48 protein-coding genes and 1 tRNA gene (1 of these 49 cut by a window edge) are annotated in these 57,671 nt (G+C 73.9%); 31 read left to right on the forward strand and 18 right to left on the reverse strand.

Annotated features, from left to right (window positions below; translation table 11 throughout):
* Positions 1-26 precede the first annotated feature (26 nt).
* The 9 genes from AMK24_RS19520 to AMK24_RS19560 all read left to right on the forward strand — a co-directional run bounded on the left by AMK24_RS19520 (position 27) and on the right by AMK24_RS19560 (position 9,219).
* The gene (locus AMK24_RS19520) at positions 27-1,229 is read left to right on the forward strand and encodes an inositol-3-phosphate synthase (protein WP_199876458.1); all 1,203 of its coding nucleotides are present in this window, start codon (positions 27-29) and stop codon (positions 1,227-1,229) included.
* Positions 1,226-2,788 (forward strand): SCO3242 family prenyltransferase, encoded by a 1,563-nt coding sequence (locus AMK24_RS19525; protein ID WP_384652630.1) that lies wholly within the window; start codon positions 1,226-1,228, stop codon positions 2,786-2,788. The genes AMK24_RS19520 and AMK24_RS19525 overlap by 4 nt, the downstream gene beginning before the upstream one ends.
* On the forward strand, positions 2,785-3,687 hold the full coding sequence (locus AMK24_RS19530) for a sugar phosphate isomerase/epimerase family protein (RefSeq protein ID WP_073770080.1): 903 nt from the start codon (positions 2,785-2,787) through the stop codon (positions 3,685-3,687). Before AMK24_RS19525 ends, AMK24_RS19530 begins: the two co-directional genes overlap by 4 nt.
* Positions 3,681-4,346: an EboA domain-containing protein gene (locus AMK24_RS19535; RefSeq protein ID WP_073770081.1), complete on the forward strand. Its 666-nt coding sequence runs from the start codon at positions 3,681-3,683 to the stop codon at positions 4,344-4,346. Before AMK24_RS19530 ends, AMK24_RS19535 begins: the two co-directional genes overlap by 7 nt.
* Positions 4,346-5,194 carry a TatD family hydrolase gene (locus tag AMK24_RS19540; RefSeq protein WP_073770082.1) on the forward strand — a complete coding sequence of 283 codons (849 nt, stop codon included), beginning with the start codon at positions 4,346-4,348 and terminating at the stop codon, positions 5,192-5,194. The genes AMK24_RS19535 and AMK24_RS19540 overlap by 1 nt, the downstream gene beginning before the upstream one ends.
* A 4-nt stretch (positions 5,195-5,198) precedes the next feature.
* Entirely contained in the window at positions 5,199-6,374 is a 1,176-nt protein-coding gene (eboE, locus tag AMK24_RS19545) for a metabolite traffic protein EboE (protein ID WP_073770083.1), read from the forward strand.
* On the forward strand, positions 6,371-7,789 hold the full coding sequence (locus AMK24_RS19550; protein WP_073770084.1) for a nucleotide pyrophosphatase/phosphodiesterase family protein: 1,419 nt from the start codon (positions 6,371-6,373) through the stop codon (positions 7,787-7,789). The genes eboE and AMK24_RS19550 overlap by 4 nt, the downstream gene beginning before the upstream one ends.
* Before the next feature lie 63 nt (positions 7,790-7,852).
* The gene (locus AMK24_RS19555; protein WP_073770085.1) at positions 7,853-8,923 is read left to right on the forward strand and encodes a sugar phosphate isomerase/epimerase family protein; all 1,071 of its coding nucleotides are present in this window, start codon (positions 7,853-7,855) and stop codon (positions 8,921-8,923) included.
* 208 nt (positions 8,924-9,131) lie between these two features.
* Positions 9,132-9,219 (forward strand) — tRNA-Leu (locus tag AMK24_RS19560).
* 86 nt (positions 9,220-9,305) lie between these two features.
* On the opposite strand, the gene AMK24_RS19565 is transcribed toward AMK24_RS19560, so the two are convergent.
* A complete protein-coding gene (locus tag AMK24_RS19565) occupies positions 9,306-9,662 on the reverse strand; it encodes a hypothetical protein (protein ID WP_073770086.1) in 357 nt (118 codons plus the stop codon).
* 187 nt (positions 9,663-9,849) lie between these two features.
* Between AMK24_RS19565 and AMK24_RS33970 the strand changes: the two genes are divergently transcribed.
* The 6 genes from AMK24_RS33970 to rbsD all read left to right on the forward strand — a co-directional run bounded on the left by AMK24_RS33970 (position 9,850) and on the right by rbsD (position 16,286).
* Positions 9,850-10,023: a hypothetical protein gene (locus tag AMK24_RS33970; protein ID WP_158072162.1), complete on the forward strand. Its 174-nt coding sequence runs from the start codon at positions 9,850-9,852 to the stop codon at positions 10,021-10,023.
* 338 nt (positions 10,024-10,361) lie between these two features.
* Positions 10,362-11,378 carry a LacI family DNA-binding transcriptional regulator gene (locus AMK24_RS19575; RefSeq protein WP_073770088.1) on the forward strand — a complete coding sequence of 339 codons (1,017 nt, stop codon included), beginning with the start codon at positions 10,362-10,364 and terminating at the stop codon, positions 11,376-11,378.
* On the forward strand, positions 11,375-12,961 hold the full coding sequence (locus AMK24_RS19580; protein WP_073770089.1) for a sugar ABC transporter ATP-binding protein: 1,587 nt from the start codon (positions 11,375-11,377) through the stop codon (positions 12,959-12,961). The genes AMK24_RS19575 and AMK24_RS19580 overlap by 4 nt, the downstream gene beginning before the upstream one ends.
* A complete protein-coding gene (locus AMK24_RS19585) occupies positions 12,951-14,906 on the forward strand; it encodes an ABC transporter permease/substrate-binding protein (protein ID WP_073770090.1) in 1,956 nt (651 codons plus the stop codon). The genes AMK24_RS19580 and AMK24_RS19585 overlap by 11 nt, the downstream gene beginning before the upstream one ends.
* Positions 14,907-14,976: 70 nt before the next feature.
* Positions 14,977-15,900, forward strand: coding sequence for a ribokinase (locus AMK24_RS19590; protein ID WP_073770091.1), 924 nt, complete (start codon positions 14,977-14,979; stop codon positions 15,898-15,900).
* Positions 15,897-16,286, forward strand: a complete 390-nt coding sequence (rbsD, locus tag AMK24_RS19595) for a D-ribose pyranase (RefSeq protein ID WP_073770092.1) — start codon at positions 15,897-15,899, stop codon at positions 16,284-16,286. The genes AMK24_RS19590 and rbsD overlap by 4 nt, the downstream gene beginning before the upstream one ends.
* Positions 16,287-16,346: 60 nt before the next feature.
* On the opposite strand, the gene AMK24_RS19600 is transcribed toward rbsD, so the two are convergent.
* From AMK24_RS19600 to AMK24_RS19630, 7 genes are all read right to left on the reverse strand, one after another.
* The gene (locus AMK24_RS19600; RefSeq protein ID WP_073770093.1) at positions 16,347-17,150 is read right to left on the reverse strand and encodes an N-formylglutamate amidohydrolase; all 804 of its coding nucleotides are present in this window, start codon (positions 17,148-17,150) and stop codon (positions 16,347-16,349) included.
* 75 nt (positions 17,151-17,225) lie between these two features.
* Positions 17,226-18,206, reverse strand: a complete 981-nt coding sequence (sph, locus tag AMK24_RS19605; RefSeq protein WP_073770094.1) for a sphingomyelin phosphodiesterase — start codon at positions 18,204-18,206, stop codon at positions 17,226-17,228.
* A 338-nt stretch (positions 18,207-18,544) separates the two neighbouring features.
* A complete protein-coding gene (locus tag AMK24_RS19610; protein WP_073770095.1) occupies positions 18,545-19,051 on the reverse strand; it encodes a DinB family protein in 507 nt (168 codons plus the stop codon).
* Between the two features lie 201 nt (positions 19,052-19,252).
* Positions 19,253-19,936: a class F sortase gene (locus tag AMK24_RS19615; RefSeq protein ID WP_073770096.1), complete on the reverse strand. Its 684-nt coding sequence runs from the start codon at positions 19,934-19,936 to the stop codon at positions 19,253-19,255.
* 113 nt (positions 19,937-20,049) lie between these two features.
* Positions 20,050-20,547, reverse strand: a complete 498-nt coding sequence (locus AMK24_RS19620) for a hypothetical protein (protein WP_073770097.1) — start codon at positions 20,545-20,547, stop codon at positions 20,050-20,052.
* 104 nt (positions 20,548-20,651) lie between these two features.
* On the reverse strand, positions 20,652-22,583 hold the full coding sequence (locus AMK24_RS19625) for a sensor histidine kinase (protein WP_242435207.1): 1,932 nt from the start codon (positions 22,581-22,583) through the stop codon (positions 20,652-20,654).
* A gap of 145 nt (positions 22,584-22,728) precedes the next feature.
* Positions 22,729-23,436 carry a response regulator transcription factor gene (locus AMK24_RS19630; protein WP_073770099.1) on the reverse strand — a complete coding sequence of 236 codons (708 nt, stop codon included), beginning with the start codon at positions 23,434-23,436 and terminating at the stop codon, positions 22,729-22,731.
* A 2,441-nt stretch (positions 23,437-25,877) separates the two neighbouring features.
* On the opposite strand from AMK24_RS19630, the gene AMK24_RS19640 reads away from it, so the two are divergent.
* The 8 genes from AMK24_RS19640 to AMK24_RS19675 all read left to right on the forward strand — a co-directional run bounded on the left by AMK24_RS19640 (position 25,878) and on the right by AMK24_RS19675 (position 38,368).
* Entirely contained in the window at positions 25,878-27,620 is a 1,743-nt protein-coding gene (locus AMK24_RS19640) for a hypothetical protein (protein ID WP_073770100.1), read from the forward strand.
* A gap of 241 nt (positions 27,621-27,861) precedes the next feature.
* Entirely contained in the window at positions 27,862-29,151 is a 1,290-nt protein-coding gene (locus AMK24_RS19645) for a cytochrome P450 (protein WP_073770101.1), read from the forward strand.
* Complete coding sequence (locus AMK24_RS19650) at positions 29,148-30,401, forward strand: cytochrome P450 family protein (RefSeq protein WP_073770102.1); 1,254 nt, start codon at positions 29,148-29,150, stop codon at positions 30,399-30,401. Before AMK24_RS19645 ends, AMK24_RS19650 begins: the two co-directional genes overlap by 4 nt.
* 669 nt (positions 30,402-31,070) lie before the next feature.
* Complete coding sequence (locus tag AMK24_RS19655; RefSeq protein WP_073770103.1) at positions 31,071-32,573, forward strand: aldehyde dehydrogenase family protein; 1,503 nt, start codon at positions 31,071-31,073, stop codon at positions 32,571-32,573.
* Positions 32,574-32,672: 99 nt separating this feature from the next.
* Positions 32,673-34,286: a GMC family oxidoreductase gene (locus AMK24_RS19660; RefSeq protein WP_073770104.1), complete on the forward strand. Its 1,614-nt coding sequence runs from the start codon at positions 32,673-32,675 to the stop codon at positions 34,284-34,286.
* Entirely contained in the window at positions 34,283-35,407 is a 1,125-nt protein-coding gene (locus AMK24_RS19665) for a quaternary amine ABC transporter ATP-binding protein (protein ID WP_073770105.1), read from the forward strand. Before AMK24_RS19660 ends, AMK24_RS19665 begins: the two co-directional genes overlap by 4 nt.
* Positions 35,407-37,392, forward strand: a complete 1,986-nt coding sequence (locus AMK24_RS19670; RefSeq protein ID WP_073770106.1) for an ABC transporter permease — start codon at positions 35,407-35,409, stop codon at positions 37,390-37,392. Before AMK24_RS19665 ends, AMK24_RS19670 begins: the two co-directional genes overlap by 1 nt.
* A 1-nt stretch (position 37,393) precedes the next feature.
* On the forward strand, positions 37,394-38,368 hold the full coding sequence (locus tag AMK24_RS19675) for an ABC transporter substrate-binding protein (protein WP_073770107.1): 975 nt from the start codon (positions 37,394-37,396) through the stop codon (positions 38,366-38,368).
* 48 nt (positions 38,369-38,416) lie between these two features.
* On the opposite strand, the gene AMK24_RS19680 is transcribed toward AMK24_RS19675, so the two are convergent.
* The 5 genes from AMK24_RS19680 to AMK24_RS35205 all read right to left on the reverse strand — a co-directional run bounded on the left by AMK24_RS19680 (position 38,417) and on the right by AMK24_RS35205 (position 42,886).
* Positions 38,417-39,784, reverse strand: coding sequence for a cytochrome P450 (locus AMK24_RS19680; RefSeq protein ID WP_073770108.1), 1,368 nt, complete (start codon positions 39,782-39,784; stop codon positions 38,417-38,419).
* Between the two features lie 124 nt (positions 39,785-39,908).
* The gene (locus AMK24_RS19685; protein ID WP_073770109.1) at positions 39,909-40,355 is read right to left on the reverse strand and encodes a hypothetical protein; all 447 of its coding nucleotides are present in this window, start codon (positions 40,353-40,355) and stop codon (positions 39,909-39,911) included.
* A gap of 111 nt (positions 40,356-40,466) precedes the next feature.
* Positions 40,467-41,318: a hypothetical protein gene (locus AMK24_RS19690; RefSeq protein WP_073770110.1), complete on the reverse strand. Its 852-nt coding sequence runs from the start codon at positions 41,316-41,318 to the stop codon at positions 40,467-40,469.
* A complete protein-coding gene (locus tag AMK24_RS19695; protein WP_073770111.1) occupies positions 41,318-42,598 on the reverse strand; it encodes a VWA domain-containing protein in 1,281 nt (426 codons plus the stop codon). The genes AMK24_RS19690 and AMK24_RS19695 overlap by 1 nt, the downstream gene beginning before the upstream one ends.
* A 162-nt stretch (positions 42,599-42,760) precedes the next feature.
* Positions 42,761-42,886, reverse strand: coding sequence for a hypothetical protein (locus tag AMK24_RS35205; protein WP_274535077.1), 126 nt, complete (start codon positions 42,884-42,886; stop codon positions 42,761-42,763).
* A 357-nt stretch (positions 42,887-43,243) separates the two neighbouring features.
* On the opposite strand from AMK24_RS35205, the gene AMK24_RS33975 reads away from it, so the two are divergent.
* A complete protein-coding gene (locus AMK24_RS33975; RefSeq protein WP_158072163.1) occupies positions 43,244-43,540 on the forward strand; it encodes a hypothetical protein in 297 nt (98 codons plus the stop codon).
* Positions 43,541-43,676: 136 nt separating this feature from the next.
* Here AMK24_RS33975 and AMK24_RS19710 read toward each other — a convergent pair whose 3' ends face one another.
* The gene (locus tag AMK24_RS19710) at positions 43,677-44,525 is read right to left on the reverse strand and encodes a hypothetical protein (RefSeq protein WP_073770113.1); all 849 of its coding nucleotides are present in this window, start codon (positions 44,523-44,525) and stop codon (positions 43,677-43,679) included.
* A 237-nt stretch (positions 44,526-44,762) separates the two neighbouring features.
* On the opposite strand from AMK24_RS19710, the gene AMK24_RS19715 reads away from it, so the two are divergent.
* The 4 genes from AMK24_RS19715 (at position 44,763) to AMK24_RS19730 (ending at position 49,277) form a co-directional block, all read left to right on the forward strand.
* On the forward strand, positions 44,763-45,437 hold the full coding sequence (locus AMK24_RS19715; RefSeq protein WP_073770114.1) for an AIM24 family protein: 675 nt from the start codon (positions 44,763-44,765) through the stop codon (positions 45,435-45,437).
* 431 nt (positions 45,438-45,868) lie between these two features.
* Positions 45,869-46,630 carry an alpha/beta fold hydrolase gene (locus AMK24_RS19720; RefSeq protein ID WP_073770115.1) on the forward strand — a complete coding sequence of 254 codons (762 nt, stop codon included), beginning with the start codon at positions 45,869-45,871 and terminating at the stop codon, positions 46,628-46,630.
* On the forward strand, positions 46,627-47,172 hold the full coding sequence (locus AMK24_RS19725; RefSeq protein WP_242435192.1) for a hypothetical protein: 546 nt from the start codon (positions 46,627-46,629) through the stop codon (positions 47,170-47,172). The genes AMK24_RS19720 and AMK24_RS19725 overlap by 4 nt, the downstream gene beginning before the upstream one ends.
* Positions 47,173-47,801: 629 nt before the next feature.
* Entirely contained in the window at positions 47,802-49,277 is a 1,476-nt protein-coding gene (locus AMK24_RS19730; RefSeq protein WP_073770116.1) for a UDP-N-acetylmuramoyl-L-alanyl-D-glutamate--2,6-diaminopimelate ligase, read from the forward strand.
* A 177-nt stretch (positions 49,278-49,454) separates the two neighbouring features.
* Here the strand turns inward: AMK24_RS19730 and AMK24_RS19735 are convergent, their stop codons facing one another.
* Positions 49,455-50,081, reverse strand: coding sequence for a TetR/AcrR family transcriptional regulator (locus AMK24_RS19735; RefSeq protein ID WP_073770117.1), 627 nt, complete (start codon positions 50,079-50,081; stop codon positions 49,455-49,457).
* Positions 50,082-50,234: 153 nt separating this feature from the next.
* Between AMK24_RS19735 and AMK24_RS19740 the strand changes: the two genes are divergently transcribed.
* Both AMK24_RS19740 and AMK24_RS19745 read left to right on the forward strand, forming a co-directional pair.
* Positions 50,235-51,854 carry an ABC-F family ATP-binding cassette domain-containing protein gene (locus AMK24_RS19740; protein WP_073770118.1) on the forward strand — a complete coding sequence of 540 codons (1,620 nt, stop codon included), beginning with the start codon at positions 50,235-50,237 and terminating at the stop codon, positions 51,852-51,854.
* Between the two features lie 69 nt (positions 51,855-51,923).
* Entirely contained in the window at positions 51,924-53,156 is a 1,233-nt protein-coding gene (locus tag AMK24_RS19745; protein WP_073770119.1) for a macrolide family glycosyltransferase, read from the forward strand.
* On the opposite strand, the gene xylB is transcribed toward AMK24_RS19745, so the two are convergent.
* A complete protein-coding gene (gene xylB / locus AMK24_RS19750) occupies positions 53,107-54,591 on the reverse strand; it encodes a xylulokinase (RefSeq protein ID WP_073770120.1) in 1,485 nt (494 codons plus the stop codon). The two genes, AMK24_RS19745 and xylB, sit on opposite strands and share 50 nt — an antisense overlap.
* A 275-nt stretch (positions 54,592-54,866) precedes the next feature.
* Here xylB and xylA point away from each other — a divergent pair, with 275 nt between their 5' ends.
* The gene (gene xylA / locus AMK24_RS19755) at positions 54,867-56,033 is read left to right on the forward strand and encodes a xylose isomerase (protein WP_073770121.1); all 1,167 of its coding nucleotides are present in this window, start codon (positions 54,867-54,869) and stop codon (positions 56,031-56,033) included.
* Positions 56,034-56,197: 164 nt separating this feature from the next.
* Here the strand turns inward: xylA and AMK24_RS19760 are convergent, their stop codons facing one another.
* Positions 56,198-57,454: an ROK family protein gene (locus AMK24_RS19760; protein WP_073770122.1), complete on the reverse strand. Its 1,257-nt coding sequence runs from the start codon at positions 57,452-57,454 to the stop codon at positions 56,198-56,200.
* Between the two features lie 133 nt (positions 57,455-57,587).
* A protein-coding gene (locus AMK24_RS19765) for a DUF305 domain-containing protein (RefSeq protein WP_242435193.1) crosses the window boundary here: on the reverse strand, positions 57,588-57,671 show its end. The gene runs 573 nt beyond the window's last position; only the last 84 of its 657 coding nucleotides appear in the window; its start codon lies beyond the right edge, outside the window; the stop codon is at positions 57,588-57,590.

Below are 57,671 nucleotides of genomic sequence, written 5' to 3' on the forward strand. Positions count from 1 at the left end.
CCCGCCCCGCCCCAGGGAGGCAGCCCGTGACCGCTCACGCCGACCGCGAAGGCCGAACCGGCACCCCAGGCCGAACCGGCGCCCCGCCCACCCCCGGGGCTCCCGGCCCCGCGGGAGCCCCGGGCCGCACCGGGGTCTGGTTCATCGGAGCACGCGGCTCCGTGGCGACCACCGCCACCGCGGGATGCGCCGCCATCGCCGCGGGCCTGCACCCGCCGACCGGCATGGTCACCGAGACGCCCCCCTTCGCCGACAGCGGCCTGCCCGCCCTGACCGACCTGGTCTTCGGCGGCCACGACACCCTCGACTGCCCGCTGTCCAAGCGGGCCGAGGCCCTCGCCGACGGCGGCGTACTCCCGCACGGCCTCCCCTCCGCCGTACGCGCCGAACTCGACGCCGCCGACGCCGAGATCCGCCCCGGCGGGCCGCTCCCCGGCGACACCCGCACCGACCGGGAACTGATCGCCGCGTTCGCCGCCGACATCACCGACTTCACCCGCCGCCACGGCCTGGCCCGCACCGTCGTCGTCAACGTCGCCTCCACCGAACCCGCACCCGGACCCGACGACCCCCGGCTGCCGGCCAGCTCCCTCTACGCCGCCGCCGCCCTGCGCGCCGGCTGCTCCTACGCCAACTTCACCCCGTCCACCGGACTGCGCACCTCCGCGCTCACCGACACCGTCGCCGACTGCGGCCTTCCCCGCGCCGGACGCGACGGCAAGACCGGCCAGACGCTGCTCCGCTCCGTACTCGCCCCGATGTTCCTCCAGCGCGCCCTCGCCGTACGGGCGTGGTCCGGGACGAACCTGCTGGGCGGCGGCGACGGAGCGGCGCTGGCCGATCCGGCGGCGGCCGCCGCCAAGAACGCCGGCAAGGAACGCGTTCTGGCCGACACCTTCGGCACCGCCCCCGAGGGCGAGGTGCACATCGACGACGTGCCCGCCATGGGGGACTGGAAGACCGCCTGGGACCACATCGCCTTCGACGGCTTCCTCGGCTCCCGTATGATCCTCCAGACCATCTGGCAGGGCTGCGACTCGGCCCTCGCGGCCCCGCTGGTGCTGGACCTGGCGCGGCTGCTCGCCCGCGCCCACGAGGCCGGGATCAGCGGCCCCCTGCCGGAGCTGGGCTTCTACTTCAAGGACCCGGACGGCGGCGCCCCGGCGGCGCTCGCCGAGCAGTACGCCGCGTTGCTCGCCTTCGCCGAGCGGCTGCGGGGCCGGGCGTGAGGCGGCGACCGAGGCTCCTGCCCGCCGCACTCGCCCTGGTCCTGCCGGCCGTCCCGGACGGGCGGCGCAACGGCTACGCGCACGGCGTGGGGAAACCCGCCGTGGCCGAAGACCGCCTGTCCGGTGCGAGTGGGACTGCGCCCGCACCGGACAGGCCCGCACCGGCCCCCGCGGGACGGAACGGAGAACGGGGCGCGGAGGCCGGTACGGTCCGGGGCGGGGGTTCCGATCGGGGCGCGGGCCCCGGCTCGAAAAGACTGGGTGCGGGCGCCGGGGGCGACCCGGCCCCCGACCGGGCCACGACCCGGGAGCGCCTGCGGGCGTGGGCCGAACTGCTGCGCGTCTCCGCCCTGTTCTCCGTACCCGGGGACGCCCTGGCGGGTGCGGCGGCGGCGGGCCGTCGGCCCGGCCGGTCCACCGCACTGGCGATCGGCGCGTCGCTGTGCCTGTACGAGGCCGGGATGGCGCTCAACGACTGGGCCGACCGCGACGAGGACGCCGTGGACCGCCCGCACCGGCCGATCCCCTCGGGCCGCGTCAGCCCGGCGGCGGCCCTGGGCGCGGCCGGAGCGCTGACCGCCGCCGGCCTCGCCCTGGCGGCGCGTGCCGGACGCCCCGCGCTGACTGTCGCCGCGGGCCTGGCCACCACGGTCTGGGCCTACGACCTCCGCCTGAAGCACACGAAGGCGGGTCCAGCGGCGATGGCGGCGGCCCGCTCGCTGGACCTGTTGCTGGGCGCGACGGCGACGGTCGCCGAGGGGGCCGCACCGGCCGGAACGACGCGGGGAGGCAGCCCGCTCGACAACGTTGCCGGACGCGGGCGGGCGACCTCGAAGGCCGCCCCCCTGCGGGACGCGTGGGCGGCGGCCCTCCCCGCCCTGCCCGCCGCGCTGGTGCTCGGGGCGCACACGTACGGCGTCACCGCCGTCTCCCGCCACGAGGCGCGGGGCGGCTCCACCGGCACGCCGCTGGCGGTGCTCGCTACGACGACGGTGCTCGCGGCGGCGGTACTGGGGGAGTGGCGGTGGCGGGACCCGGCGTCCGGCAGCCCCCGCCCGACGGGTCCCGCCACCGGCACGACGCGGGCAACCGCGGGCACGGTGTGCGCCGTTCCCGACGCCGACCCCACGGGGGCGGGTCTTCCTCCCGCAGGGGCACACCCCGCTCACGCCCGTCCCGCCCCGCGTCCGGGCGGCCCCCGGCCGGCCGACCCGGGCACGGGCTCGGCACGTTCCGCCCGCCTCCGCGACCTGCTCGGCCACGCCGCCGGTCCCGACCGCCTCCGCGACCTGCTCGGCCGGGCGGCGGCCCGCCCCGACCGCCTCCTGGCCATCGGGTTCACCGCCGCCTACCTCCGTACCGCCGGGCCGCCCCTCCTGCACGCCGCGCTGAACCCGTCACCGCCGCTGACCCGGCGCGCCGTCGGAGGAGGCATCCGGGCCATGATCCCGCTCCAGGCCGCGCTCGCCGCCCGCGCCGGGTCGCCCTCCACCGGTCTCGCCCTCATGGGGCTCGTCCCCCTCGCCCGCAGCCTCGCCCGGAAGGTGAGCCCCACATGACCCTCCACCTCGGCTACGGAACCAACGGACTCACCGACCTCCGCCTCGACGACGCCCTCGGCCTGCTGGCCGACCTCGGGTACGAAGGCGTCGGCCTGACCCTCGACCACATGCACCTGGACCCCCTGGCCCCGGACCTCGCCGAGCGCACCCGCCAGGTCCGCCGCCGGCTCACCTCCCTGGGCCTGCGGGTCACGGTGGAGACCGGGGCCCGCTACGTCCTCGACCCGCGCCGCAAGCACGGCCCCTCCCTCCTCGACCCGGACCCCGACGCCCGCGCCGCCCGCACCGCCCTGCTGGTCCGCGCCGTTGACGTGGCCGGCGAACTCGGCGCGCACGCCGTCCACTGCTTCAGCGGCATCACCCCGCCCGGCACCCCGACGGACACCGCGTGGAAACGGCTCACCGAGGCGATCACCCCCGTCCTCGAAGCCTCCGACCGCTCCGGCATTCCCCTCGCCGTCGAACCCGAGCCCGGCCACCTCCTCGCCACCCTCGCCGACTTCCACCACCTGCGCGGTCTGCTCGGCGACCCGGGCCCGCTCGGCCTCACCCTCGACATCGGCCACTGCCAGTGCCTGGAGGACGCGTCCCCGGCGGACTGCGTCCGGGACTCCGCCCCCTGGCTCCGGCACGTCCAGATCGAGGACATGCGGCGCGGCGTCCACGAGCACCTCCCGTTCGGCGACGGGGAGATCGATTTCCCGCCCGTGCTCGCTGCCCTCGCCGCCTCGGAGTACCGGGGCCTCACCGTCGTCGAGCTGCCCCGCCACTCCCACACCGGCCCCGAACTGGCCCGCACCTCCATCGACTTCCTCCGCGCCGCGCTGTCCCGGGAGGCCACGACGCGCGCCGCGCCGGACCGTGCCACCACGACGAAGGGGGCCGCCCCGTGCTGACGTCCCGCAAGGAACTCGACGCCGAACTCGGCGGGGCCGCCCGCGCCTGGCTCGACGAAGCCCTCGCGGAGGCCGCCCACGAAGCGGCCCGCACCGACGCCCCCGGCCCGTACGCGTCCCCGCCGTGGGAGCTGCGCTACGCCGCCGCCGGACGGCACTGCGGCCCGGAGCACGCCGACTCCGTGCGCTCCCTCCTGCTCGTCGAGGCCCGTGCCCCGCTCGCCTCCCTCGTCCGGCTCTACGAACAGGGCACCGCCGCCGAACGCCGGGCCGTCCTGCTCACCCTGCACCTCCTCGACCTGGGCGACACCGCCCTCGCCCTCGTCGAGGACGCCCTGCGCACCAACGACACCCGGCTGGTCGCCGCGGCGGTCGGCCCCTACGCCGCCGCTCACCTCGGCCCGCACGCGTGGCGGCACGCCGTACTGAAGTGCCTGTTCACCCAGGTGCCGGTCGCCTCCGTCGCCCGGCTCGACGAGCGGGCCCGGGGCGACGCCGAACTCGCCCGCATGCTGCACGACTTCGCAGCCGAACGCACCGCCGCCGGCCGCCCCGTTCCCGAAGACCTGCGTACGGTCCTCGCCCTCACCGCCCCGCCCGACGCGGACGGCCACCCGGGGCCGCCGACCGCGGCCCCCGCCCCCACGGAGGAGTCCTGATGCGCATCTTCGACCCCCACATCCACATGACCTCCCGCACCACCGACGACTACCGGGCGATGTACGAGGCGGGCGTCCGCGCGCTCGTCGAACCCTCCTTCTGGCTGGGCCAGCCCCGTACCTCGCCCGCCAGCTTCTTCGACTACTTCGACGCACTCCTCGGCTGGGAGCCCTTCCGCGCCTCCCAGTACGGCATCGCCCACCACTGCACGCTCGCCCTCAACCCGAAGGAGGCGAACGACCCCCGCTGCACCCCCGTCCTGGACGCGCTGCCCCGCTACCTCGTGAAGGACTCCGTCGTCGCCGTCGGGGAGATCGGCTACGACTCCATGACCCCCGCCGAGGACCACGCCCTCGCCACTCAGCTCCAACTCGCCGCCGACCACGGGCTGCCCGCCCTCGTGCACACCCCGCACCGCGACAAGCTCGCCGGCCTCCACCGCACCATCGACGTCGTCCGCGAATCGAACCTCGCCCCCGAGGCCGTGCTGCTCGACCACCTCAACGAGACCACCGTGCGGGCCGCCCTCGACAGCGGCTGCTGGGCCGGGTTCTCCATCTACCCGGACACCAAGATGGACGAGGACCGGATGGTCGCCGTCCTCAAGAACCACGGCGCCGAGAAGATCCTCGTCAACTCGGCCGCCGACTGGGGGAAGAGCGACCCCCTCACGACCCGCAAGGTCGCCGACGCCATGCTGAAGGCAGGCTTCACCGAGGACGACGTCGACCAGGTCCTGTGGCGCAACCCGGTCGCCTTCTACGGCCGGAGCGGCCGACTCCACCTGGACGTCCCCGCCCCCGACGCGCTCCACGAGGGCAACTCCATCCTGCGCGGCGGGGAGTGAGGCCATGCGCTTCCGCCATCCCGACGGCTCCACCGTCCACCTCGCCTACTGCACCAACGTCCACCCCGCCGAAACCCTCGAAGGGGTCCGCGCCCAGCTCCGCGACCACTGCGAACCCGTCCGCCGCCGACTCGGCCGGGACCGGCTCGGCATCGGCCTCTGGCTCGCCCGCGACGCCGCCCGCGCCCTGATCAACGACCCCGCCGAACTCCGCGCCCTGCGCGCCGAACTCGACGGTCGCGGCCTCGAAGTGGTCACCCTCAACGGCTTCCCGTACGAAGGATTCGGCGCCGACGAGGTCAAGTACCGGGTCTACCGGCCCGACTGGACCGAACCCGACCGCCTCGCCCACACCACCGACCTCGCCCGCCTCCTGGCCGCCCTGCTCCCCGACGACGCCACCGAGGGCTCCGTCTCCACCCTGCCGCTCGCCTGGCGCACCCCCTACGACGGCGACCCCGAGGCCGCCCGGACCGCGCGCGCCGCCCTCACCACGCTCGCCCGACGCCTCGACGCCCTCGCCGAACTGACCGGCAAATCCATCCGCGTCGGCCTCGAGCCGGAACCCGGCTGCACGGTGGAGACCACCGCGGACGCCATCGCCCCGCTCACCGACGTCGGCCACGACCGCATCGGCATCTGCGTCGACACCTGCCACCTCGCCACCTCCTTCGAGGATCCCGGCGCCGCACTCGACGCCCTGACCGCCGCCGGCATCCGCATCGTCAAGTCCCAGCTCTCCGCCGCCCTCCACGCCGACCACCCCCATCTGCCCGAGGTCCGCGCCGCGCTCGCCGCCTTCGTCGAGCCCCGCTTCCTGCACCAGACCCGCACGAGCACCGCCGCCGGACTGCGCGGCACCGACGACCTGGACGAAGCCGTCGCCGGCGGGGCGCTCCCCGACTCCACCCCCTGGCGCGCCCACTTCCACGTACCGCTGCACGCGCCCCCCGCGCCCCCGCTGTCCTCGACGCTCCCCGTGCTCCGCGACGCGCTCGCCCGGCTCGTCGGCGGGCCCGCGCCCCTGACCCGCCACCTGGAGGTGGAGACGTACACCTGGCAGGCCCTGCCCGCCGAACTGCGGCCCCGCACCCGCGCCCAGCTCGCCGACGGCATCGCCGCCGAACTCACCCTCGTCCGCGACCTCCTGGTCGACCTCGGCCTCAAGGAACTGCCATGAGCGCTCCCGACCCCGGCACGGAAACCGCCCAGGGGACCGGCGGCCCCACCCCCCTCCTCGTCCTCGACGTCGTCGGCCTCACCCCCCGGCTCCTGGCCCACATGCCGAACCTCCGGGCCCTGGGGGAGCAGGGCGCGAAGGCGCCGCTCTCCACCGTGCTGCCCGCCGTCACCTGCGCCGCCCAGTCCACCTTCCTCACCGGCGCCATGCCCGCCGAACACGGCATCGTCGCCAACGGCTGGTACTTCCGCGAACTCGGCGACGTCCTGCTCTGGCGCCAGCACAACGGACTCGTCGAGGGCGACAGACTCTGGGACGCCGCCCGCCGCGCCCACCCCGGCTACACCGTCGCCAACATCTGCTGGTGGTACGCGATGGGCGCCGACACCGACTGGACGGTCACCCCGCGCCCCGTCTACTACGCCGACGGCCGCAAGGAACCCGACTGCTACACCCGGCCCCCCGCCCTGCACGACGAACTGACCGACAAGCTCGGCACCTTCCCCCTCTTCCACTTCTGGGGCCCCGGCGCCGACCTGGTCTCCTCGCAGTGGATCATCGACGCCACCCGGCACGTCATCGCCACCCGTACCCCCGACCTCGCCCTCTGCTACCTGCCGCACCTCGACTACGACCTCCAGCGCTACGGCCCCGACGACCCCCGCTCCCACCGGGCCGCCGCCGACCTCGACCGGGCGATGGCCCCGCTGCTGGCCGACGCCCGCGCCGAGGGGCGCACCGTCGTCGCGCTCTCCGAGTACGGCATCACCCGCGTCGACCGGCCCGTCGACATCAACCGCGCCCTGCGCCGCGCGGGCCTGCTGGAGGTCCACACCCAGGACGGCATGGAGTACCTGGACCCGATGGCCTCCCGCGCCTTCGCCGTCGCCGATCACCAGCTCGCCCACGTCTACGTACACCGCCCCGAGGACCTGGCGGCGACCCGGGCCGCCCTCGCGGATCTGCCCGGCATCGAGCAGCTCCTCGACGACGAGGGCAAGAAGGCGCACCACCTGGACCACCCCCGCTCCGGCGAACTGGTCGCCATCGCCGAGAAGGACGCCTGGTTCACGTACTACTACTGGCTCGACGACGCCCGCGCCCCCGACTTCGCCCAGCTCGTCGAGATCCACCGCAAACCCGGCTACGACCCCGTCGAGCTGTTCATGGACCCCCAGGACCCCTACGTCCGGGTCAAGGCCGTCTCGGCGGTCGCCCGCAAGAAGCTCGGCCTGCGCTACCGCATGGCGGTCGTCCCCCTGGACCCCTCGCCCGTCCGCGGCAGCCACGGCCGCCTCCCCGAGAGCGACGACGACGGTCCGCTCATCCTCTGCTCCACCCCCCACGCGTTCACCGACCGGGTCAGGGCCACCGAAGTGAAGCCCCTGCTCCTCCAGCTTGCCGGACTGCACTGACAACGCCCGGCACCGCACCGCTCACCCCCTGTCACCCACGCCACCCGAGGGAGTCACGCGAACATGAGCCGCACCTCCAAGGACACCGAACTCGCCCGCAGACTGAGCCGCCGCACCGTCCTCGGCGTCGCCGCCGGGGCCGCCGCCGCCACCATCGCCGGCACCGCGAGCGCCCGGGCCGCCGGCCCCGACCACGGCAGAGGACACGGCGCGGGCCACGGCCACGGGCACGGCAAGGGCAAGCCCGTCCTGCCCCCCGGCCGCCTCGGCATCCAGCTCTACAGCCTCCGCGACCAGGTCTCCACCCTCGGTTTCGGCCCCGTCTTCTCCGAACTGGAGAGGTACGGCTACGACGAGATCGAGTTCGCCGGCTACACCCAGGGCTCGGCGGGCCCCATCACCCTGGCCCAGCTCAAGCGGCTGGCCGAGGACCACGGCCTCGACCCGATCGGCAGCCACGTCGGCTACTACAACGACGGCGACCCCGGCGCCTACACCTTCGCCCAGAACCTGGAGAAGGTCCTGGACGACGCCCAGGCCCTCGGCCTCAAGCACATCGGCACGGCCTCCGGCCCGTTCCGCTACGGCACGACGGTCGACGGCTGGAAGCGGGCGGCCGAGGACTTCAACACGTACGGCGCCGCCGCCCGCCGGCGCGGCATGAAGTTCTACCAGCACAACCACGCCGAGGAGTTCTCCTTCGCGACCGACCGGCCGAACGTGCGCCTCTACGACGTGCTGCTGGCCGAGACCGACCCGGACCTCGTCTACCTGGAGATGGACGTCTACTGGGCGTACTGCGCCCAGTTCCGCTTCAGCAAGCGCGTGGACGGCACCCCGGCCCCGCTCGACCCGCTGAAGTACGTCATGAAGCACCCCGACCGCTACCCGCTGTTCCACGTCAAGGACGGCGTACGGGACGACACGACGCGCGACGGCTACCGCATGGCGGACGTCGGCGACGGGGACATCGACTACAGGACGTTCCTGTCCGAGGTCACCGGCCGCACCCACCGGGGCCGCAGTTACCACCACTGGCAGACCGAGCACGACAACCCGGCCGACTCGCTCGCCTTCGCCCGCAAGTCCAGCGAGCACCTCCACTCCCTGCGCTCGGGCCGCTGCGGCGACTGACCCGCCACGCCACCCCCCTCACCGGCCCGGCCCACGGAGCCGGGCCGGTGAGGAGCGCCCGCTGCGCCCGGCCCGCGACCGGGAAGCCGAGAGCCCCACCGGCCCGCCCCACCGCACTGACCACCGGATATGCGGGTGAAGGGCACGCCGAACCCCTGGTATTGTTTTCCATGTCGCCGCGGGGAACACACCGCGAACGACACACCCGGTCCGGGTGGCGGAATGGCAGACGCGCTAGCTTGAGGTGCTAGTGCCCTTTATCGGGCGTGGGGGTTCAAGTCCCCCCTCGGACACCAGCTGAAAACCCCACATCACGTGGGGTTTTTCGCGTTTCGGGGCCAAGGCGCGCCCCGGCGGCCCGCAGGGCGGGTCACATGGCGGGTCACATGGCGGAGAACGCGGCGATCGCGAGGACCAGAGGGACCGGGCAGGCCAGGGCCCCCAGGAGGAGGCTGCGCGTCTCGCCCGGCATGCGCCGCACCGCCGGCGCCCGGCAGACCGCGACGAGCGCGCCCGCACCACCGCACAGGACCGCGGAGCAGCACAGCGGAAAGCCGCCGATCGACGCTCCCTCCGCCGCGGCCCACAGCGTGGTCATCCCGACCAGGAAGGCCAGCCAGGAGGCGGACAGCGAGGTGAGCAGCCACAGTCCGGCGGAGAGGAGTACCACGCCGGTGCGTCGGGGCGGAGGAGCGATTCGGGCCGGTCCGTAGAGGGCGCCGTAGGTGCGGGAGTCCATCCTCCGATCCTCGCCGGTCCCCCGCCGCCGGGCGTGAGGCCGATGACTCAACCCAGTGCGAGCCCGTACTCACCCCACCGGTGGGCTGGCCATGTCGAGGGCAGTCGACGTGCCGAGGGCCGCCGTCGGGGTGCGCCCCCGGTGCGTGACGTGCTGGGTTTTCCGTCCTCGGGCGGTGGCGTATCCGGTGATCACCAGTCCGGCCGGGGTCCAGACGGTCTCCTCGGTCCTGTCCGGCGGCGACGACCTGGACCGGCGGGTAGAGGAGAGGCGGGAGATCCTGCTCCCCGGACTCGTCCCGGCCGACCGCAAGAGGAAGGTGGCCGGCCTGCCGAACCCGGGCGTCCCCGGGACGGGATGACCCGGCGGGGCGGCCGGGCGGGCTGAGGCCGCCGCCTCGGGCCGGGCGGACCGAAGCCCCCGTCCCGCCCACCGTCCTCCCGCGTCGCGCTTCTCGTCCCCCTGGCCCCGCCCTTCTTCCCGCCGTCCCCTTCCGCCCTCCTGCCCCTCCTGCCCCTCCTGCCTCTCCCGCCCCTCCCGTCACGATCTGGTCTCGGCCACGAGAGGGGGTCTTGTTTTTGGCCATGGAATCGATTCCAATCGTCCGTGTAATCGATTCCATGGCGTCGTGCCACCGGTCCGCGACCGGTCGCCCCCGGGTTTCGAGGTGTACGGAAACCACAAGGAGGTGGTCCGGACATGGCGGGCATCAAGGATGTCGCGGCCGAGGCGGGCGTGTCCGTCGCCACGGTGTCGCGCGTGCTGAACGGCCATCCGTCCGTCAGCCAGGAGGCGCGTACCCGTGTCCTCGCCGCCGTCGAAGCCCTCGGCTACCGGCCCAACGCCGTGGCCCGCTCGCTGCGCACCGCCCAGACCCGCACGCTCGGCCTGGTCATCAGCGATGTGCTCAACCCGTACTTCACCGAGCTGGCCCGCTTCGTCGAGGAGGAGGCCCGCGCGCTCGGCTACAGCGTCATCATCGGCAACGCCGACGAGCGGCCCGACCTCCAGGACCACCACATCCGCACGCTCATCGACCGCAGGATCGACGGCCTCCTCGTCTCGCCCGCGGACGGCGGGAGCCCGCTGATGCGGGACGTCGCCCTGAGCGGCACCCCGATGGTCTTCGTCGACCGATGGATTCCCGGCATCGACGTCCCCGTCGTCCGCGCGGACGGCCGGGGAGCGGTCGGGGACCTCGTCGCGCATCTGCACGGCCTCGGCCACCGCCGGCTCGCCATCATCGCCGGGCCCGCCGCCACCACCACCGGCGACGAGCGCGTCGCGGCGTTCCGGGACGCGCTGCGAGAGCTCGGGATCGCCCTGCCCGACTCCTACATCGGCCAGGGCGACTTCCAGGCCGCCAGCGGGCGCCGGGCCACCGATCGCTTCCTGGACCTGGCCGAACCGCCCCAGGTCGTCTTCGCCGCCGACAACCTGATGGCCCTCGGCGCGCTGGACGCGATCCGGGCGCGCGGGCTGCGGGTGCCGGACGACATCGGGCTCGCCGCCTTCGACGACATCCCGTGGTTCGTCCACACCGACCCGCCGATCACCGCGATCGCGCAGCCCACCGCCGACCTGGCGCGGGCCGCCGTGCGCGCCCTCGCCGACCGGATCGAAGGACGGGCCCCGCAGTCCGTCACCCTGCCCGCCCGCCTCGTCGTACGCCGCTCGTGCGGCGAGGCCGCACCGAACGAGAGGAGCGACCGTTGACCGCCCCGCAGAAGCAACGGGAGACAGCCCCCGACGAGTTGCTGCGCATCGAGGGTCTGCGCAAGACCTTTCCCGGCGTCGTGGCGCTCGACAACGTCGACTTCGAGCTCCGCAGAGGCGAAGTGCACGTCCTGCTCGGCGAGAACGGCGCGGGCAAGAGCACGCTCATCAAGATGCTCTCCGGCGCCTACCGCCCCGACCGCGGCCGCATCCTGGCCGAGGGACGCGAGGTGCGCATCGAGAGCGCGCAGGACGCCGAACGGCTCAAAATCGCCACCATCTACCAGGAGTTCAACCTCGTACCCGACCTCACCGTCGCCGAGAACATCTTCCTGGGCCGCCAGCCGCGCCGTTTCGGTCTCGTCGACCACCGCCGGATGCGCCAGGACGCGACGGAGCTGCTGCGCCGCGTCGGCCTCGACGTGCGCCCCGAGACCAAGGTCCGTGAACTGGGCATCGCGCGGCTCCAGATGGTGGAGATCGCCAAAGCGCTCAGCCTGGACGCCCGGGTCCTGATCATGGACGAGCCGACCGCCGTGCTCACCTCCGAGGAGGTCGACAAGCTCTTCGCGATCGTCCGCCAACTCCGCGAGGACGGCGTCGGGATCGTCTTCATCACCCACCACCTGGAGGAGATCGCCGCCCTCGGCGACCGCGTCACCGTCCTGCGCGACGGCCGCAGCATCGACCAGGTCCCCGCCTCGACGCCCGAGGACGAACTCGTCCGGCTCATGGTCGGCCGCAGCATCGAGCAGCAGTACCCGCGCGAACGCCCCGACAGAGGCGAGGCGTTGCTGTCGGTGCGCGGGCTCACCCGTGACGGCGTCTTCCACGACGTCAGCTTCGACGTCCACGCCGGGGAGGTCGTCGGCCTCGCCGGACTCGTCGGCGCCGGGCGTACGGAGGTGGCCCGCGCGGTGTTCGGCGCCGACCCGTACGACGCGGGCACCGTCGACGTACGCGGCGAGCGCCTGGCCCGGCACGACGTCCCCGCGGCGATGGGCGCCGGGCTCGGGCTCGTACCGGAGGACCGCAAGGGCCAGGGCCTGGTGCTCGACGCCTCCGTGCAGGAGAACCTGGGCCTGGTCACGCTGCGCTCGGCCTCCCGGTCCGGGTTCGTCGACCTCACGGCACAGCGCACCGCCGCCGCCCGCATCGCCGAGCAGCTCGGGGTCCGCATGTCCGGCCTCGACCAGCACGTGCGGACCCTGTCCGGCGGCAACCAGCAGAAGGTCGTCATCGGCAAGTGGCTGCTGGCCGACACCCGGGTCCTCATCCTCGACGAGCCCACCCGGGGCATCGACGTCGGCGCCAAGGTCGAGATCTACCAGCTCATCAACGAACTGACCGCCTCCGGGCACGCCGTCCTGATGATCTCCAGCGATCTGCCCGAAGTGCTCGGCATGAGCGACCGGGTGCTCGTCATGGCCCAGGGCCGCGTCGCCGGGGAGCTGACCGCCGGCCAAGCGACCCAGGACGCGGTGATGGCCCTCGCCCTCGCCGCCCCGACGCCCGGCGAGGGCCCCGCCCCCACCGGACACCCCGCACCGAAGAAGAAAGAGGAGGGCCCCCGTGGCCACTGAGACAGCCAAGAGTGACGCGGGTACGGGCGGATCCTCCGTGATACGCCGCATCCTGCTCGACAACGGGGCGCTGAGCGCCCTGGCCGTCCTGGTGGTGGCGATGTCGCTGCTCTCGGGCGACTTCCTGACCACCCAGAACCTGCTGAACGTCGGTGTCCAGGCGGCCGTCACCGCCATCCTCGCGTTCGGCGTCACCTTCGTCATCGTCTCGGCGGGCATCGACCTGTCCGTGGGCTCGGTCGCCGCCCTGTCCGCGACCGTCCTCGCCTGGTCCGCGACCTCCGCCGGGGTGCCCGTCGTCCTCGCGGTCGTCCTCGCGGTCCTCACCGGCATCGCCTGCGGCTTCGTGAACGGCGCCCTCGTCTCGTACGGCAAACTCCCGCCGTTCATAGCGACGTTGGCGATGCTCTCGATCGCCCGTGGCCTCTCGCTCGTCATCTCGCAGGGCAGCCCGATCGCCTTCCCCGACTCCGTCTCATGGCTGGGCGACACCCTCGGCGGCCGGCTTCCCGTGCCGGTCCTCGTGATGATCGCCATGGGGCTGATCACCGCGCTGATCCTCGGCCGCACCTTCATCGGCCGCTCGATGTACGCGATCGGCGGCAACGAGGAAGCGGCCAGGCTTTCCGGGCTCCGCGTCAAGCGCCAGAAGATCGTCATCTACGCCCTGTCCGGCCTCTTCGCCGCCGTCGCGGGCATCGTCCTGGCCTCGCGCCTCGTCTCCGCCCAGCCGCAGGCCGCGCAGGGGTACGAACTCGACGCCATCGCCGCCGTGGTCATCGGCGGGGCGAGTCTGGCCGGCGGCGTCGGCAAGGCGTCCGGCACCCTGATCGGCGCGCTCATCCTCGCCGTCCTCCGCAACGGCCTCAACCTCCTGTCCGTCTCGGCGTTCTGGCAGCAGGTCGTCATCGGCGTCGTCATCGCGCTCGCCGTCCTGCTCGACACCCTGCGCCGCAAGGCCGGTTCGGGCGCGGCCTCCTCGGCGGGCGCCGCCCCCGGCGCACCCGGCTCCGGCCGGAAGAACGCGCTCAAGCTCGGCGGGGCGGCGCTCTGCGCGGTGATCGTCGTCGGCGCGGTCTCCTACTTCAACTCCGGCTCCTCCGGCGGCACGACGAAGGTCGGCATGTCGCTGTCCACTCTGAACAACCCCTTCTTCGTGCAGATGAAGGAGGGCGCGCAGGCGGAGGCGGAGAAGGAGGGCGTCGACCTCACCGTCACCGACGCCCAGAACGACGCCTCCCAACAGGCCAACCAGCTCCAGAACTTCACCAGCTCCGGCGTCTCCTCCATCATCGTCAACCCGGTGGACTCGGACGCCGTCGGGCCGGGCGTCCGCAGCGCCAACAAGGCGGACATCCCCGTGATCGCCGCCGACCGGGGCGTCAACAAGGCGGACACCGCCACCCTCGTCGCCTCCGACAACGTGGCGGGCGGCAGGCTCGCCGCCGACGCGCTGGCCGACAAGCTCGGCGGCAAGGGCAGCATCGTCATCCTCCAGGGCACGGCGGGCACCTCCGCCAGCCGTGAGCGCGGCGCCGGGTTCGCGGAAGGCCTCAAGGCGTACCCGGGCATCAAGGTGGTCGCCAAGCAGCCCGCGGACTTCGACCGCACCAAGGGCCTGGACGTCATGACGAACCTCATCCAGTCCCACCCCGGCGTCACCGGCGTCTTCGCCGAGAACGACGAGATGGCCCTCGGCGCGGCCAAGGCGCTCGGCAGCAAGGCCGGGAAGTCCGTCTCCGTCGTCGGTTTCGACGGGACCCCGGACGGCCTGAAGGCGGTCGAGGCCGGCACGCTCTACGCGTCGGTCGCCCAACAGCCCGCCGAACTGGGGAAGATCGCGGTCCGGAACGCCGTGAAGGCCGCGAAGGACGAGAAGGTCGCGAGCACGGTGAAGGTGCCGGTCAAGGTGGTCACCCGGGAGAACGTCGCCGACTTCTCCTGATCCCGGCCACGCACGCCGCACCCCCTACCGCCCCGCCGCTCCCGGCCCGACGAAAGCAGGGAACACGCCCATGCACGACCACGCCCCCGACGCCCGGTACGACCTGCTGGTCGTCGGATCGGCCAACGCCGACCTGGTGATCGGCGTCGAGCGCCGCCCCGCCCCCGGCGAGACGGTCCTCGGCTCCGACCTGGCCGTCCACCCCGGCGGCAAGGGCGCCAACCAGTCGCTGGCCGCCGCCCGCCTCGGCGCCAGGACGGCCCTGCTCGCCCGGGTCGGCGACGACGACCACGGCCGCCTCCTGCTGGAGAGCCAGCGCGCGGCGGGCGTGGACACGGACGGCGTCCTGGTCGGCGGGGCCCCCACGGGGGTCGCGCTGATCACCGTCGACCCGTCGGGCGACAACAGCATCGTCGTCTCGCCGGGGGCCAACGGCCGCCTCACCCCCGAGGACGTCCGGGCGGCGGCCCCGCTGCTGGCCGCCGCCCGGGTGATCTCCGTACAGCTGGAGATCCCGTTGGCGACGGTGGCCGAGACGGTACGCGGCCGGGGGCCGGAGACCCGGCTCGTCCTCAACCCGTCGCCGCCCGCCCCGCTCCCCGCCGACGTCCTCGCCGCCTGCGATCCGCTCGTGGTCAACGAGCACGAGGCGCGGTACATCCTGGGCGACGGTGCGGGGCGGACCCCGCAGGACTGGGCTCCGGCCCTGCTCGCGCTGGGCCCGCGCTCGGTCGTCATCACCCTGGGGGCGGCGGGCGCGCTGGTGGCGGACAGCCGTACGGACTCCCTGGACCACCTGGTCGGGCCGCGGGTCGAGGCCGTCGACACCACGGGCGCCGGGGACGCGTTCACGGCGGCCCTGGCCTGGCGGCTGGGCCGGGGCGACGGGCTCCGGGAGGCGGCCGCCTTCGCGGTCCGCGTGGGCGCGGCGGCCGTCACGGCACGGGGGGCGCAGGACGCGTTTCCGACGCTGGAGGAGGTCGACGCGCTGTGAAGAAGTCGGGCATCCTCAACCGCCACCTGTCGGGCGCGCTCGCCGAACTCGGTCACGGCGACGGCGTCCTGGTCTGCGACGTCGGCATGCCGATCCCGCCCGGACCCCGCGTCGTCGACCTGGCCTTCCGCGCCGGCATCCCGTCGTTCGCGGAGGTACTGGACGGCCTGCTCGACGAGTTGGTCGTCGAGGGCGCGACGGCGGCCGAGGAGATCCGCGGGGCCAACCCGGAGGCTGCGGCGCTCCTCGACAGCCGTTTCCCCGGGCTGGGGCTGGTTCCGCACGCCGGGCTGAAGGAGCTGACGGCGACGGCCCGCCTGGTGGTCCGCACGGGGGAGGCCCGGCCGTACGCGAACGTACTGCTGCGGTGCGGGGTCTTCTTCTGACCGCCCGAGCGAGGACGGCGGGGCCGGGGAACCCGGAAACGATTCCCCGGGCCCGGCCGGTCAGTACGGACCCGCCGACTCCACCAGCCCCGCCAGCGCCCCCGCCAGCGCGTCGAGCCCCGCCCCCGCGGCCCCGCCCGGCTCGGTCATGTACGTGTCGCGGCGGATCTCGATCATCAGGGCTGTGACCCGCCGGTCCGTGCCGTAGTGCTTCAGCGGGACGTAGGCGCCGGCGAAGGGGGAGTCGACCCCCGTGCCCCCGAAACCGGCGAACGCCTCTTCCGCCAGGGAGCGCAGCCCCGCCGGGGTGTGGAACGGGTCCGTGCCCAGGCAGACGGGCGGCCGGGGGCCGGCCCCGTGGAGCTCGTACGGGAGCGGCGCGGTGGGGTACGAGTGGACGTCGATGATCACCGCACGGCCCGTGGCGGCGATCCGGGCGTCGACCGCCTCCGTCATCGCCTCGGCGTACGGACGGAAGTACGCCGCCAGCAGCGGTTCCGGGTCCGTGTCCGGGGCGCGCAGCCGTTCGCGGTGGGTGGTGTGCGTGTACACCGCGCCCATGCCCGCGGCGCGCATCTCCTCCCGTTCGTCCGGGAAGCGCTCGGGGTCGACGACCAGCCGGGAGAGGCCGTTGACGAAGCGCCAGGGCCGGACGGCGCAGGCGTCGGCCGCCCGGCTCGCCAGCTCGGCGGTGTGGGAGTCGGTGATGTGGTCGAGTTCCCGCTCCAGAGCACCGTCGTCCAGCAGGATGCCGCCGCGTACGTCCTCGGGAATCGTCCGGGATCCGTGCGGCACGTGCAGCAGCACGGGGGAGCCGGGGCTTCCGGGGTGGATGCGGAACGACGGCGGGGAGGCGGTGCTCATGGAGCGGGTCCTTCACGGGCGGGGGGCCGGGGCGGGCTCCGGCGGGACGGGCCCCCGATCGTCCCACGCGTGGCGTCAGCCGACGGAGCCGATCACCGGGTAGTGGTCGGACAGGTTCGTGTACGTGTACTCCTTGCCCCAGCTGGACACCGTCCAGGGCGCGCTCTCCTCCTTGACCACGTCGTTCTTCCAGCCGGCCGGCTTGGCGTGGCCCGTGCGGTGCAGGACGTGGTCCAGGTCCTCGCGCGGGTCGTCGGGGTAGCGCTCGGAGGCTATGGAGTTGTCGCGGGTGTCGAAGGAGTACGGGTGGCCCGTCCGGGACTCCGGGGCGGACAGGCCCGCGTCGGCGAGGAACGACGCGTACTCGGCCGAGTGCCCGTCCACGTTGAAGTCGCCCGCCACGACGACCTGTTCGGAGGCCGGGATGTTCTTCGCGTCGAGGAACGCGTCCATCTGCTTGAACTGCCGGCTGCGCATCTGCGCCGCCTGGCCCGCCGAGCAGCCGGGGTCGGTCGACTGGGCGTGGGTGCCGACGACGTGGACCCGGGCGCCGTTGACGTTCAACACCGTATAGGCGAAGCCCTTGTTCGAGAACCAGTCGCCGCCGCACGCGTCCTTGAAGACGAACTGCTCCTTGCGCACGATCGGCCACTTGCTCAGGATGGCCACGCCGCCGTCCTCCGGCGTCGTCGCCGCGTACGAGCCGCCCGTCGCGTCCCAGCCGCTCTTGCTCCGGCCGACCACCGGGGTCCGGTACGGGTACTGGGCGGCGGAGTTGCGCAGCAGCGCGTCGGAGGCCCCGTTGTCGAAGGCCTCCTGGACCACCACGACGTCGTTGCCCCGGAAGAACGACGCCTTCGGGATCTCGGCCGCTCGGTGGTCCTGCCCCCAGTTGGGGTAGAGGTTCTTGCTGAAGAGGAACGCGTTGTACGAGAGCACCCGCAGGGGCGGGGTCTCGGCGGCCGCCGCCTGCGGGGCGTTCACGGCGAGGGTGGCGGTGGCGAGCGCGGCGGACAGGGCCACGCCGGTCAGGCGGCGGGACGCGGTGTTCGGCACGAGGTCTCCTGGGGTCGAGGGGGCGTACCGGGCGGTCCCCATCCAAGCAGCGGCAGTTACTCACGGGTAGACGCCGGATGGCACGAGTCTGTCCGGCCGGATGCCATCCGGGTCACCGGGCCGGCCGTACCGCCTCCCGGTCGCGCCGAGGTCGGCCGGGGCGTGGTGCCGGGCGAAGCTCCTGCGCCGCCTCAAGAGGTGTCGTGCCGTGGCGACGAGGTACGACAAACTCGCGGTTGGCTACGAGTCAACTGCCGTGATCGCAGCCATCGATGACCGGCCGCAGTCCGCATGCGGCCGCCTTTCGCGGAACACCTGAGATCGAGCGCGGCAGTGCGTCATCTGCCGGTGGAACCGTCAGCCTGCTCACGAAGGATGTCCGCGTGGCCCGCGTGGCGAGCCGTTTCTTCGATCATGTGCACCAGCACCCATCGCATCGATCGCACGGCGCCCGCTGTGCCTGCCGCCCGAGCGCAGGGACGGCTCAAGTCGCCACAGCGCTCGATGATCTCGTTGGACCGTTCGGTGGCACTGCGGTAGGCAGCGAGGAGACTGTCCGCGCTGTCCCCCTCGGAGAGATCCATACTGAAGTCCGGATGCTCGACATCGGCACCCTCGAAGGCCCAGGCGAACCAGTAGAGCTCTGCCGCCGTCAGGTGCTTGACCATGCCGAAAACACTGGTGCCAGAGGGCACTCCGGGTGTTCGGCCCTGCCTGTCGTCAAGGCCTTGTGCCTTTCCGGCCACTGCTTCGCGGACGTAGTTCAAGAACGCGACCAAGGTCGACTTCTCGTCGGAGTCGCTGCCAGGGGGGCCTGTGTCACCGCGTTGTTGCGTCTCTGCCATCGAGGCACACTAGCTTGATCCACTTTCGAAACGCCCCCTAAAGGTTGTTGCGGAACTGGACGAACGCTGATTACCCGCCATGATCCGAGTCCTCACGAGCGTCGGTTCGCCCGCTTTCGCGGGTGCTCGTGACGCTGACGGTGAAGTGCTCCGCGGTCTCTGCTCCCCTTCTGCGACAACCTTGAGGAGACGCCGCCCCTTTCAGGCCAAGGAGCCGTACACGACGAGGTTGTCGACCGTGTGGCCCTCGGCGTCGAACTCGCCGTCGCAGGTGATGAGCCGCAGGGTGCTGTCCTTCGTCGGACCGTAGATCCTCCGGGTGGGGAACGCCTTCTTGCTGACCGCCTCCTTGCCGGTGACCGTGTACCGCAGGGTCTTCCCCGCCCCGTCCCTGACCAGCACCTCGGCGCCCTCGCGGATGGTCTTGAGGTCGTGGAAGACGGCACGTCCGAAGCGGGTGTCGTTGTGGCCGATCAGCACGGCCGGGCCCGGTTCGCCGGGCGCGGACCCGCCGCTGTACCAGCCCACCGTCATGCCTTTCTCCGCCGGCGGCACCTCGACCGTGCCGTCCGCGTTGAGCCCCAGCTCCATCAGGGTGCTCCGCACGCCGATGGAGGGGATCGAGACCTCGACGGGCGCCGACCGGGTCGCCCCGTCCTTCCCGGCGGGGTCCGCCGATTCGTTCGAGCCGGTGGCACCGGCGGCTGTGTCGGGCCCCGGGCGGGAGCCGCCCTGTGCGGCGGGGGCGGAGGCGGACGGTCCGCCGGACGCGTCGGCAGCGGGCGCGGAGGGCCCGGCGGACGAGCAGCCGGTCAGCGCGGCGCAGGCCGCGAGGGCGGTGAACAGGGCGGCCCACCGGAAGCGGTGGGGCGTACAGGACGGCACAGAGGACTCCGGAACGGGGTGGGGAGGGAGGGGGGCGGCGCGGACCGACGCGCGGGCGTGGCGCCGCCCCGGTACGGGACGGCGCCACGCTCATCGGTGGGAAGCGGTGCGGGTCAGGCGGTGCGGCCGGCCGCCGAACGGCGGCGCAGCACGATCGTGCCCGCGCCCGCGAGCAGCACGGTGCCGACCGCCGACCCCGCGAGGACGGTGGTGCCGGTGCCGTCGCTGGTGACGGGCCGCTCGCCCGCCGCGACGCCGCCGCGCGGAACGGTTCCCGCCGGGCCGGCCTCCTTGGGCGCGGGCGCCGGGGCCTCGCCCGCCGCGACGCCGCCGCGCGGTGCGGTCGCCGGCGCGGCCTTCTCGGGTGCGGGCGCCGGGGCTTCGCCTGCCGCGACGCCGCCGCGCGGCATCACCGCGGGGGCGGAGTCCTTCGGGTCTGCCGGGGCGGGCTTGCTCCGATCCGAGGACGGCGCGGCCGGGGCGGGCGCCGACGCCACGGGCTTCGGTGCGGTGTCGGCGGAGGCCGCGGTGGCCGGCACGAGCACCGCACCGGCCGCGACGGCGGCGAGCACGGCACCACGCAGCGTGCGGCGGGAGGGGAAAGCGGTCATACGGATTGCTCCATTCCATACTCGGCCCCGTGACGGTCCCGGATGCCGGTTCGCACCGGGAGCGGGGCATGCCGCCAGGCTGGCGTGGAGATATGAAGAAGCTGTCAGATCGCTGTGGTCATCCCATCAGGGGGTGTCGCGGGCAGCCGGAGGACGAACGTCGAGCCCGCGCCCTCGGTGCTGACGGCGCCCACCGTGCCCCCGTGGGCCTCGACCAGTTTGCGCACGATGGCCAGGCCCAGACCGCTCCCGCCCGTGCGGCGGCTGCGGGACTTCTCCGCGCGCCAGAACCGGTCGAAGACATGGGGGAGATCCGCGGCGGGGATGCCGGATCCGGTGTCCGCCACCTCCACCAGCACCGTCCCGCCGCCCTCGTCGCAGACGTCCGCGCGCAGGGTCACCCGGCCGCCCTCCGGCGTGTGCCGTACGGCGTTGGACACCAGGTTGCCCACCGCCTGCCGGAGCCGGACCGGGTCCGCGCACAGCTCCGGGCCCGGGGCGGCGGCCGTGACGACGAGCGTGACGCCCGCCTTCTCCGCCCGCGCCTGATGGGCGGCGGCCACCTGGCCCAGCAACTCCGGGACCTCGACGGCCTCCGGGTGCAGACGCAGCGCCCCGGCGTCGGCCTCCGCCAGGTCCTGGAGGTCGTCGATGATGTGCTGGAGCAGCACGGCTTCCTCCAGCAGCGAGGAGACGAACGCCGGGTCGGGGTCGGCGAGTCCGTCCTGCGCCGCCTCCAACCAGCCCCGGATGTTGCTCAGCGGGGTGCGCAGCTCATGGGCGACGTCGCTCACCATGGCCTTGCGCTGCTCCTCCAGCCGCGCCCGGTGTGCGGACATGTCGTTGAACGCCGCCGCCAACCGTGCGACCTCGTCGTCCCCCGTGACGGGCACCGACGCGGGCTCCTCCCCGTCCCGCATCCGCTGCGCCGCCCCCGTCAACGCGTGCAGCGGGCGCACCAGCCGGGCTCCGGCGAACACCGAGGCGCCCACGGTGAGGGCGAGCACGAGTGCCGCCGCCCCGGCGATCCTGGCGGTGTTCGCGGGGGAGAGGTCGAATCCGGGCAGGGTCGCGCCCCCCTCGTCGCCGATGAAGAGGAGGGCGGGGGAGGCCACGTACGAACTGAGCTGTTCGCTGCGCGCCGTGCCCACACAGGACGCGATGGCCCGGTCGTTCTCCCCGGTGCGCTCCGGGCCCTCGACCGAGGGCCCGGGCTCCTGCGGAGGGGCGTCACCCGGGGCGGGCGCGGGCGCCGGCCGCGGGACCACCGGCCCGGACGCGTCCGGCACGGCCACCGGGACCGGATCGCCCCACGACAGATCGTTGTTCAGCCGTACGCCCTCGCGGCCCTGCCGCTCCAGGCAGGCGTCGGCCAGCTCGGTGAGCGCGTCGAGCGCCTTCCGCTCCGAACGCGTCGGCGTGTCCAGGTCCGCGAGATCGCAGCGGGCGCCCAGCGCGCGCTCGGGGTCGTTGCCCACGACCTGCACCCGGGGGCGGCCGCTCGCGCCGACCACCACGTCGGAGGCGATCCCGGCCCGGTTCAGACACTCCACCTGGTCGTCGGCCTTGCGCCGCAACGCCGCGCTGTCGGCCGCCGACAGCCGGAACGGCCCCACCGCCCGGGGATCGATCCGGTCGGCCGCCGCGCTCCGCCCGTCGGCGCCGCGCGTCGCCAGGACGGTGTCCACGGACAACGGGTCCACCACGGCGGACGCCTGCGGCGGAAGCGCCGGGGCGTCCGCCCCGGTGGCGGAGTCGGCGAGCGGCTGCCGGCTCTGCGTGGTCAGCGCGACCCGGCGGCCCGACTCCCGGGCCAGCTCCCGCACCGTGGCTCCGACCCCGTCCCAGGTCGGGTTCCGTGCCGCGTACTCCAGCAGGGTGTCGTAGATCCGGGCGTCCGCGGTGAGGTTCTGCCCCTGCTCCTGCTTGATCGCGCCCGAGGTGGTCTGGACGGCGATCCAGGCGGTGGCCGCCACCGAACACGCGGCCACCAGCGCCGAGACGGCGAGCAGCCGCCCGAGCAGACTCCGCCGCAACGGCACCCGTGCCCGCCCCGCCGCCCGTCGCCCCCCACGGCCGCCAGGACCGGCCGGAGCGTCGCGGCCCCCGGCCCCACCGGCCTCGCCGTGACCGCCCTCGGCCCCCGCCCCGGCCCCGCCGCCGTGACCCGCCGTCCGTGCCCTACGCACGGGGGCCGGTCCTGGCCGGGTCGGTCAGCTTGTAGCCGACGCCGAAGACGGTGAGCAGCCGTTCCGGACGTCTCGGGGCCCGTTCGATCTTCTTCCGCAGGTTCATCACGTGCACGTCGACGGTCCGGGCGCTGATGTAGCGGTCGAATCCGTGCAGTTCCTCCAGCAGCCGCTGCCGGCTGAACACCCGGTCCGGGCCCGCCGCCAGGGCCGCCAGGATCCGGAACTCGCCCGGCGTGCACTCTACCGCCCCGCCCTCCACGGACACCTCGTGCCGCTCGGGATCGATCACCAGGGCGCCGACGCGCAGGACGGGGTCCTCGGCCGCCGGCTCCGGAGAGGGCGACCGCCGGGCGCGCCGCAGCAGGGTGCGGACGCGGGCCATCAGCTCGCGCGGGCTGTACGGCTTGGTCATGTAGTCGTCGGCCCCGAGGTCGAGACCGAGCAGCAGATCGTCCTCGGTCGAGCGCGCGGTCAGCATCAGCACCGGCAGTTCCCGGCCCTCGGCCCGCAGGACCCGCACCACGTCCAGGCCGTCGGTGCGGGGCATCATCACATCGAGGACGAGCAGATCGGGTTCCCGCTGCCGGACGGCGTCGAGCGCGGCCCGGCCGTCGCCCACGATCCGTACGGTGTGACCCTCCCGTTCCAGATAGCGGCGTACCAGCTCGGCCTGCTTCCCGTCGTCTTCGGCGACCATGACGTCTGCGCACACGCCCCCGATCGTAGAGCGGCGGGACTACAGTGCGAGACCGGGGCGGGTTCCGGTGGACGGGGGCCCGGAAGGGAACCGGCACGTTCACCCGTCCGAGGGTGGCCGCACCGGTGGAAGGAGACGGGTTGAACAGCCTCGGTACCGACGGCGGCGGAACGGCGTACAACACGGTGTCGGGGGACGCCGTCATCGTCGGGCCCGTCCTGATGGCACAGCACATCGAGGGCCTGCGGCTGCCGGAGAGGGCCCCCGACGCCCCGCCGAGCCAAGGGCCACCGCCCAGCCGGGTGTTCGTCAACCGGACGAAGGAACTCGCCGGTCTGCGGGACGCGGCCGTGGCCCTGGCCGGCGAACCGGAGCCCGGAATACTGCTCGTGGTCGGCGTCGGCGGGGTCGGCAAGACGCAACTCATCGCCCAGAGTGTGCGACGGGAACTGAAGCAGATCTTCCCGGACGGGCAGCTCTACGTCGATCTGGAGGATCTGCGGCGCGACGGCGTCGTCGATCTCGCCGCCGTCCTCGGCCGGTTCCTGCGCGCCCTCGGGGTCAGCAGGGACTATGTGCCCGCCGGGCTCGCCGAGTGCACGGCCCTCTTCCGCAGCGTCGCCGCCGGTAAACGCCTCCTCGTGATGGTGGACAACGTCCAGCACGCCCCGGAGGCGCGGGCGCTCGTGCCGCCGAGCGGGCTGCTCGTGGTGATCGGCCGCCGGGTCCTGCCGTCGCTGTTGATGGACGGGGCCGTGCTGATCGGCGTCGACCCGCTCGACGAGGCGGCGGGGACGGAGTTGGTGCGCCGCTGGCATGCCGACGCCGACGAGAGGACGGCCGCGGACGTCGTGCGGCTGTGCGCCGGGCATCCGTTGGCTCTGCGGGCCGCGGTGGAGTGGCTGGCGGCGCGACCGCACCTGACCCTCGACGACGTGGTACGCGATCTGGCGGCCGCCGGCCGGTACGGCACAGGCGGCGGGCCGGACACGGGGGGCGACGGCGGGCGGGAGGCGAGGGCGGCGGCCATGGGCGCGAGCGGGGGGCCAGGGGAGAGCGGGGACGGTGTGGGCGAAGCGGTCGACGCGGTGCTGGACTCGGTGCTCGCCGAGGTGTCCGAGCACACCCGGCAGCTCTACGACCTGCTCGGAGCCCTTCCCGGCACGACGGCGACCACGGATCTGCTGCGGGCCGCGGGCGCCGTCCGGGTCGACGAGGCGCTCGGCGAACTCGTCTCGTCGCGGCTCGCGGTCCTGGTGGAGTCGCCGGACCGTCCTCGGCGCTGCCGGTTGCACGATGTGGCCCGCGCCCACGCCCGGCTGCGCGCACGGGCGTCGACCGGGGACGGGCGGCGACCGGTCCTGCGGCTCGTCGTGGGCTTCTACCGGGACGCGGCGGCCCACGCGGACGCCCTGGTGCTCGGTGACCGCTTCAGGATCCAACCGCCACCGGACCGGGCCCTGGCCGAACTCTCCGTAAAGGAACCGCTGTTCGTCGACCGGTCCGCCGCACTGGACTGGCTGGACGCCGAACGCGTCAACCTGGAGCACGTGATCCGCACCGCTGCGGAGCAGGAGTGGTACGAGGACGTGTGGCGGCTGTGCGAGTCGCTGTGGTCGCTCTACCACAGCCGCAAACACCTCGCGGACTGCGTCGCCACCGGTGCGCTGGGGATCGAGGCGGCCCGGCACGAGGCCCGCCCCGATGTGGAGGTCCGGATGCGGAACCAGGTGGCCCGTGCCGCGTACGAGCTGGGCGACCTGGACCACGCGGAGGCGGAACTGGCCGCTGCCACCGAGCTGTTGGGCCTGGTCGCGGACCCCCGGTTGAGCGGTGTGGTGTGGGAGACCCGCGGCCTGCTCGCCCTGGCCCGCGACCGGGCGGACGAGGCCCGCGAACTCTTCGAACGGGCGCTGGAGGCCAACCGCGCGGTGCCGGACCCGCACGGCGTCGTCGTGCAGAGCTACAACGTCGGGCAGGCGCTGGTGGCCGGAGGGCGATGGGACGAGGCGCTCGACGTACTGGACGCGGCGGCCGGAGTCGCCCGGGCCACCGGCGACGATCCGATGCTGCCGAGGATCGAGCTGGTACGGGCACGCGCCCTGGACGGGCGCGGCGAACTGGACCGGGCGGTCGCGGCGGCCGTCGCGGCGGCCGACGGCGCGGCGGAGCTGAGGCAACTGGCCAAATTCGACCAGGCGCTCGCGCTGCTCGCCTCGCTGGCCGGGCGGGCGGGCGGAGGAAGAAACCCTGCGGGCCGCGTACGAGGAGAAGCTGCGGACGTTGCGGCAGGCGATGGGGCTGAGGCCGCCGGCCGCCGCGGACTGACCCGGGCCGCCTCCCGCCCCCGCCCGGCGTGGCCCGCCTGCTCCCTCCCGCACCCCGCCCGGCCCCTGCCCCCTTCCGGCCCGGACCTGTTCCCTCTTCCTCTTCCCGGAGCCATGTTGTCCTCGGTGTCATCACTGCTGAGCCGCCCCTCCACCTGGTTCCGTCGGGCCGGCCGGCCGGGCCCGTCCCGTTGGAACACCTGGGATCCGCCGAGGGCCGAGGTGCTCGGAGTGGCCCGGACGCTCACGTCCGCCACGCGGGTGGTGGACGTGATGCATCTGCTGCGGAGCGAGGACGGGATCGAGAAGTACTACACGGTCAATCCGGGATCGGCGTTCGCGGACGGCCTCGACTCCTACCTGTCCGGTCTCGGCATCCACGTGCTGAGCTGGGAGGAGGCGACCCGGCGCTCGTTCGATCTGGCGGTGAGCTGTTCGGTGCATCCGACGATGCGCCGGCTCGACGCCCCGCTGATGGTGCTGCCGCACGGCGCCGGGTACAACCGTCTCGTCACCGAGTCGACCGGGGAGGCCGCCGCCCCCGCCGGACTGTCGCGCCGGGAGCTGATGTGGCGCGGAAAGGTCGTGCCGAAGGCGATCGGCGTCTCCCACCAGGGGCAGATCGACCGGCTCACCGAGACCTGTCCCGAGGCGGCCCCCTATGCCGTGCCCGTGGGCGACTGGTGCTTCCAGCGCATCACCGCGAGCATGTCCCATCGGGACCGATACCGTTCGCGGCTCGGCGCGGTCGACGGGCGGAGGCTGGTCGTCATCCACTCCACCTGGAGCGAGCACTCGCTGCTCGGGCGCCATCCGGAGCTGCCGCTGCGGCTGGTCACCTCGCTCCCGGCCGACGAGTTCGCCGTCGCGGCCGTCTTCCATCCCAACGTGTGGGCCCGGCACACCCGCGCCGGAGTGCTGGAGCGGCTGGGGGCCGCGATGGACGCCGGGCTCATGATCATCCCGCCGCAGGAGGGCTGGCGGGCCGCGGTGGTGGCCAGTGACTGGGTGGTCGGCGACCACGGCAGTACCTCCTTCTACTCGGCCGCCGCGGAGCGCGTCACGCTGCTCGCGGCCACCGGCCTGGACGAACTGGACCCGCTCTCGCCCGCCGCCGCGTTCGGCCGGGGCGCGCCGCGTCTGGACCCCGAGGGGGACGTCCACGCCCAACTGCTGGACGCGGCGGGCCGGCACGACCCGGCGGTGCTGCGACCCGTGGTCGACGGGCAGCTCGCCTCGGTCGACACCTCCGGGGAGGTGACACGGGCCCGGATGTACGCGTTCCTCGCCGGGCGCGGGGTCCGGGCGCCGGGGGAGGCGCCGCGGCCCGTCCCCGTGCCGGCGCCCGAACCGGTGCGCCGGGCGGCGGTCACCGCGTACGACGTGACGGGCGCCCATGACGGCCGGGGCGGCGTCGAGGTCCAGCGGCGGCCTCTCGTCGCGGGGCACCACACCCGGGCGCTCGGCTTCTACGCCGTCACCACCGAGGAGAACCATCCGCACTGGCCGGACGCCGCGGAGGTGCTGGCCCGTACGGTCGAGGACGCGGAGGTGGCCGCCCTCGACTGGATCGCGGAGGCCGCCCTGCGGTACGAGAACCTCAACGTCCTGGTCGCCCGGCTGGACGAAACCCGCTGCCTCGTCCGGCTGCGCGGCGGACGGAAGTGGGAGGCCCGCGCCGAACGCGCCTGGGGCGCCCGCCGGCCCCCGCTCGACCCGGTGCTCCTGGGGGCGGCCGTCAACCTGTGGCTGACCGATCCGGAACGGTCGAAGGACCTGGGCGGCGGGCTGACGCTGCGCACCGGCGAGAGGAGCGTGCGGGTGGCCTTCACCCCGCCGTGCGCGTCCCGTACGTGATCCACGCGCGGGACACGGCAGGGCGCACGCGGCGCGAACGGCCGGTCCCGCCTGATGCCGACCTTGTGATCAAAGCTGCGCAGATGTCATAAGGGAGGGGTCGGAAGGCGGAGCTTCCTCGCTCTAAATTCGGACGGAAATGAGCGCGAACAGCTCCCGTATTCACGCAATCTCCTTATAGTGGTGCCGCGTTGATCGTATGGTCCCAACGCGCGAAGCCGCTGCCACTGGAGTCCGTACGATGACGCACCCCTCGTCCGCCACGCCCTCGTCCGCGGCCGGCGGCTGCCCCGTGGGCGGTACGGGGGCGGTCGCGCTCAGCGGGCCCGGTTTCCACACCGAACCGCAGGCGCTGTACCGGCGGATGCGGCGCGATCACGGACCCGTCGTCCCGGTCGAACTGCCCGGCGGCGTCCCCGCCTGGCTGGTGATCGGCTATCGGGAACTCCACCAGGTCACCAGCGACGGGGAGTTGTTCCCCCGGGACGTCTCCCTGTGGAACCAGTGGGAGAACATCCCCGCCGACTGGCCGCTCCTGCCCATGGTGGGGACGCCCATGCCGTCCATCTACTTCACCGCCGGGGCCGAGCACCGCCGCCACGTCGACATGGTCGTCCCCGCGCTCGAAGCGGCGGATCCCTTCGAAATCCGGCAGCACTGCGAGCAGTTGGCCGACCGGCTCATCGACGCCGTGTGCACGCGGGGAACCGCCGACCTCGTCGCCGAGTACGCCGAGCCGCTGCCCGTCCTCGTCCTCGCCCGGCTTATCGGCTTCCCCGACGAGGAGGGCGCCGACATCGCCCGGGTGCTGAAGGACCTCGCCGACGGCGGCCCCGGGGCCCAGAAGGCGTACCAGCGCTTCGGCGAGCACATGCACCGGCTCGTCGCCGCCAAGCGGGAGCGGCCCGGGGACGACGTGACCTCCCGCATGCTCGCCCACCCCGAACCGTTCACCGACGAGGAGTACGCGCTCGACCTGATGGCCGTCACGGCGGCCGGGCACCTGACCACCGCCGACTGGATCGGCAGCTCCACCCGGCTGATGCTCACCGAGGACCAGTTCGCCGACGCCCTTCCCGGCGGCCGGCACAGCGTCGCCGAAGCCATGAACGAGGTGCTGTGGGAGGAGGGCCCCACCCAGATCCTGGCCGGTCGCTGGGCGGCGCGCGACGCCCGGCTCGGCGGGCGGAACATCGCGCGCGGCGACATGCTGCTCCTCGGACTCGGCGCGGCCAACGCCGACCCGCACATCCGGCAGCAGGTCTCCTCCTCCGTGGTCCGCTCCGGCCGCGGCGGCAACAGCGCGCACCTGGCGTTCAGCCACGGCGAGTACCGCTGCCCCTTCCCGGCCCAGGAGATCGCCGAGACCATCGCCCGTACCGGCGTCGAGGTGCTGATGGACCGGCTTCCCGACCTCGAACTGTCCGTTCCCGCGACCGAGTTGGTCCGCCGTCCGTCCGCCTTCCTGCGCGGCACGATCGCGCTGCCCGTCCGTTTCACGCCCGTACGTACGACAGGAGACGCGTTGTGAACTGTCCGCACACTGCCGCCGCGCCGACCGACCGGAACGCCGGAGTCGTCGTCATCGATCCCCTGGTCCAGGACCTGGACGGGGAGACCGCGCGGCTGCGCGACGCCGGCGTCCTCGCCCGGATCGACCTGCTCGGCGTGCCCGCGTGGACGGTCACCCGGCACGCGGAGGCCCGTCGACTCCTGGTCGACCAGCGCCTGGTGAAGGACATCGACGCCTGGGAGCCGTGGCGGAGCGGCGTGGTGACACGTGCATGGCCGCTCATCGGCATGATCGACGCCGGCCGCTCGATGTTCACCGTCGACGGGGCCGAACACCGGCGGCTGCGCACCAAGACCTCCCAGGCGCTCACCCCGCGCAGGCTGGAGGCGATCCGCCCCGCCATCGAGGAGTTCACCGAGGAACTGCTGGACCACCTGGAGGCGGGCCGGGACGAGAACGGGGTCGTCGACCTCAAAGCGGTCTTCGCCCAGCCGCTCCCGATGAAGGTGGTCGGCATGCTGATGGGCGTCGACGAGTCCCGGCACGCCATGCTGACCCGGCAGTACAAGGCGTTCTTCTCCATGCTCACTCCGCAGGACGAACGCCTCGCCCTGCTCGCGGAGTTGGACGTCTTCTACACCGATCTCGTACGGGAGAAGGCCGCCCGGCCCACGGACGACCTCACCAGCGCGCTGATCCTCGCGGAGGAGGGCGGCGAGCCGCTCACCGAGGAGGAGGTGGTGGGCAACCTCAAGGCCATGGTCGCCGCCGGGCACGAGACCACCATCGGACTGGTCCTCAACGCCGTGCGCGCTCTCCTCTCCCACCCCGGCCAACTGCGCATGGTGCTCGACGGGGAGGCCGGCTGGGACGCGGTGATCGAGGAGACGCTGCGCTGGGACACCCCCACCACCCACCTGCTGATGAGGTTCGCCACCGAGGACATCGCCGTGGGCGGCGAGGTGATCCGCAAGGGCGAGGGCGTCGTCGTCTCCTACCGGGCCATCGGCCGCGACATCGAACAGCACGGTCCCGACGCCGACGCCTTCGACATCACCCGGCCCACCCGCAACCGGCACATGACGTTCGGCCACGGACCGCACATCTGCCCCGGCGCGGCCCTGTCGCGCGTCGAGGCGGGGATCGCGCTGCCCGCCCTCTTCGGGCGCTTTCCCGGGCTGCGCCTCGCGGTGCCGGACGCGGAGATCACCAAGCTCCCGGTGATGACGCAGAACGACATGGCCGCCTTCCCCGTCCTCCTGGACTGACGGGGGCCGTCGGACCGTCGGGCGGGGAGGGGGGCACCTGCCGTGCGAACCGGGTTTCCTCGCGCTCGCGCCGCATCGCCCCGGCACTCCCCCCGGCCGCAGCGGCGCGCCGTCGCCGCACGGAGGCGGCGGTGCCACCCCGCGGCAGGGCGCCCGAGCGGTACCGGGGCCCGGCCCGGCTGCTGACGACGTCGCGAACTCGTCCGCGGAGGCCGAGGCTCTGGCCCTGTACGGGGCCGCGGAGCCCGGGGCCCTGGTCCCGTACGAGTCCGGCGGCCCGGGGCTCTGGTCCCGCACGAGCCCGGGAGCCCGGGAGCCCGGGAGCCCGGGAGCCCGGAAGTGGGGCTCGGCGCCCGGGGGTCGTGCGGCCCGCAGACGTGTACAGGAAGCCGGGCCCCGCGTACGGCCGCCGGTGGTCCGCGCCTCCGCAAGCTCCCCGCCCACCCCCTGCCGCACGCCTGCGGGAACCTCCCCTCCGGCACGGCCCCGTACGCCGTCCCGCTTCGGCCGCCGCACGTGAGGCGCATCACTCTGCGTGAAATTCTCGGCATGGTTTCCGTCGTGCCGGGGAGGGGTCCAGGTCGCTGGTGCGGCCGTACCCGGCTCACCGCGCACCGTGCCCCCGCCGAACCGGAGGGGGCATTTCAGGCACGGAAGGCGAAAAACGACATGTCGGCGCTCAGTACCATCCACATCGACGGCGCCTGGCGGGCCGCCGGCTCAGGGGCCACGCGCGAGGTCCTCGACCCCGCCGACGCCACGGTCCTGGCCGTCGTCGCGGAAGGGGGGGCGGAGGACGCCGACGCGGCGATCGCGGCGGCGCGGCGCGCCTTCGACGACGGCCCCTGGCCGCACAAGCCCGTCGCCGAGCGGGCCGCCCTGCTGCGCCGGGTCGCCGACCTGCTCCAGCGGGACCGCGAGGAGATCGCGATCACCGAGAGCCGCGACACCGGCAAGACCCTCGAAGAGGGCCGGGTCGACGTGGACGACGTGACCAACGCCTTCCGGTACTTCGCCGACCTCGTGATGAACGAGAGCGGCGGCAGGGTCGTCGACGCGGGCGACCCCGACGTCCACAGCATCGTCGTCCACGAGCCGGTCGGCGTCTGCGCGCTCATCGCCCCCTGGAACTACCCGCTCCTCCAGGCCAGCTGGAAGATCGCCCCGGCCCTCGCCGCCGGCAACACCTTCGTCCTCAAGCCCAGCGAGGTCACCCCGCTCTCCACCGTCCACCTGGTCGGGCTGCTCGCCGAGGCCGGACTCCCCGACGGCGCGGCCAACCTGGTCACCGGCGCCGGCGACCCGGTGGGCGCCCGCTTCGCCGAGCATCCGGACGTCGACCTCGTCTCCTTCACCGGCGGCCTCGCCAGCGGCACGAAGGTGGCCCTGGCCGCCGCGCCGACCGTGAAGAAGGTCGCCCTGGAACTGGGCGGCAAGAACCCCAACGTGGTCTTCGCCGACGCCTGCGCCACCGACGAGGACTTCGACACCGCCGTCGACCAGGCGTTGAACGCCGCGTTCTTCCACAGCGGCCAGGTCTGCTCCGCCGGCGCCCGCCTGATCGTCCAGGACACCGTCAGCGAGCGGTTCGTCACCGAACTGGCCCGCCGCGCCGACGCCGTCCGCCTCGGCCGGGGCACCCTCGACGGCGTCGAGTGCGGCCCCCTCGTCTCCGCCCAGCAGCTCGCCAAGGTCGAGGCGTACGTCGCCTCCGCCCGCGAGGAGGGCGCGATAGTCCGGGCCGGGGGGAAGCGCCCCGAACCTAGCGACGTGCGGCCCGCAGGCGGCTACTTCTACCGGCCGACCGTCCTCGACGGCTGCCACCGGGGGATGAAGGTGGTCCGCGAGGAGACCTTCGGCCCGATTCTCACCGTCGAGACCTTCCGTACCGAGGAAGAGGCCATCACCCTGGCCAACGACACCGACTACGGCCTCGCGGGCGCCGTCTGGACGACCGACGCCGGCCGGGCCCGCCGGGTCGCCGGACGGTTGCGCCACGGCACCGTCTGGATCAACGACTACCACCCCTACCTCCCGCAGGCCGAGTGGGGCGGCTTCGGGAAGTCCGGCACCGGACGCGAACTCGGCCCGACCGGCCTCGCGGAGTACCGCGAGGCCAAGCACATCTACCAGAACCTCAACCCGCGCCCCCAGCGGTGGTTCGCCGGCTGACGCCTGCGGGGGCCCCGTACCGGTACGGCCACCGGGGCCCCGCCCGGCTGTTCGCAGCACCACGCACACGCACGAACCTTGCAGAAGGAGCAATGACCGATGCCCTCCACCTCCCGTAGTACCGCGGCCCCCGACCCCGACAGCCCTGTCTCCGACTACGTGATCGTCGGCGGCGGCACCGCCGGGTCGGTCATCGCCTCCCGGCTCGCCGAGGACCCCGGCACCACCGTCACGGTCGTCGAGGGCGGCCCCAGCGACATCGGCCGGGACGACGTGCTGACGCTGCGCCGCTGGCTCGGCCTGCTCGGCGGCGACCTCGACTACGACTACCCCACCACCGAGCAGCCGCGCGGCAACTCCCACATCCGGCACAGCCGCGCCCGGGTCCTCGGCGGCTGCTCCTCGCACAACACGCTGATCAGCTTCAAGCCGCTGCCCGGGGACTGGGACGAGTGGGCCGAGGCGGGTGCGGAGGGCTGGGACGCCGCCGCGATGGACCCGTACTTCGCCAAGCTGCGCAACAACATCGTCCCGGTCGACGAGAAGGACCGCAACGCCATCGCCCGCGACTTCGTCGACGCCGCCCGGCAGGCGGCCGGGGTTCCGCGCGTGGACAGCTTCAACCGCGAGCCGTTCCACGAGGGCGTCGGCTTCTTCGACCTCGCCTACCACCCCGAGGACAACAAGCGCTCCTCCGCCTCGGTGGCCTACCTCCACCCGCACATCGAGGCCGGCGACCGCCCCAACCTCCGTATCCTGCTGGAGACCTGGGCCTACCGCCTCGAGTTCGACGGCACCCGCGCCACCGGCGTCCACGTGCGGAGGGCGGACGGCGAGGAGGTCCTGCTGCGCGCCGCCCGCGAGGTCATCGTCTGCGCGGGCGCCGTGGACACGCCCCGGCTGCTGCTGCACTCCGGGATCGGACCGCGCGAGGACCTGGCCGCGCTCGGCATCGAGGTCCGCCACGACCTCCCGGGCGTCGGCGAGAACCTGCTCGACCACCCCGAGTCCGTCATCGTCTGGGAGACCGACGGGCCCATCCCGGAGAACTCCGCGATGGACTCCGACGCGGGACTCTTCGTCCGTCGCGACCCCGCATCCCGGGGCCCGGACCTGATGTTCCACTTCTACCAGATCCCGTTCACCGACAACCCCGAGCGGCTCGGCTATGAGAAGCCCGAGCACGGGGTGTCGATGACCCCGAACATCCCCAAACCGCGCAGCCGGGGCCGCCTCTACCTCACCAGCGCCGACCCCGAGGCCAAACCCGCCCTGGACTTCCGGTACTTCACCGACGAGCACGATTACGACGGCCGCACCCTGGTCGACGGCATCAAGCTCGCCCGCGAGATCGCCGCCACCGAACCACTGGCCCACTGGCTCAAGCGCGAGGTCTGCCCGGGACCGGAGGTCACCTCGGACGAGGACCTCGGCGAGTACGCCCGCAAGGTCGCCCACACCGTCTACCACCCGGCCGGCACCTGCAGGATGGGCGCGGCCGACGACCAGCAGGCCGTGGTGGACCCGCAGCTGCGCATCCGGGGCCTCGACGGCATCCGGATCGCCGACGCCTCCGTCTTCCCGACCATGCCCGCCGTCAACCCGATGATCGGCGTCCTCATGGTCGGCGAGAAGTGCGCCGAACTCCTCAAGGGCCGGGCGGGCGACACCGCCCCGGTCACCGGTACCAGCACCGGAGGCGATGCCCGATGACCGCGACCCGGGCCCCCGAAGCCACGGCCGGGACCGCCGAGGACGCCGTCTTCTCCGTGCGCAACCTCTGGAAGGTCTTCGGCCCCAAGGCCGACCGCGTCCCCGGCGGAGAGCACGCCGCGCTCCCGCCCGCCGAACTGCGCGAGGCCACCGGCTGCACCGCCGCCGTGCGCGACGTCTCCTTCGACGTCCGCAAGGGCGAGGTCTTCGTCGTCATGGGCCTCTCCGGCTCCGGCAAGTCCACCCTCGTCCGCTGCCTCACCCGGCTGATCGAGCCCACCAGCGGCACCGTCGCCATCGACGGCGAGGACGTCCTCGCGATGGACCGCTCCCGCCTGCGCGAACTGCGCCGCCACCGGGCCGCGATGGTCTTCCAGCACTTCGGACTCCTCCCGCACCGCACGGTGTTGGACAACGTCGCCTACGGCCTGGAGATCCAGGGACTGGGCAAGGCCGAACGCCGGGCCAAGGCGGCCGAGTTGGTGGCCAAGGTCGGCCTCGCGGGCATGGAGGGCCGGCGCCCCTCGCAGCTCTCCGGCGGCCAGCAGCAGCGTGTCGGCCTCGCCCGCGCGCTCGCCGTCGACCCGTCCGTCCTCCTCTTCGACGAACCCTTCAGCGCGCTGGACCCGCTGATCCGCCGCGAGATGCAGGACGAGGTGGTCCGGCTGCACCGTGAGGAGGGCCGCACCATGGTCTTCATCACCCACGACCTCGGCGAGGCCCTGCGCCTGGGCACCCGGATCGCGCTCATGCGCGACGGCGGCATCGTCCAGCTCGGCGCCCCCGAGGAGATCGTGGGCTCGCCCGCCGACGACTACGTCCGCGAGTTCGTCCGCGACGTACCGCGCGAACAGGTCCTCACCGTCGCCACCGCCATGCGTCCCGCGCTCGCCGGGGAGAGCGGGCGCGGACCGGCCGTGCGCCCCGACGCCACCGTCTCCGAGGCGATCGAGGCGGTCTCCCGCTCCGGCGACCCCGCCGCCCGCGTGATGGACGGCGGCCGGCTCGTCGGCGTCGTCGACCGCGCCCGCCTCCTCGACGTCGTCGCCGGAACGGCCGGACCCGTCGCGGCGGCCCCGGCCCCCGACGTACCGGACGGCCCCCGCGAGGTGACCGTCTGATGGCCACCGCCCAGGCCACCCCGTCCCGCCCCGCCGCCCCGGGCGCCCGCCGGGGACCGCTGGCGCTCCTCCGCGACCGCCCCGCCGCCGCGAAGCTCCTGCTGCTCGCGCTCGTCGCCGCCGTCGCCGTCCCCCTCGTGCACGGCCGCTGGGGCGGCGGGATCTGGCCCGACGCGCTGACCGCCGACCTCTCGGGACCGCTCGGCGACGTCACCGACTGGATCGTCTCCAACCGCGACAGCCACCCGCTGTTCCTCTACTTCTTCGGCCACATCAGCAACGCCGTCGTGCTCTCCGTCCGCGGTGTCTACCTGGTGCTCCTGGCCCTCGGCTGGGCCGGCGTCACCGTGTTCGCCGCCGCCGTCGCCTGGCGCGTCGCGGGGCTCCGGCTCGCGCTGACCGCGGCCCTCTCGTTCCTGGTCTGCGGGCTGCTCGGCATGTGGGTGCCGACCATGCAGACGCTCGCGCTGATGGTCGTCGCCGTCCTCGCCTCCGTCGCCCTCGGGCTGCTCCTCGGCCTGGCGGCCGGACTGTCGGACCGCGTGTTCCGCGTCCTGCGCCCGGTCCTGGACACCATGCAGGTGCTGCCCGCCTTCGCGTACCTGCTCCCCGTGGTGCTGGTGTTCGGCATCGGCGTCCCCGGAGCCGTCCTCGCCACCGTCGTGTACGCGGCCCCGCCGATGGCCCGGCTCACCGCGCTCGGCCTGCGCGGCGCGGACGCCGGCGTCATGGAGGCCGTCACCTCGCTCGGGTCCACCGGACGCCAGCGGCTGCTGAGCGCCCGGCTCCCGCTGGCCCGCAAGGAACTCCTCCTCGGCCTCAACCAGACCATCATGATGGCGCTCTCCATGGCCGTCATCGCCTCCGTGATCGGCGCGGGCGGCCTCGGCGACCGCGTCTACCAGGCGCTGTCCTCCGTGGACGTCGGCGCGGCGCTCGCCGCGGGCATCCCGATCGTCCTGCTCGCCGTCGTCCTGGACCGTACGACGGAGGCGGCCGGCCGCCGCATCGGCGCCGAGCCCACCGGACCGGCCCTGCTGCGCGGGTGGCGCGGCTGGGCCCTGGCCGCCGTGGCCACCGCGGCCGTCGCCGCCGCCGGACGGGCCGCCGACGGCCGGGTCTGGCCCGACGGCATGACCGTGGCCATCGCCGGACCGGTCAACGCCGCCAAGGACTGGATGGTCGACCACCTCTACACCGGGGTGCCCGTCGTCGGCGGCACCGCCGACCTCGCCTCGCACTTCACCAGCGGTGTCCTCAACCCGCTGCGCGGCGGGCTCGCCGGCCTGCCCTGGTGGTCGGTGCTGCTGATCGTCGCCGCCCTGGCCTGGACCATCGGCACCTGGCGCACCGCCGCGACCGCCGTCCTCGCCATGGCCGCGATCGGCGTCCTCGGCGTGTGGGAGCCCTCCATGGACACCCTCAGCCAGGTGCTCGCCGCCGTCGCCGTCACCTTGGTCATCGGCTTCGGCGTCGCCGTCGCAACGGCTCGCAGCGAGCGCCTGGAGCGGCTGCTGCGTCCGGTCCTGGACGTCTTCCAGACTCTGCCGCAGTTCGTCTACCTGATCCCCGTCGTCGCCCTCTTCGGCGTCGGCCGCGCCCCCGCGGCCGCGGCCGCGGTCGTCTACGCGCTGCCCGCCGTCATCCGCATCACCACCCAGGGGCTGCGGGGCGTCGACCCGGCGGCGATGGAGTGCGCCCGCTCGCTCGGCGCGACCCCGGGCCAGCAACTGCGCCAGGTCCAGATCCCGCTGGCCCGGCCCTCGCTGCTGCTCGCCGTCAACCAGGCGGTCGTCCTGGTCCTCGCCGTGGTCATCATCGGCGGACTCGTCGGCTCCGGCGCCCTCGGTTACGACGTCGTCCTCGGCCTCGCCCAGGGCGACCTGGCAACCGGCCTCGTCGCCGGAGCGGCGATCGTCTGCCTCGGCCTGATGCTCGACCGGGTCACCCAGCCCACCGCCCGCCGCCGGCGACAGGAGATCTGAGATGAACCGCTCCCGCACCCGCCTGCTCGTGGCGCTCGCCTCGGCCGGAGCCCTGCTCGCCACCGCCGGCTGCGGCGCCGCCGACATGACCAGGCAGGCGTCGCCCTTCGCCGCCCCCGCCGGGGTCAGGACCGTGACGCTCTCCGTCCAGTCCTGGGTCGGCGCCCAGGCCAACGTCGCCGTGGCCGAGCACCTGCTGAAGGAGGAGCTGGGCTACCGCGTCGACCTCGTCCAGACCGACGAGGTCCCCGCCTGGGACGCCCTCAGCCAGGGCCGCGTCGACGCGATCCTGGAGGACTGGGGCCACCCGGACCAGGAGAAGCTGTACATCGACGAGAAGGAGACCATCGTCCGCGGCGGCGGCCTCGGCGTCACCGGCCACATCGGCTGGTACGTACCGAAGTACTGGGCCGACGAGAACCCGGACGTCACGGACTGGAAGAACCTCGACGAGTACGCCGAGGAGCTGAGGACCGCCGAGAGCGGCGGCAAGGGCCAGCTCATGGACGGCTCGCCGTCCTACGTCACCAACGACGTGGCCCTGGTGAAGAACCTCGACCTGGACTACAAGGTCGTCTTCGCCGGTTCCGAGGCGGCCCAGATCACCCAGATCCAGCAGTTCGCCAAGGAGAAGAAGCCCTTCCTCAGCTACTGGTACCAGCCGCAGTGGCTGTTCAACGAGGTGCCCATGGTCGAGGTGAAGCTCCCCGAGTACACGGACGAGTGCGCGGCCAAGGATCCCGAGGACATCGACTGCGCGTACCCGACGACACCGCTGCAGAAGTTCCTCAACGCCGACTTCGCCGAACGCGGCGGGGACGCCGCCGCGTTCCTGAAGAAGTTCCACTGGTCGGAGAAGGACCAGAACGAGGTCTCCGAGATGATCGCCTCGCAGAAGCTCACCCCCCAGGAGGCGGCGAAGCGCTGGAGCGACCGCCACCCGGACGTCTGGAAGAAGTGGCTGCCGAAGGACTGACGCCGCCCGGCGCCCGGACCCTCTCCCGCGGGTCCGGGCGCCGTCCCGCTACCGGCCCCGGACCGTCGCCGGCACGTCCCGGTCCGGCTGGAGCGTCAGGCCGGTCAGCGGGGTGATCTCGCCCGGGTCGAGGTCCAGGGTGAAGCGGCGGGCCAGCACGGCGAGCAGGAGGACGGACTCCACCATCGCGAAGCGCGTACCGATGCAGACCCGGGGGCCGCCGCCGAACGGGAACCAGGCGTACTCCGGGATCGGATCGCCGTCCTCCGCGTCCCAGCGCTCCGGCCGGAACTCCTCCGGCTCGGGGAACCACCGGGCGTCGCGCTGCGTGGCCCACTGGCTGCTCCACACGCGGGTGCCCTTCTCGACGGGCAGGCCCCCGATCGTCGCCCCCTCCTTCGCGATCCCGGTGATCAGCCAGATCGCCGGGTACAGCCGCAGGGTCTCCTTCACCACGGCCTGGGTGTACGTCAGCCGTGCGTAGTCCTCGAAGCCGGGTTCCCGGTCGCCGAGCACCCGGTCCAGCTCCTCGGCGAGCGCGTCGCGGACGCGGGGGTTGCGGGCGAGCAGGTACCACGCCCACACCAGCGTCGTACTCGTCGTCTCATGGCCGCCGATGTACAGCGTGACCGTCTCGTCCCGGATCTCCTCCTCGCTCAGGCGCGTCCCGCTCTCGTCGACGGCGGTGAGCAACCGGCTGAGCAGGTCCGGGCGCTCCTCACCGCCGTCCCGGTGCCGGGCGACGACCCGGCGCACCTCGGCGTCGATGACGGCGGCGGCCTTCCTGATCCGCGCCCGCCCCGGCGTCGGCACCCAGTCCGGCAGCAGCGCGCCGATCCCCGCGAACTCCTTGCCGATCTCCATCTGGGCGATGTCCATGGCCCGGCCCATCGCCTCGGAGTCCGCCGGGGTGTCCACGCCGAAGATCGTGCGCACCGCGATCCGCTGTGTCAGGGCGGTCATCTCCCGCTTGACGTCGATCCGTTGGCCGTCCGACCACCGGTCCGCCAGCTCCACCGCGCAGTCCGCCATCGTGGCCGCGTACGACGTGACCTGCTTGGGCCGCACCGAGGGCTGCACCAGCGAGCGCTTGCGCCGCCAGTCCCGGCCGCGTGCCACGAGCATCCCGTTGCCCAGGACCGTACGGAAGGCGACGCCCAGGTTCGGCTGATCGAAGGTGCGCTCCGTCTCGGTGAGCAACTCGCCTATGCAGGCGGGGTCGGCGAGGAAGACGCACCGGTTGCGGCCGAACCGCCAGCGCACCATGTCCCCATGGCCGCGCAGGAGTTCGAAGAAGGCGAGCGGGTTCCTGCCGAACTGCGGCAGGTTCCCCACGAGCGGCAGCCCCTTGGGCCCCGGTACGAACGCGTGGCCGCGCGGTGGGGTGTCGAGCGCCGGATCGGTCTGGGTGGACATCGAGAGGACTCCGCTTCCTGGGGCGCGCCACCGACGGCGCGCGCACGTTCGAACTCAATCGAACAGGATGGGAGGGCGCTTCACCAGGGCGGCGACCGGCATGGCCGGAATGCGGTGAATTCCCTTATGCGGGGCCCTGGTTGCCAGGCCGGGCCGGGTCCGCGTCCGGTCGCGGGCGGGGTCGGCTCTCATGGGGCACCACGACGACCTGGTGCTCGTCCTCGTACACGATCCGGCCGGGGTCGGCCGACTCCAGCCGCTCGCACGCCACTCCGTGCGCGGCGAGCAGGGCGAGGTAGCCCGGGACGCGGTCCAGCAGGTGGGCGGCGGACTCCTTGAACCAGGCGACGGCCCCCGGGTTCACCTCGGGGTCGTACACGGTCGGGTCGACCCGCGAGGGATCGGGGTACGCGGCGTCGTACCAGTCGTTCGCCGTCCGCCAGAACCGGTGCTGCTCCTCGGTCAGCCGTCCCTCCCGGGCCAGACCGTTGGCCAGGGCGAAGACGCCGGGGAAGTGGCCGCGAGGGCTCCGCTCGGGGCTCTGGAACCGTACGTACACCATGGCGCGCATTCCGTTCGTCTCCTCCGTCGCGGCCGGGCGCGCCGCCGGGCCGGGCGGTGACGCGGGGCGGGCGTCCCGGCGCGGGGCCGGGGCCCGGGGCCCGCATCACCACCTGCCCCGTCAGGCGCCGGGCGGCACGTGGGCCGGGCGGCCCCGGCCCCGCGTCAGCGAGTAGCCGAACACGGCCGCCAGCGCGGCGAGTACGCCGCCGCCCACGGTCCACAGCCAGCGGTCGGTCCACCGGCCCGAGGCCCAGCCGTCCTCCGGCTCACCGGCGGCGATCGTACGCGGTGCGGCCGAAGCGCCCGAGCCGTCCCCGGCCGAGGCGACCGAGACGCCCGGCACCAGCGGCTCGGAGAGCGCGCCGTCCCCGTCGTGGGCCCCGCCCAACTCCTTCACGATGGGCCGCACCTGGGCTCCGACCGGCAACCCGAGCTCGTCGGCGGGCAGATCGACCACGGTGAGGCGGACGTAATAGCTGCCGGGCAGCGGGTCGTTCGCCCAGGGCTCGGACCACGCCCGCACGGGCCGCAGGACGCAGGACAGCCTCACGGAGGCCGCGTCGGGCGCCGCCTTGCGGGTCTGGTGCCCGTACATGCACGCCTGGCGGCGGCGCAGCCCGTCGTACACGTCGATCTGCCAGGTGGACGTGGAGCGCCGGGCGGCGTTCTCCGGCAGCTTCACCGTGGCCTCGACGGTGGGCCGCTGTCCGGCGTCGGCCGGGAACACCCAGTACAGGTAGTCGCCCGTCGACGCCTGCGCGATGCCGGTCTGTCCCGGCTTCAGGACGGTCGCCGTACGGAACGTGGTGCCGGCCTCCGTGGGGCCCGCCTCGTCCCCTGCGGGGTCCGCGGAGGCCGACGGACCGTCCGCGAAGGCCGGGGCGCCCGCGGTGAGGAGGGTCAGGCCGGCGAGCAGCGCCCCGGTGAGCGCGCGTCGTACGCCGTGGGTACGGCGGGAAGGGGTACGCATCAGTTGGTCCTCCAGACGGCGACGCGCCAGCGCGAGAGCCAGCCGGTCAACAGGCCCGCGACCAGGCCGGTCAGGACGAGCACGCCGAGCAGCCACCAGCCGCGGCCGAGCCCGAAGGCCGCCACGTCGGAGGCGTTGTCCGGACCGTCCACGAGATCCACGGTCAGCTCGACCGGCAGGCCGGGGGACCGCTTCACCGAGGCCGGGGCGGAGAAGGAGTGGGCGAGCTGGAGGCAGACGGTCTCGGCGGCGGGCTTGCCGTCGCCGTCGTCGCCGTCCTCCGCCTCGGCCTTCGGGTAGCGCAGCCCGGACGAGATCACGTCGGTACGCCCCGCCCCGGCCTCGGAGCCCCGGACGATCTCCCGCCCGTGCACGGTCACCGCGCGCAGCAGCACCCCGTAGTCGTCGTCCACGGCGCGGTCGGCCGCGACGCTCGCCGAGGCGCGCAGCTCCTGGCCGGGCAGCACGTTCACCCGGTACCAGCGGTGCTGGGCGATCTCCGCGCGGTCGGTGTAGAGACCCGGCTTCAACTCGGGCGCGGCGGAACAGCTCCCGGCCCCCTCGGTGGCCACCGGGGTCACCGTCGGCTCGGCGGCACGGTCCACCAACTGCTTGACCCGGCCGGAGAGTTCTTCCTTGTGCTGCACGGCGGTGTACGTGCCGCCGGTGGCCTCCGCGATACAGGTCAGCTGCTGGCGGATCTTGGCGTTGGGCACCAGGCCCAGCGTGTCCACGACCAGGTGGGTGCCGCGCGCGGCGATCTCGCGGGCCACCTCGCACGGGTCGAGCGGACCGCAAGTGTCCTCGCCGTCCGTGATGAGGACGATCCGGCGGGAGCCGTCCCCGCCCTCCAGGTCGTCGGCCGCGCCGAGCAGGGCGGGGCCGATCGGGGTGAAGCCGGTGGGGGCGAGGGTGGCCACCGCGGCCTTGGCCTCCGTACGGTCCAGCGGGCCGACCGGGTAGAGCTGCCGGGTGTCCTTGCAGCCGACCTTGCGGTCCTCGCCCGGGTAGTTCGCCCCGAGCGTCCGGATCCCGAGCCGCACCTGTTCGGGCACCGCGTCCAGGACGTCGTTGAACGCCTGCTTGGCGGCGGCCATCCGGGACTGGCCGTCGATGTCGCGGGTGCGCATGGAACCGCTGACGTCGAGCACCAGCTCGACCTTGGGGGAGGGGGCGGCGGGGGCTTCGTCGGCGGCGGCGGGGATCGCGGTGCCGAGCCCGGCGGCCAGGGTGGCGAGTGCTATGCCCACCCCGGCCGTCAGCCGTTTACTAGTGATCATCGCCGGATCCTATGGAAAACCAGTTCGTATTCCCAACCGGACCCTTCGGGGAGCGCCGTCGGCAGGGGCCCCCGCCCGCGCGCGCCTTGGGCTGCGGCAGCCCGGTCGGCGCCGGCCGCAGCCGCGGCACTTCGATTCGCGTTCAGGCCGTGAAGAACAGGCTCATCCGGCGAGGGCCCCGTCGGCCCGTGCGTCCTTCTGTCCGCTCGTCGCGGCATAGCCGTCGGTGACGATGCGGTCCGCGGCCTGGGCGCAGTAGTCGTCCTGCGTCGGGATGCCGGCCGCCACTTTCGGCTTCCTCGTAGTTACCGAACTGGTGCGTGACCGGCACGGTAGGGAGTTTCCGCAGCGGGTAGAAGAAATCAGCGCTGGAATCGCCCGCACGTCCAGGGTCCCTGGCGTTCATGCGTCCTGCCCGTGCTCGCTTTCCTCGGGGGAACCATGCGCATCATGACCGTACTCGCCCTGCTGGGCGCGTTACTGGCGGGACCGCCGGCCCTCCCGCACGTCGCGTCCGCGGCTGCTCCGCGAGGTGGGGAGCCCGTTCGGGGCACGGCGGTCTCGCACACCGCTGAGGCCGGGGCGGACGCCTTGGCGCCCGCTCGCGTTTCCGGCGGGTCGGGTTCTTCCGGTGTCCCGGGCAGCATGAGCAGTGCGGGCGGCATGGGCGTGACGAGCGGCATGAACAGCGCGGGCAGCATGGGCATGACCAACGGCATGACCAACGGCATGACGAGTGGCATGACCAGCGGTGTGACCAGTGGCATGGGCGGCACGGTCTCCACGGGCGGCACCGAGGGAAGACGGGGGTCGTCGAACACCGGGTGGTGGGTCGGCCCCGGTTTCCTGGTGGGCGCTTTCGTACTGTTCCGCGTAACGGTCTTCCTTCACGTAGCCCATGACCGGTGGCGGTGGCGACGCAGGCGACGCAAGAACCCATGAGTTTCTTCCTGGGGGCGGAGACCGTGTCCTCCGCGGCCAGTCGGCCCCGGCCCCGGCCCTGGCCCCGGGCGCGGACCGTTCCCTTCGCGGTCTCCGCCGACCCCTCCCCAGGGCGCCGGCCGGAACGTCGTCGCCGTCACCGATCGAGGCGATCGGAGGCGGCAACGGCTGCCGGGTCCTGATCGGCGGCTGAGGCGTGCCGGGCCTCCACCGCGGCGATCACCCGCTGCCGGGCCGGCCGCCGGGCCTGCTTGAGCTTCGATTCGATCAGAAGGAGGGGCAGGAACCAGATCCAGCCCCACGCGCTGTAGGAGACCGTCCCGCTCAGCACCAGCACGGTGTTGGTCGCGAAGACCAGCGTCAACGTGATGACGTACACGGCCGCGCGGTGGCGGACCAGGAGGCGGAGCGGGGCCCGCCAGGGGCCGGACAGCGACTCGACCGCGGCTACGACCGCGGCGGCCCGCAGGTCCTCCGGGGGAGCGGGCGCCGGGCCGCCCTGCTCCAAGGCGTCGGCCACATCGGCGTGGTGAGACGTCAGGGCGGCTCGGTCCGCCCTCGCGGCAGCGGTCTTCTCCCGTACGTCCTGCCAGTAGCCCCGCCCGGCCCAGCCGAGGGCGGCCTCCACCCGCTCCGCCTCGGGCGACCCCGGGGGCGCCAGGACCGCGATCCGCTCCTTGAGCCGGTCCGCCCGGGCTGCGCGCCCGGGGTACGTCCACGCATCCGACCGCAGACACAGCTCGAAATAGCAGACGAGGAGCCCGAGGTCGTCCGGCCACTGCGCCAGCCCGCTCTCGTAGGCGTCCTCCGCGGCGTCGTCGTGGTCGTCGTCGTCCTCCGCCGCGTGGGCGAGTCCGAGCCACCGGTAGAGCACCGGGTCGGCTCCGAGCTCTTCCAGGCCGAACTCCGCCGCCTTCCGGACCCCGGCGAACCCGCCCACCGCGAAGAGTTCCTCACACCGGTCGGCGTATTCCACACGCGTCACACTTCCCGCCCCCCCTCGCTCAGGAGGCCCACTCTCGATCACGCGAAACCGCTGGTCAAGGCGTGGAGGCAGCGAAGCTCGGCGCTGAGGAGGGGAAGTACGGTCTTCGTGGACCCGTACGGCCCCTTCTCCGCCGGGGCGGTCGGTCGAGGCGTGCTTCGGGGCGGCAGAGGGGCGGAGGAAGCGGAGCGCTCGGCTCCGGGGCTGGCCGCGCGGGGCCCGGGTAGGCGATGCGGCATGAACCGAAACCTGTTCGACCCCGAGAACTTCATCCAGCCCGCCCAGGCCCCCGGCCTGACGCAGGAGAACCCCATGGCGGTGCGTTACGCCGTCAGAGGCGAGGCGTACGCCCGCCAGGGCACGATGGTGGCCTGGCGCGGATCGCTGTCGTTCGAGCGGCAGGGCCAGGGCGTGGGGAACTTCCTCAAGCGCGCGGTCACCGGCGAGGGGCTGCCCCTGATGACCGTCAGCGGCGAGGGCGAGGCGTGGTTCGCCTCCGACGCGGCGCACTGTTTCCTCGTGGACGTGGACGAGGGCCGCGGTCTCACCGTCAACGGCAAGAACATCCTGTGCTTCGACGCGTCGCTGAGTTATGACATCACCACCGTGGAGGGTGCCGGGATGGTCGGTGGCGGCCTGTTCAACTGCACCTTCGGCGGGACCGGCCGCCTCGCGCTGACCAGCGCGGGCGTCCCGCTCGTGCTGCCGGTCACGCCTGACGCGCCGGTGTACGTCGACACGGACGCGGCTGTCGCGTGGAGCCCGCGGCTGCGGACGTCCCTCCACCGGTCCCAGAGTGTGGGCTCGATGTTCAAGGGCGGCAGCGGTGAGGCGGTCCAGCTGAAGCTGGAGGGCGAAGGGGTCGCGGTGGTCAATCCCGGGGAGCCCAAGCCGGCACAGGCGACCTCCTGAGCCCCCCGCCTCCGCACCCGGGCGGCCGGGCTGGTCCGGTCCGGCCGAAGGCTTCCGCGCCCGCCGGGACCGGCGAACCCTTCGCCGCCGCCCAGGCCGCCCTCGCCCACGGGTGGCCCCACGAGCCCTTGCGCGCGCTGTTTCTGCTTACGGTGACGGCGGACCGGACAGCGGACTCACGTGAGTGGAAGGGTGAAAGGGGCCCTCGTGGAGCGTGTACGAAAGCGACCGCGTCAACGCGGAGCGCATGACCAGCCCGCCCAGCCGGTGGACCGGACGCCACGTCCTCGGCCCGACCACGGCCGGAAAGCCCCCCGCGGCATCGGCCGCCGCCCCGCGCGGAGCGCCCCCGCTCACGGCCGCATCGGGCGTCGGCCGCGCCCTGGAGCGCCTCCGGGGCCCGTCGCCGTCCGCATGGGAAGGGCGGGCCGATGGAGTTGACGACAAGGGGCGGGTTCTCCACCCGCGTCTTCGGAACGCCCCCGCGCGCCGGCGAGCCGGCCCTGGTGCTCGTCCACGGGCTCGGCCTCTCGGGACGCTACTTCGTCCCGCTCGCCCGGCGGCTGGCGGCGCGGGGGGCCACCGTCCTCGTACCCGACCTGCCCGGCAACGGGCGCTCCCGGGCAGCCGCCAGGCGTGCGCCGGACATCACCCGGCACGCCCGCGCCCTCGCGCACTGGCACCGGCGACTGGCCCTGGGCCCGGTCGTGCTGGTGGCCAATTCGGTGGGCTGCCAGACCGCCGCCGCGCTCGCCGCCGAGCATCCGCGCACCGTGAGCCGACTGGTCCTGATCGGTCCGGCGCTCGACCCCGCGGTGCCGGCCCGGCGCCAGGTCCTCCGGCTGGTCGAGGACGCGCCCCGCGAACCTCTGCGCCTGTTCGGGATCGCGGTCTCGGACTACTTGGTCACGGGCCCGGCACGGTGCGCCGTCGAGTTCCGGCATGCCCTGCGGGACGCCGCCGACTCGTTCGAGGCGCACCTGGCACACGTCCATGCGCCGACCCTCGTCATCCGCGGAGCGGGCGACCCCCTAGCGTCCCCGGCCTGGACCCGGCGGGCGGCGCTCCTCACCGGCGACGGCCGGACCGCCGAGATCCCCGGAGCCGCCCACGCGGCCCACTACAGCGCGCCCGACGCCACGGCGGCACTGATCCGGAAATTCACAGCGGACGGACCCGGAGAACCCTCATGACGGCACCACCCCCTCGCGGCGCGACCCGCGCCGAGGGCGCCAAGGGCCCCTCGCCCTGGCTGCGCCTGCTGCCCGGCATCTCCCCGAAGCGCCGCAGCTACGTGCTGGCCTGGTACGGGTTCACGCTCACCTTCGGCGGAATGCGGCTGCTCACCTGGCTCATCCACATCGATGTGGGCGGCTTCGGCGATGTGAGCGCCGGCGGGGTTCATCTGCACCACTACGTATGGGGCATCCTGCTGCTCATGGTGGTCGGCGCCGCCGGCCTGTCCGAGAACTCCCCGCGCGCCCGCGCCTGGCTCGGACTGGCCTACGGGGTGGGCATGGCCCTCGTCATCGACGAGGCGGCCCTGCTGATCAGCCTGGAGGACGTGTACTGGGACACCGAGGGCGGGCTCAGCATCGCCATCGCCATCACGGTGATCGCGGTGGTCGGCACCGTCCTGGCCGTGACCCGGGGGCGGCGCGCGTCACGGGCGGAAGAGGAAGCCGGCCGGAAACCGGCCGAGGAGGCCGCGGAGCCCCGCCGCGGAGACTCCTGAGCCCGCGTCCGGGAGGCCGGACGCTCCCTCGCGGGACCGCGGAGCCGTCGGGGCGGCGCCTCCCGTGCCCACCGCATCGGCGTCGGGAGCGGACCGGGTCGCGCCGGACAGGGCGGGACGGCGTCCGGCCGGACCGCGGGGGCGAGGAGCACCGGAGCGGAGGCCGCCGGGCTCCCACGGCTGCCGAAGCCTGACGTGCCCCGGTCCGTCCCGTGCGGGCCGGGGCGCGTCGGGCCGGACGTACACTCGGCTCATGGGTCGTAGCGCCGAACAGAGGACGTGCCCGCACCGGGCCGCCTCCGCGCTGCCCCCGGCCGCGGCGCCCGGAACGGGCCGTACCGCGCCGCACGGCCACGGCTAGCGATCTCCCGCGTCCGCGGCCCCGGGCCGCTCCGGTCCGCCGCCCCCGGCGAACGACTCCGGCCTCTCCGAGCCGGAGAGCCCCCCCGCCGCCCCCCGGCACGCGCCGGAGCGGCGATCCACGACCGGCTCCCCGGCGCCACCACGCGCGCCTGTCCACGAGCACCACCGCATGACTGACCACGTCACGCATCACGCGGCGCACCCGCCCGTGCCGCTGCCGGGCGACGGCCCCGGATACGGACCGAACCGCACTCGAAGGGACCATCGTGAAGCTGAGCGACCTACTGGCCGGGCAGGACCACCACGTACTGCAGGGAAAACCGGACCGCACGCGGATCACGGCCGGCACGACGTTCGACGCCGAACGGGTCGTTCCCGGATCGGTCTTCGTCGCGGTACCCGGCCACGCGGCCGGCGGCCCCGACGCCGTGGCGCCGGCCGTCGCCCGCGGTGCGGCGGCCGTCGTCGTCGACGCCCAGGCGCCGCCTCTTCCCGCGATGACCGGCGAGGTGTGCGCGATCCGGGTGCCCGACGCCCGCAAGGCCGCGGCCGTCATCGCCTCGCGCTACTTCGGTGAGCCGGGCCGGGCGATGGACCTGATAGCCGTCACCGGGACCAACGGCAAGACCTCCGTCTCGTACATGGTCGAGTCGGTGCTGCGGCTCGCCGAGGGGGCCAGGGTCGGCGTGATCGGCACGGCGGGGAGCCGGGTCGGGGACGAACCGATCCCGATGCCGCCCTCGGTGCTCTCCACCCCCGAATCGCCCGACCTCCAGTACCTGCTGAGCCGGATGCGCGACAGCGCGGCCGGCAGTGTCGTCCTGGAAGCCACCTCGATGGGCCTGCTGACACACCGTCTGGACCGGACCTTCATCGACGTGGGCGTCTTCACCAACCTGTCGCAGGACCACCTCGACGACCACGGCACCATGGAGCACTACCGGGACGCCAAACTCCGCCTCTTCCAAGGGCTGTGTCGGCGGGCGGTCGTCAACGCGGACGACCCGGTCGGCGCCGCCGTGCGGGAGCTGATGCCCGACGCAGTGACCACGTACGCCCTGGACGGTCCGGCGGACTACCTCGCGACCGACCTGGCGGTGGACGCCTCGGGAACCCGGTTCACCCTCCACCACGACGGCCGGAAGTATCCGGCGGCGATCCCGTCCCCGGGCCGCTTCTCCGTCTCCAACGCCCTGGCCACGGTGGCCGCCTGCCACCTGCTCGGCCACGACCTGGCCGGGCTGGTCGACGCGCTGGAGCGCATGCCGCAGATTCCCGGCCGCTTCGAGCGCCTCCGCACCCCCGACGGCACCTCGGTGATCGTGGACTACGCCCACTCCCCGGACTCCCTCGACAAGGTCCTGACCACGATCCGGGGCTTCGCCGAGGGCCGGGTCGTCACCGTCTTCGGCTGCGGCGGCGACCGCGACACCACCAAGCGCGCGGAGATGGGCGCCATCGCCGGTACCCACTCCGACCTGTGCGTCCTCACCTCGGACAACCCCCGGTACGAGGACCCCGAGGCGATCCTCGACCAGATCGCGCCGGGCATCGCGACGACCGGAACGCCGTTCGAACGGTTCACGGACCGCCGCGCGGCCATCGCCTGCGCCCTCGCCTCGGCGGGACCGGCCGACATCGTGCTGATCGCCGGCAAGGGCAGTGAGCCCCACCAGATCGTCGGTGACGAGCTGCTGCCCTTCAGCGACATGGCGACGGTGCGCGAGCTGATCGGCCAGTAGGCGGCACCGGTCGCCGGGGAACCGCACCGGAAGCAGTTCCGCCCACGCGCCCGCGTGGGCCTGACCCGTTCCCCGGCCGGGCCGGTTCCCCGGCTCTCTCCGTCGCACGGGTGCTCCGGGGCCGCGTCACGGCGGCGGGGCCACTGCGCCGAGGCCCCGGCCGGGCCCGCCCGGGGGTCAGACCTCGTCGTCCGGAGAGGAGCGGGCGAACGCGCCGGCCGCGGCGGCCAGGACCGCCGTGGTCGCCGCCTGTGCGGCCAGGCGGGGGTCCGGGGCGGTCCGCAGGAGCACCAGGTGGTGGTAGAGGGGTGCGGTGGCGGCGATCAGCAGTCCTCGGGCGTCCGTGCGGGGCGGGAGTTCGCCGCGTTCGACGGCGCGCTCGACGACGGCCTCGCAGCGGGTGTACCGGTCCTCCCACAGCCGTTGCTGGGCCTCGGCCGCGCGCGGGGAGCGGAACGAGGCGGCCATCAGGGCCTGGGGGACCGACGGCCGTACGACCAGGGCTTCCTGGATCTCCTCGTTGAGGGCCGTCAGGTCGCCGCGCAGGGAGCCGGTGTCCGGCGGCCCCCAGTCGTCCTCGCCCGCCGCGTCGAGGACGTCGGCGAGCAGACCGCCGACGTCCTGCCAGCGCCGGTACACCGTCGCCCGGTGCACACCGGCGCGCGCCGCGACCGCTTCCATCGTCAGCCCCTCGTAGCCGTGTTCACCGAGTTCGGCGCGCACCGCTTCGAGCACCTGGGCCCGGATGCGCGCGGTCCGGCCGCCCGGCCGGCGTTCCGGGGTGTCGTCCGTCGGCGGCGTCATCGGCAATCCGGTTGCCCGGTGAGGAGGGTCATGCCACCATCTTAAAGCAACAGTTGTCGCACTAGTGGAGTCGTCGATGTTCCTCCGAAGCTTCCCCCCGGCCTCGCGGTCCGCCGCCACCGCCCCGTCCACGACAGCTTCGGAGTCCCCACTGTGCCCACCCAGCTCACAGCACTCGCCGTCGGCAAGGCATTCGACGGCAGGACCGTCCTCGACTCGGTGACCTGCTCGCTCGTTCCCGGCGAGCGCACCGGCATCGTCGGCGAGAACGGGTCCGGCAAGACCACCCTGCTGCGGCTGCTCGCCGGGCGGGAGAGCCCTGACCGGGGACGGATCGTCGTGCGGGCCGAGGGCGGCGTCGGTTATCTCGCCCAGGAGGAGGATTTGCCCGTCGGCATGACGGCCCAGCAGGTCATCGACCGCGCCCTCGGCGACCTCCGCGCGATCGAGGCCCGGATGCGCCGCCTGGAGACGGCGATGGCCGCCGGGGACGAGTCGGTGCTCGACGCGTACGCCGACGCCGTCTCGGCCTTCGAACTGCGCGGGGGCTACGACGCCGACGCCCGCCTGGAACGCGCCCTGCACGGACTCGGACTGCGGCAGGTGGACCGCGCCTCCACCATGGGCGCGCTCTCCGGCGGCGAACGGGCCCGGTTGCGGCTCGCCGCGGTGCTGGCGGCGGCCCCCGAGGTACTGCTCCTCGACGAGCCGACCAACCACCTCGACGCGGCCGCCCTGACCTGGTTGGAGGAGCACCTGCGCGGCCGGCGGGGCGCCACCGCCGTCGTCTCCCACGACCGGGGCTTTCTCGAACAGGTCGCCACGAGCCTCCTGGAGGTGGGCGGGGACCGCCACGACGTCGTGCGGTACGGCAACGGCTACGCCGGCTACCTCGCGGAGAAGGCCGCGGCCCGGGTGCGCCGGCGGCAGCGTCACGAACGGTGGTGCGAGGAGGCCGGCCGGCTGCGCGACACGATCGCGGGCGCCGCCCGCCGGGTGGCGCCCGGCCGGCCGATGAAGGACGGCGACAAACTCTCCTACAACCAGGCCGGCGCCCGCGTGCAGCAGGCACGGGCAGGGCGCGTCCGCAACGCCGAGGAACGGCTTCGCCGACTGCTGGCCGACCCCGTCCCGGCCCCCTCGGAACCCTTGCGCTTCGCGCCCGTACTGCGTGCCGCGCCGCTGACCGGTGCTGTGTTCGACGCCGCCGGGATCTTTGTCGCGGGCCGGCTCGCCCCGGTCGGTCTGACGGTCCGGGCGGGCGAACACCTGCTGATCACGGGCGGGAACGGGGCGGGCAAGAGCACCCTGCTGCGTGTCCTGGCCGGCGAACTGGCCGCCGACGGCGGGCGCCTCCTCCGGCGCGGCCGGATCGGCTTCCTCCCGCAGGACCCGGCGCCCGGCGCGCCCGATGAGACCCTGCTGGCCGCCTACGGCCGGGGCCTGCCCGGAGGGCCGGACGAACACGCCGAACAGCTGCTGGCGCTCGGTCTGTTCGACCGCGCCCGCCTGCCGGTGCCCGTCTCCCGGCTCTCCACCGGTCAGCGGCAGCGACTCGCCCTGGCGCGGCTGGTCTCCCGGCCCGCCGACGTCCTCCTGCTCGACGAGCCGACCAACCATCTCTCTCCGGCGCTCGCCGAGGAATTGGAGACCGCCCTGGCCGGTTTCGGCGGCACCGTCGTCCTGGTCAGCCACGACCGGCTGCTCCGGCGCCGCTGGCGAGGCACGCGGCTGACCCTCCCGGCCGCCCGTGAGCCCGTACCCAAGGGCTGAGCCCCGCCGCCTGCCCCGGTCCTGAGCCTTCCCCCCCGGATCCCCCCTACCCGAAGCGAGCGATCACCCTTGTCCCGGCACCGTTCCCACATCGCGCTCATCGGCATCCCGATCATCAGCCACGTCCTGCCCGGCCTCGGCATCGTCCGGGAGCTGGTGGCCCGCGGCCACCGGGTCACCTACGCCAACGACCCGGCCGTGGCGGACCGGATCGCCGCCACCGGCGCCGAATTCGTGCCCTGCGCCTCGACGCTGCCCGTGGCCGACAACAGCTGGCCCGCCGATCCCGTCGCCGCTATGGACCTCTTCCTCGACGACGCCGTCCAGGCGCTGCCCCGGCTGCACGCCGTCTACGACCACGACCCCGCCGACCTGTACCTGTACGACATCGGCGCCTACGCCGCCCGCGCCCTCGCCGAAGCGCAGGGACGGCCCCTGATGCAGCTGTCCCCGTCCTTCGTGGCCTGGGAGGGGTACGAGGAGGAGGTCGCCGCCCCCCTGCGGGACCTGCCCGGCGCCACCGCGTACCGGGAGAAGTTCGCCCACTGGCTCGCCGGCTGTGGGGCGACCACGCTCGACGTGGACGCCTTCTCCGGCCCTCCGGCGCGGGCCCTCGCGCTGATCCCCCGGGCCATGCAGCCCAGCGCGGACAGGGTCGACCCCCAGAGGGTCGCCTTCGTCGGGCCCTGCCCCGACGCCGACACCGAAACCGCCTCGTGGGCCCGGCCGGAGGGCGCCGAGAACGTCCTGCTGGTCTCCCTCGGCTCGGCCTATACGCACCGGCCGGAGTTCTACCGCCAGTGCCTCGCGGCGTACGGAAACCTGCCCGGCCGGCATGTCGTGCTCCAGATCGGTGCGTACACCGACCCGCGCGAACTCGGTGACGTCCCGCCCAACGTCGAAGTGCACTCCTGGGTGCCGCAACGGGCGGTCCTGGAACAGGCGGACGCCTTCGTCACCCATGCCGGGATGGGCGGCTGCGGCGACGGGCTGCGCGCGGGCGTCCCGATGATCGCCGTGCCCCAGGGAGCCGAACAGTTCATGAACGCCGACCGGCTGGTCGAACTGGGCGTCGCCCGCCGGATCGACCCCCCCGACGCCACGGCCGAAACCCTCCGGGCGGCCCTGAACGATCTGCTCGCCGACCCGGAGACGGCCCGCAGGTCGGCCGGTCTGCGCGCCGACGCCCTGGGCGAGGGCGGCGTTCCGCGTGCCGTCCGCCTCATCGAGGAACTGCTGGCCCCCGAGGGCGTCAGGCCCCGCCGAGCAACGGCGCCGACGCCCGGTCCAGGACCGAGGTGACCCGCCCCCAGGTCTCCAGGTCCCTTTCCACCGGGGGAAGTTCGCGGTCCGATCCGGCAGCCCGCCATGCCGCGGCCAGGGCCACCGGGTCGCCCCCGCCCGCCGCCGCGGCCGCGAGTGCCGCCGCGCCGAGGGCGACTAGCTCCCCACCGCGCGGGAGGACCAGCGGCCGGCCGGAGAGGCGGCGCACCGTCTCCACCCACGTCCGGCCCTGCGCCCCGCCGCCGATCAGCCGCAGCGGGCGGGCCGCGACCTCGGGGGCGTCCGGGTCGAGGCCGCAGGCGGACAGCAGGGCGTCCAGGGCCCGCAGGACGGTGACGGCCGCGCCCTCGTAGGCGGCCCCCAGGAGCTGCTGCCGGGTCGTGTCGTGGCGCAGCCCGGTCAGCAGCCCGGCGGCGGTCGGCAGGTCGGGGGTCCGTTCGCCGTCGAGATAGGGCAGCAGGACCGCCTCGCCGCCGGGCGCGGCGTCCTCGCGGTCCAGGCCCAGCAGGGCGGCCACCTTGTCCACGGCGAGCGTGCAGTTGAGGGTGCAGGCCAGCGGGAGGTAGGCGCCGTCGGCGGCGGCGAACCCGTTCAGCACGGTGGAGGCGGGCCGGGTGCGGGAGGCGGCGAACACCGTGCCGGAGGTGCCGAGGCTGAGGACCGGGTGGTCCAGCAGCCCCTCACCGCCCAGCCCGAGGCCCACGGCCGCGCTCATGTTGTCGCCGGTGCCGGCCGCCACCGCGATGCCCGGGGGCAGCCCCAGCGCACGCGCCGCCGCTTCGGTCAGCGAACCGATCCGGGCCGCCCCGGTGGGCGCGACCTCGGGCAGCAGGGCCGCGTCGAGGCCGAGGAGATCCAGCAGTCCGGGGTCGTACGCGCCGGTGGCGGTGGAGTACCAGCCGCTGCCCGAGGCGTCCCCGGGGTCGGTGGCGGCGACGCCCGCCAGCCGTTCGGTCAGGAAGTCGTGGGGGAGCCGCACCGCTGCCGCGGCCGCCGCGCTCGCCGGGTCGTTCTCGCGCAGCCACCGCCACTTGGAGGCGGTGATCGAGGCGACCGGCACGGAACCGGTCCGCTCGGCCCAGGCCCCGGGCCCGCCGAGCGCCTCGGTGAGCGCGGCGGCCTGCGGTGCGGAGCGGGTGTCGTTCCACAGCAGTGCGGGGCGCAGCGGCCGGCCCGCCGCGTCCAGCACGACGAGCCCGTGCTGCTGCCCGGCGACCGCGATGCCGGTGACCGCGCGGCCGGGCAGACCCGACTCCTTCAGCCCGGCGGCCACCGCCTCGCCCAGGGCCCGCCACCAGGTCTCCGGATCACTCTCCCGCGCCCCGCCCTCCCCGGTGACCACGTGCGGGGCGCGGCCCACGGCGAGCTGCTCGCCGCTCCCGGCGTCGAGGAACACGGCCTTGGTGGACTGGGTCGAGCTGTCCACGCCGATGACGACGGCGGGTGAGGGCATGGGAGCCTCTTTCGCGCTGGTGGGGGCCGGGCATGGCGGCCGGGTATTCGGCTGCGGTAAGAACAAATTACGGGACGCGCGGGCCTCTGCCCAGGGGGTGATGCGGCTCCCCGTGGGGTGCGGCGGCCGACTCCGTGCGGCAGGGGGCTGCCGCTCCGTACGGCAGGGGGCTTCCGCGTCCCGATGCGGTGTGCTTAATTAATCATGACACTGAACAAATAGGGGTGCCGGGCTCTCCGCCGGGCGTCCCGACGGCAGGCGAAGGCGGTCGGACGATGACGGAGCGCTTCACTCCCACTCCGGAGGACAAGTTCAGTTTCGGGCTGTGGACCGTGGGCTGGCAGGGCCGGGACCCCTTCGGAGACGCCACCCGCGCGGCCCTCGACCCCGTGGACGCGGTGCGGCGGCTCGCGGAGCTGGGCGCCTGGGGCGTGACCCTCCACGACGACGACCTGATCCCCTTCGGATCGCCGCAGGCGGAGCGCGAACGGATCGTCCAGCGCTTCCGGAAGGCGGTGGACGACAGCGGGCTCGTGGTGCCCATGGTGACGACGAACCTCTTCACCCACCCCGTCTTCAAGGACGGCGGCTTCACCGCCAACGACCGCGACGTACGCCGCTACGCGCTCCGCAAGACCCTGCGCAACATCGACCTCGCCGTCGAACTGGGGGCGAAGACCTTCGTCGCGTGGGGCGGCCGGGAAGGCGCCGAGTCCGGCGGGGCGAAGGACGTCCGCCTGGCCCTGCACCGGATGAAGGAGGCGTTCGACCTGCTGGGCGAGTACGTCGTCGAGCAGGGCTACGACCTCCGCTTCGCCGTCGAGCCCAAGCCGAACGAGCCGCGCGGCGACATCCTGCTGCCCACCATCGGCCACGCCCTGGCCTTCATCGAGCGCCTGGAGCGCCCGGAGCTGGTCGGCGTCAACCCGGAGACCGGGCACGAGCAGATGGCCGGGCTCAACTTCCCGCACGGCATCGCCCAGGCCATGTGGGCGGACAAGCTCTTCCACATCGACCTCAACGGCCAGTCCGGTATCAAGTACGACCAGGACCTGCGCTTCGGAGCGGGCGATCTGCGCCAGGCGTTCTGGCTCGTCGACCTGCTGGAGAGCGGCTACGAGGGCCCCCGCCACTTCGACTTCAAGCCCCCGCGTACCGAGGACCACGACGGTGTCTGGGCCTCGGCCGCCGGCTGCATGCGCAACTACCTCATCCTCAAGGAGCGCGCCGCCGCCTTCCGCGCCGACCCCGAGGTGCGGGCGGCCCTGCGCGCGTCCCGCCTGGACGAACTGGCGCGCCCCACCGCGGGCGACGGCCTGGCGGGCCTGCTGGCCGACCGCACCGCGTACGAGGACTTCGACGTGGACGCCGCAGCCGAGCGCGGCATGGCCTTCGAGGCCCTGGACCAGCTCGCGATGGACCACCTGCTGGCCGTGCGCTGACACGCTGACACCGGGCGGGCCGGGACCGGCAACGGCCCCGGCCCGCCCGCACGGCCCGCGAGCCCTCCCGCCTGCCCGCCCCCCTGCGAGCCCCATTCGCCCGCCGGGGTCCCGGCGCATCCGTGCCCACCGGGCCGCACCCGTCCGGGAGGGGGCGCCGCCCCTCACCCGCCGGACGCCCCCACCGCATCCGCGTACGCCACCGGATCGTCCAGCACGCTCTGCACCACGAGCGCCGCCGCGCCCCGCGCCGCGTCGCCCGCCACCGACGACGCCCGGAGCCTGCCGCCGCCCGGGGACCAGAGCCCCGACACCACCCGGCCGGCCAGCTCCTCGCCGGCGGGCGGCGACAGCCACGGCATCAGGCCCCGGTAGATCCCGCCGAGCACCACCGCGTCCGGGTCGATCAGGTTCACCGCCCCCGAGAGCACCCGGCCGAGCATCCGGCCCGCCTCCCCGACGGCGGCCACCGCGCGCGGATCTCCCGACGCCGCGCGCCGCTCCAGTTCCAGCACCCCGCCGGCGCCGCCCGGGCCCTCGATCCCGGCGGACCGCAGCAGCGCCGTCTGCCCGGCGTACTGCTCCAGGCACCCCCGCGAGCCGCACCGGCACTCCGGGCCCGCCGGGTCCACCACCACATGGCCGATCTCCCCGGCGAAACCGTGCGCCCCGCGCAGCAGCTCGCCGTTCAGGACGAGGGCGCCGCCGACCCCGATCTCCCCGGTCAGATAGAGAAAGGTGCGTACGTCCTCCAGCCCCCCGAACCACAGCTCGGCCAGGGCCGCGAGGTTGGCCTCGTTCTCCGAGGCCACCGGCAGAGCCGGGCGGCCGGGGCGCAGGGCCGCGAGCGCGTCGGCGAACACCTCCTGCGCCGGCACCTCGTTCCAGCCCAGGTTGGGGGCCTGCCGCACCGAGCCGCCGGAGACCAGGCCCGGCAGCGCCAGCGTCGCGCCCACCGGCCGCAGCTCCTGCTCGGACGCCGACTCCAGGGTCCGGGCGGCGAGCCGGGCGGCCCGTGCCAGGGTCTCCCCGGCGGGCGCGCCCCGGTTGTCGAGGTGCTCGGTCTGCCGGACCCGCCCGGTGCCCGCCAGGTCCACCACGCAGACCGAGACGTAGTCGACGTTGATCTCCACGCCGAGCCCGGCCGGTCCTGTGCGGGCCACCTTGAGCGCGGTGCCGGGGCGGCCCGCCTGCCCGCTGAACGTCTTGCCCGACTCGGTGAGGAACCCGCTGTCCATCAACTGCTCCACGAGCGAGGACACCGCCGCCCGGGTCAGCCCGACGCGGGCGGCCACCCCGGCGCGGGTCGCCTCGCCGCGCTCGCCCTCGTCCCGCACGGCGCGCAGTACCAGGCTCAGATTGTGCCGTCGCACGGTGTCCTTGTCGGCCTTGGGCCCCAGCGGAGTGAGGATGCTCTTCATATCGTCGCCGAGCCTATGTGATGGGCGGACACGGCAGGGGCGGCCGCGGCCCTCGGCCGTGACCGCCCCTGCCGTGTTCGGAGTCCGTCGCCCGGCGTCCGGTGCTCAGGACCCGTTGCCCGGGGCCCGTCGCTCAGGGCTTGGCGCCCCGTTCCTCCAGCATGTGCGCCATCAGGCCCATCTCCGACCGCTGGCCGCGGACCATGCCCGCCGCGAG

This window comes from Streptomyces sp. CB02366 (assembly GCF_001905905.1).
Lineage (GTDB): Bacteria > Actinomycetota > Actinomycetes > Streptomycetales > Streptomycetaceae > Streptomyces.

What these genes read in the sequence shown, in the direction of transcription:
- xylA (WP_073770121.1), top strand. Translation starts at nt 54,867, where the DNA reads ATGACGGAGCGCTTCACTCCCACTCCGGAGGACAAGTTCAGTTTCGGG.
- eboE (WP_073770083.1), top strand. Translation starts at nt 5,199, where the DNA reads ATGCGCTTCCGCCATCCCGACGGCTCCACCGTCCACCTCGCCTACTGC.
- AMK24_RS19575 (WP_073770088.1), top strand. Translation starts at nt 10,362, where the DNA reads ATGGCGGGCATCAAGGATGTCGCGGCCGAGGCGGGCGTGTCCGTCGCC.
- AMK24_RS19695 (WP_073770111.1), bottom strand. Translation starts at nt 42,598, where the DNA reads ATGATCACTAGTAAACGGCTGACGGCCGGGGTGGGCATAGCACTCGCC.
- AMK24_RS19725 (WP_242435192.1), top strand. Translation starts at nt 46,627, where the DNA reads ATGACGGCACCACCCCCTCGCGGCGCGACCCGCGCCGAGGGCGCCAAG.
- AMK24_RS19550 (WP_073770084.1), top strand. Translation starts at nt 6,371, where the DNA reads ATGAGCGCTCCCGACCCCGGCACGGAAACCGCCCAGGGGACCGGCGGC.
- AMK24_RS19685 (WP_073770109.1), bottom strand. Translation starts at nt 40,355, where the DNA reads ATGCGCGCCATGGTGTACGTACGGTTCCAGAGCCCCGAGCGGAGCCCT.
- AMK24_RS19540 (WP_073770082.1), top strand. Translation starts at nt 4,346, where the DNA reads ATGCGCATCTTCGACCCCCACATCCACATGACCTCCCGCACCACCGAC.
- AMK24_RS19675 (WP_073770107.1), top strand. Translation starts at nt 37,394, where the DNA reads ATGAACCGCTCCCGCACCCGCCTGCTCGTGGCGCTCGCCTCGGCCGGA.
- AMK24_RS19630 (WP_073770099.1), bottom strand. Translation starts at nt 23,436, where the DNA reads ATGGTCGCCGAAGACGACGGGAAGCAGGCCGAGCTGGTACGCCGCTAT.
- AMK24_RS19645 (WP_073770101.1), top strand. Translation starts at nt 27,862, where the DNA reads ATGACGCACCCCTCGTCCGCCACGCCCTCGTCCGCGGCCGGCGGCTGC.
- AMK24_RS19640 (WP_073770100.1), top strand. Translation starts at nt 25,878, where the DNA reads ATGTTGTCCTCGGTGTCATCACTGCTGAGCCGCCCCTCCACCTGGTTC.
- AMK24_RS19600 (WP_073770093.1), bottom strand. Translation starts at nt 17,150, where the DNA reads ATGAGCACCGCCTCCCCGCCGTCGTTCCGCATCCACCCCGGAAGCCCC.
- AMK24_RS19735 (WP_073770117.1), bottom strand. Translation starts at nt 50,081, where the DNA reads ATGACGCCGCCGACGGACGACACCCCGGAACGCCGGCCGGGCGGCCGG.
- AMK24_RS19760 (WP_073770122.1), bottom strand. Translation starts at nt 57,454, where the DNA reads ATGAAGAGCATCCTCACTCCGCTGGGGCCCAAGGCCGACAAGGACACC.
- AMK24_RS19670 (WP_073770106.1), top strand. Translation starts at nt 35,407, where the DNA reads ATGGCCACCGCCCAGGCCACCCCGTCCCGCCCCGCCGCCCCGGGCGCC.
- AMK24_RS19690 (WP_073770110.1), bottom strand. Translation starts at nt 41,318, where the DNA reads ATGCGTACCCCTTCCCGCCGTACCCACGGCGTACGACGCGCGCTCACC.
- AMK24_RS19565 (WP_073770086.1), bottom strand. Translation starts at nt 9,662, where the DNA reads ATGGACTCCCGCACCTACGGCGCCCTCTACGGACCGGCCCGAATCGCT.
- AMK24_RS19620 (WP_073770097.1), bottom strand. Translation starts at nt 20,547, where the DNA reads ATGACCGCTTTCCCCTCCCGCCGCACGCTGCGTGGTGCCGTGCTCGCC.
- AMK24_RS19555 (WP_073770085.1), top strand. Translation starts at nt 7,853, where the DNA reads ATGAGCCGCACCTCCAAGGACACCGAACTCGCCCGCAGACTGAGCCGC.
- AMK24_RS19590 (WP_073770091.1), top strand. Translation starts at nt 14,977, where the DNA reads ATGCACGACCACGCCCCCGACGCCCGGTACGACCTGCTGGTCGTCGGA.
- AMK24_RS19655 (WP_073770103.1), top strand. Translation starts at nt 31,071, where the DNA reads ATGTCGGCGCTCAGTACCATCCACATCGACGGCGCCTGGCGGGCCGCC.
- AMK24_RS19715 (WP_073770114.1), top strand. Translation starts at nt 44,763, where the DNA reads ATGAACCGAAACCTGTTCGACCCCGAGAACTTCATCCAGCCCGCCCAG.
- AMK24_RS33975 (WP_158072163.1), top strand. Translation starts at nt 43,244, where the DNA reads ATGAGCAGTGCGGGCGGCATGGGCGTGACGAGCGGCATGAACAGCGCG.
- AMK24_RS19660 (WP_073770104.1), top strand. Translation starts at nt 32,673, where the DNA reads ATGCCCTCCACCTCCCGTAGTACCGCGGCCCCCGACCCCGACAGCCCT.
- AMK24_RS19720 (WP_073770115.1), top strand. Translation starts at nt 45,869, where the DNA reads ATGGAGTTGACGACAAGGGGCGGGTTCTCCACCCGCGTCTTCGGAACG.
- AMK24_RS19680 (WP_073770108.1), bottom strand. Translation starts at nt 39,784, where the DNA reads ATGTCCACCCAGACCGATCCGGCGCTCGACACCCCACCGCGCGGCCAC.
- AMK24_RS19530 (WP_073770080.1), top strand. Translation starts at nt 2,785, where the DNA reads ATGACCCTCCACCTCGGCTACGGAACCAACGGACTCACCGACCTCCGC.
- AMK24_RS19665 (WP_073770105.1), top strand. Translation starts at nt 34,283, where the DNA reads ATGACCGCGACCCGGGCCCCCGAAGCCACGGCCGGGACCGCCGAGGAC.
- AMK24_RS19610 (WP_073770095.1), bottom strand. Translation starts at nt 19,051, where the DNA reads ATGGCAGAGACGCAACAACGCGGTGACACAGGCCCCCCTGGCAGCGAC.
- xylB (WP_073770120.1), bottom strand. Translation starts at nt 54,591, where the DNA reads ATGCCCTCACCCGCCGTCGTCATCGGCGTGGACAGCTCGACCCAGTCC.